The following is a 41,537-nucleotide window of genomic DNA, read 5'->3' on the forward strand; positions in this document are numbered from 1 at the left end:
CCCCAGCGCGGCTTTTGCTCCACGCAGTTCGCGACCAAGCCCCCGCCACGAGGGGCTCAGCCGTTGGCCGGAATCCTCACAGTTCCGAGCGAATGCGCTCGCGCAGCGCCTGCAGATCCTTGGCAAACGCATCGATGCCGGTCGCCAGCTTCTCGGTCGCCATCGGATCGGCCGCCAGGTCGGCTGCGAACTTCGCGGCATCGATCGGGGCCACCGTCGCGCCATCCGCCGCACCGGCCACCAGCTTGCGCGGCAGCTCGCCGTGGTCGGCGTCCAGCTTCTCCAGCAGGTCCGGCGAAATCGTCAGGCGGTCGCAGCCGGCCAGCGCTTCGATCTGCGCGGTCGAACGGAACGAGGCGCCCATCACCACCGTCGGCGAACCGCGGCGCTTGAATTCGGCATACACGCCACGCACGAACTTCACGCCCGGGTCTTCATCGATGTTGGCCGGCGTCTGGCCGTTGGCCACGTACCAGTCCAGGATGCGGCCGACGAACGGCGAGATCAGGAACGCGCCGGCTTCGCTGCAGGCCAGCGCCTGGGTCGGGTTGAAGATCAGGGTCAGGTTGCAGTCGATGCCCTCGGCCTGCAGGATGCGCGCGGCTTCCACGCCTTCCCAGGTCGCGGCGATCTTGATCAGGATCTTCTCGCGCGGCACGCCGGCATCGGCGTACATCTGGATGAACTGGCGGGCCTTGGCCACGGTGGCAGCGGTGTCGTGGGCCTGGTCGGCATCCACTTCGGTGGACACGCGGCCCGGCACCAGCGTGCTCAGCAGCGCGCCGACGCCGATGGTCAGGCGGTCGGCCACGGCGTGCACCACCGCTTCGCGGTCGCCACTCTGCTGGCGGCCCCAGGCCAGTTCGCGTTCGATCAACTCGGCATAGACCGGCAGGTCCAGCGCCTTCTTCACCAGGGTCGGGTTGGTGGTGCAGTCCACCGGCTGCAGGCGCTTGATCGCCTCGTAGTCACCGGTATCGGCAACGACCACGGACAGTTCGCGCAGCTGGGACAGTTTGGACGGGGTACTCATTACGGCTCCTGGTGCAGGGGGATCGAATCGCGCGCGGTGCGCAGCGGTAATCAGGGGCGGTCGTTGTGGACCGCGGTCACGCGCAGGCGCAGCTTGCGGCCGCCGGGCGCGTTCCAGTCGATGCTCTGGCCGATCGAAAGGCCGAGCAGGGCACTGCCGACCGGGGCCAGCACGGAAACCTTGCCTTCATCGACGTTGGCTTCGCGGGGGAAGACCAGGGTCAGGACGTGCTTCTCGCCCGACACTTCATCTTCGCACTCCACGCGCGAATGCATCATGACGATGCCTTCGGGAATCTGGTCCGGTGCCAGCACGGTGGCACGGTTGAGTTCTTCAGCAAGCGCGAGCGCGGCAGGCGTCTGGCTCAGCGCAGGGGATTCGAGCATGGCGTCCAGGCGGTCCATGTCGAAGGTAGAAACGGTGATCGACGGCGGCAGGCCGCTGGCGGTACTCATGGTGAAGCTCCTTGGTTGAAAGCCATGCAAAAGGCGGCACCTGCTGGCGCCGCCTGTCTGTATTGTGGGGACAAATGCGGCCGGAATCGACTCCTGCCGATTCCAGGCCGGTGTTGCGGGGGTTCAGCCGTTCAGCGCGGGGCCGGGCAGGGCGGGTGCATCGCTGGCGGCATTGAGCGCCTCCAGCGTGAACAGCGCCTGCGGCAGGCGCTTGAACTGGTCGGCCAGCTCCATCAGGAAGTCGTTCATGGCCGAGCTGCGCCGCCAGATCATGGCGATGCGGCGGCTGGGACGACCTTCGCCGGTGAAATCGAGCAGGCGGATGTTGTTCGAGCGCGGCACCGGCGGCTGCACCGACAGGCTCGGCAGCAGGGTGATGCCGACGTCGGCGGCGACCATCTGCCGCAGCGTTTCCAGGCTGGTGGCGCGGAACTCGGACTTCTCGTTGGCACCGAACAGGCGGCAGACTTCAAGCGCCTGGTCGCGCAGGCAATGGCCATCTTCCAGCAGCAGCAGCTTCTGCGTGGCCAGTTCCTGCACGTCCAGGTGTTCGCGACGGGCCAACGGGTGGCGCCCGGACACGGCCAGCAGGAACGGTTCCTCGAACAGGAACTCGGCATGCAGCTGGTCGTCGATCACCGGCAGGGCCAGCAGTGCAGCGTCTAGCTTGCCTTCGCGCAGGCGATCCAGCAGCACATCGCTCTTTTCCTCGACCAGCAGCAGTTCCAGCTCCGGGAAGCGATCGCGGATGCGTGGAATCACATGCGGCAGCAGGTACGGGCCGAGGGTCGGGAAGATCCCCAGGCGCACCGTACCGGCTTCCGGATCGCGGCTGCGTCGCGCCGCTTCCTTCAGCTGTTCCACTTCGGACACGATCACCCGTGCCCGTGCCGCCGCTTCCTGCCCGGCCGGGGTCAGCATCACCTTGCGCGGTGCGCGTTCCACCAGCGGCAGGCCCAGCTCTTCTTCCAGCTTGCGGATCTGCGTCGACAGCGTGGGCTGGCTGACGAAGCAGGAGGCGGCAGCCCGGCCGAAATGCTTGTGGTCGGCCAGGGCTACCAGGTACTTCAGATCACGTAGGTTCATCCTTACACCCCAGGGGTAACGGACCGGCTGACGGCGTGGTTACCCGACAGGCAGACAATGTTCCCGGTGATCTGGGAACGGTGGATCAGGCTGCTTCAGCAACGGCACCGCTGCTGCTGCTCACCGACGAGCGGATCAGGTGGTCGAACGCGCTCAGTGCGGCGGTGGAACCGGCGCCCATGGCGATGATGATCTGCTTGTAGGGTACCGTCGTGCAATCGCCAGCAGCGAACACGCCCGGCAGGTTGGTCTGGCCGCGGTCGTCGATGACGACCTCGCCACGCGGCGACAACGCCACCACATCCTTCAGCCACTCGGTGTTGGGCAGCAGGCCGATCTGCACGAAGATGCCTTCCAGCTCGACGCGGTGGGCATCACCGCCGACGCGGTCCTTGTAGACCAGGCCGGTGACACGGCTGCCGTCGCCCAGCACTTCGGTGGTCTGTGCGCTGGTCAGCACGGTGACGTTGGCCAGGCTGCGCAGCTTCTTCTGCAGCACTTCATCGGCGCGCAGGCTGGAATCGAACTCCAGCAGGGTTACATGCGACACGATGCCGGCCAGGTCGATGGCCGCTTCCACGCCGGAGTTGCCGCCGCCGATCACCGCCACGCGCTTGCCCTTGAACAGCGGGCCATCGCAGTGCGGGCAGTAGGCCACGCCCTTGTTACGGTACTGGTCTTCGCCCGGCACGTTCATCTGCCGCCAGCGCGCGCCGGTGGACAGGATCACCGAGCGCGACTTCAGCACCGCGCCGTTCTCCAGCTGCACCTGCACCAGGCCGTCTTCGCCGGCCGGCACCAGCGCACTGGCGCGCTGCAGGTTCATGATGTCCACCTCGTACTCGCGCACGTGCTGTTCCAGCGCCGTGGCCAGCTTCGGGCCTTCGGTCTCCTTCACCGAAATGAAGTTCTCGATCGCCATGGTGTCCAGCACCTGGCCACCGAAACGCTCGGCGGCGATGCCGGTGCGGATGCCCTTGCGTGCAGCATAGATCGCCGCTGCCGCGCCGGCCGGGCCACCGCCCACCACCAGCACGTCGAAGGCGTCCTTGGCGGCGATCTTCTCGGCATCGCGCTTGCTGGCATTGGTGTCCAGCTTGGCCACGATCTGCTCGAGGGTCATGCGGCCCTGGTCGAAGACTTCACCGTTGAGGTACACGGTCGGCACCGACATGATCTCGCGCTGCTCGACTTCGTCCTGGAACAGGGCACCGTCGACGGCCACGTGCTGGATGCGCGGGTTGAGTACCGCGGCCAGGTTCAGTGCCTGCACCACGTCCGGGCAGTTCTGGCAGGACAGCGAGAAGTAGGTTTCGAACTTGTATTCACCTTCCAGGTTCTGCACCTGCTCGATCAGCTCGGCGGTGGCCTTGGACGGGTGGCCGCCGACCTGCAGCAGCGCCAGCACCAGCGAGGTGAACTCGTGGCCCATCGGCAGGCCGGCGAAGGTCAGGTGGATGTCCTGGCCCGGGGTGCCCAGGTCGAAGGACGGCACGCGGCCCTGGCCATCGCGCAGCACCTGCAGCGAGATCTTGTCCGACAGGCTTTCCAGGGTCTGCAGCAGTTCCAGCATTTCCTGCGACTTGGCGCCGTCGTCGGCGTGCGCGGTGATCTGGATCGGGCGGGTCACGCGCTCCAGATAGGTCTTCAGCTGCGACTGCAGGTTGGCGTCCAACATCGGGTCATCTCCTGGCTTCAGGCAAACAGGGGGCGTGGCACCGCTGTAGAAGGTAGCGGACCAGCAGGGGGTAGGGGTGAACCCAAGACAGCGACCGTGGAAGGGGCTGGCTGGCCAAGGCGGGCGAGCGTTGGCTGTCTTGGGTTCACCCCCACGCCGGCGGGGGGACCGGCACGGGGATGAAGGGCGCGCCGTGGCGTGGGGCCACGGCAGGCCGGTACTGCCTTAGATCTTGCCGACCAGGTCCAGCGACGGGGTCAGGGTCTTCTCGCCTTCCTTCCACTTGGCCGGGCAGACCTGGTTCGGGTTGGCGGCGGTGAACTGGGCAGCCTTCAGCTTGCGCAGGGTCTCGGCGACGTCACGGGCGATCTCGTTGGAGTGGATCTCCAGGGTCTTGATCACGCCTTCCGGGTTGATGATGAAGGTGCCGCGCAGGGCCAGGCCTTCTTCTTCAATGTGCACGCCGAAGGCGCGGGTCAGCTGGTGGGTCGGGTCGCCGACCAGCGGGAACTGGGCCTTGCCGACGGCCGGCGAGGTTTCGTGCCACACCTTGTGCGAGAAGTGGGTGTCGGTGGTGACGATGTAGACCTCGGCGCCGGCCTTCTTGAACTCGGCGTAGTGGTCAGCGGCGTCTTCGATCTCGGTCGGGCAGTTGAAGGTGAAGGCGGCCGGCATGAAGATCAGGACGGACCACTGGCCCTTCAGGCTGTTGTCGGAAACCTTGATGAACTCGCCATTGTGGTAAGCGTTGGCTTCGAACGGCTGGATCTGGGTGTTGATCAGGGACATCGTTTTTCCTCTGGTGAAGGGGAGTGGGTGAATCGACAGGAGCTAGGTTACCGATTCGCTGGCGATAAGAACAATCCATTGATTGCATCTATTCGATAGATGTAGTCTATCAAAAAGCCATGAGCTGGCACTGAACCTGGACGCTCTCATCCTGCAACTGCCTGTGTGACAAGGAAAATCTTCCGGAACGGCTGAATGGGGCCAATAGCCCCTCCTTATCCCCTTCGGCGGAATCTGAACGGATTCCAGCTTTTGTAGAGCCGAGCCCATGCTCGGCTGCGGGTGGAGCAGCCGAGCATGGGCTCGGCTCTACAATTGCGGCATGTCTTTCCAACCCGAACCCTCCCTGCGCCAGATCGTGGCCGAGGCCAGTGCCCGCCTCGGCGGCGTTGAGGCCCGCCACGAGGCCGAACTACTGCTGCTGCACGTGCTGGACCGCCCGCGCAGCTGGCTGTTCGCGCATGCCACCGATCCGCTGGCCGCCGCCGACCAGGCCGCCTTCGAAGCGTTGCTGGCCCGCCGCGTGGCCGGCGAGCCGGTGGCCTACCTGACCGGCCGCCGCGGTTTCTGGACGCTGGACCTGGAGGTCGACCCGGCCACGCTGATCCCGCGGCCGGAAACCGAACTGCTGGTCGAGCTGGCGCTGGAGCGCCTGCCATCAGACCAGGCGCTGCAGCTGGCCGACCTCGGCACTGGCAGCGGTGCGATCGCTCTGGCGCTGGCCAGCGAACGGCCGCAGGCGCAGGTGCTGGCCACCGATGCCAGCCCGGGTGCGCTGGCCGTGGCCGCGCGCAATGCCGCCCGCCATGAACTGCGCAACGTCCGCTTCGCCGAGGGCGGGCAGGACTGGTATGCGCCGCTGCAGGGCGCGCGGTTCGACCTGATCGCCAGCAACCCGCCGTACATCGCCAGCGACGATCCGCACCTGGCACAGGGCGACCTGCGCTTCGAACCGGCCACCGCGCTGGCCTCCGGCGTGGACGGGCTGGATGACATCCGCCGCATCGTCGACGGTGGCCAGGCCCACCTGCTGCCCGGCGGTTGGCTGCTGATCGAGCACGGTTGGGACCAGGGCGTAGCGATCCGCGCGCTGTTCGACGCTGCGGGTTTTGCGGAGGTGCAGACCGCGCAGGATCTGGAGCAGCGCGACCGCATCACCCTGGGCCGGCGTCCGGCCTAGAATGGAGGTTCTCCTGCCCCGGCAGGGCATCACCCTGGAGCTGCAAGCATGCGTACGCTGTACCCCGCCATCACCCCCTACGACGTCGGCACCCTGAAGGTCGACGACCGCCACACGCTGTACTTCGAACAGTGCGGCAACCCGGATGGCAAGCCGGTGGTGATGCTGCACGGTGGTCCGGGCGGTGGTTGCAGCGACAAGATGCGCCAGTTCCACGACCCGTCCAAGTACCGCATCATCCTGTTCGACCAGCGCGGTGCCGGCCGTTCCACCCCGCACGCGGACCTGGTGGACAACACCACCTGGGACCTCGTCGCCGATATCGAGAAGCTGCGCGAGCACCTCAAGGTTGATCGCTGGCAGGTGTTCGGCGGCAGCTGGGGGTCGACCCTGGCACTGGCCTATGCCGAAACCCATCCGCAGCGCGTGACCGAACTGGTCCTGCGCGGCATCTTCATGCTGCGTCGCTGGGAGCTGGAATGGTTCTACCAGGAAGGCGCCAACCGCCTGTTCCCGGATGCGTGGGAGCATTACCTCAAGCCGATTCCTTCGGTGGAGCGTCATGACCTGATCTCGGCCTTCCACCGCCGCCTGACCAGCGACGACGAAACCACCCGCCTGGAAGCGGCCAAGGCGTGGGCGGTGTGGGAAGGCGCGACCAGCTTCCTGCACGTCGATGATGACTTCATCAACAGCCACGAAGACCCGCACTTCGCGCTGGCCTTCGCCCGCATCGAGAACCATTACTTCGTCAACGGCGGCTTCTTCGAGGTGGAAGACCAGCTGCTGCGCGACGCCCACCGCATCGCCGATATTCCGGGCGTGATCGTGCACGGCCGCTACGACGTGGTCTGCCCGCTGGCCAATGCCTGGGACCTGACCAAGGTGTGGCCGAAGGCGAAGCTGGAAATCACCCCGGCTTCGGGTCACTCGGCGTTCGAGGCCGAGAACGTGGACGCGTTGGTGCGCGCCACCGATAGCTTCGCCTGATCGTTGATTGCCCAGGGGTCGGATCCCTTTCCCGCGGAAAGGGCTCTGACCCCGAGCCGCAACCCCATCCACGCACGGCGTGGATCTACCGCAGCCCGGTAGTGCCGGCCGCTGGCCGGCAACCCGGAAACGGTTGGATCCACGCAGGCGCCGGCCAGCGGCCGGCGCTACCAATCCCCAGCCAGCAACGCGTCGGCCAGTACCTGCAGCTTTGGCGAGCATTGCCGCGAGGGCGGATAGATCAGTGACAGTGCACGGCTGCGGCCTTCAAACGGCTGCAGCACGCGCTGCAGGCGGCCATCGGCCAAGGCGTCGGCCACGGCGAAATCCATCACCTGCACGATGCCGATGCCGGCGATGGCCGCTTCCACCAGCGGATCGCCGCTGTCGAACACCATCCGCGTCGGGGGCGTGAACTCACGCAGTTGCCCGTGCTGCAGGAACTGCCAGTCCACCAGCCGGCCGCTGCGCAGGTTGCGCACCGCCAGGCAGGCATGATCCTGCAGCGCGGCCACATCGTCCGGTGCGCCACAACGGGCCAGATAGCCCGGGCTGGCCACCGTCACCCAGCGCAGCGGCCGCAAGGGCCGCGCGACGATGCGCTGGTCGGCGATGACGCCGGTGCGCAGCGCGGCATCGAAGCCTTCCTCGACCAGATCGACCAGGCGGTCGCTGAGCACCGCTTCCACCTGCAGCTGCGGATGCTGCTGCAGCAACGGCGCCAGCATCGGCACCAGCACCTTGCGCCCGAACATCGACGGCGCACTGATCTTCAACGTGCCCGAGGGCGTGCACGGGCGGTCGGCCAGTTGCCGCTCGGCATCGTCCAGGCCGGCCAGCAGCGGCGACACCTGTTCCACGAACTGGCGGCCATCCGGGGTCAGCGCCACGTTGCGGGTGTTCCGCTGCAGCAGCTTCACCCCCAGCGTGGCTTCCAGCCGCCCGATCGCGCGCGACAGGCCGGACTGGCTCAGGCCCAGTTGGCCGGCGGCCACGGTGAAACTGCGCGCTTCGGCCACCTGCACCAGCATGCGCACCGCATTGAGGTCCATCGAAGCTCCATTCATGCCGAAAATCATGACAGATATGGTCGGGGAGGGGTTTATTGATTGGCTCGCATCAATGAGACTGCGCTCCCCCACCGCGCCAGACCGCCGATGCCTCCCCTCAAATACCCGCGCTGGGCGCTGACCCTGCTGGCCACCGCCCAGCTGATCATTGCCCTGGATGCCACCATCATCTTCGTTGCCCTGCATGACATGGGCCGCGCGCTGCAGATCAACGCGCAGCAGCTGCAATGGGTGGTCAGTGCCTACACCGTGGCCTTCGGCGGCAGCCTGCTGCTGGGCGGGCGCGCCGCCGACCTGATCGGCCGCCGCCGCTTCTACCGGCTGGGCATGCTGCTGTTCGCGCTGGCCTCGCTGCTCGGTGCGCTGGCGCCGAACGCCACGCTGTTGATCATCGCGCGCGCGGCGCAGGGTATCGGTGCCGCGTTGCTGTTCCCGGCCACGCTGGCGCTGATCAACACGCTGTACGCGGAAGGCCCGGTGCGCAACCGCGCGCTGGCGATCTGGAGCATGGCCAGCGCGGTCGGCCTGGCGCTGGGCACGCTGCTCGGTGGCGTGCTGACCCAGGCGTTCGGCTGGCCGGCGGTGCTGGCGGTGATCGTGCCGCTGGCCACGGCGTGCGCGGTCGCAGCCGGTGCGTGGTTGCCGGCCGATGGTCCACGGGTGCGGGGCCGTTCATTCGATCTGGCCGGTTGCCTCACCGTCACGGCCGGCGGCAGCCTGCTGGTGACCACCCTGGTGCAAGGGCCGGAGTGGGGCTGGACGGCGCCGGCCACGCTCATCTGCCTGCTGCTTTCAGCCGTACTGTTGACGGTGTTCGTACAGATCGAAAAGCGCAGCCGTGACCCGCTGATGCAGTTTGCGCTGCTGCGCCTGCCCGGCCTGCGCGCGGCACTCGGCCTGACCTTCGCCTTCATGAGCAGCTATGGCGTGCAGTACTACTTCCTGGCGCTCTACTTCCAGGATGGCTATGGCTGGAGCCCGCTGCAGGCCGGTATGGCCTTCCTGCTGCCGACATTGGTGTGCACCTTCGGCATCCGGATTGCCGAACGCATGCTGCAGCGCCGTTCGCCACGGCAGGTGCTGGCCTGGGGCTTCGCCGCAGGTGCCGTCGGCATCGCCGCAGTGGCGCTGGCGATGCCGCATGGCGCCAGCTACTGGCCGCTGTTGCCGGGCATCGTGGTGCTCAGCGTCGGCCAGGGCATGAGCTGGACGGCGATGTGGATCGTGGCCGGGCAGGGCGTGCCGGGGCCGCAGCAAGGCGTTGCGTCCGGCATGGCGGCCACTGCCCAGCAGATCGGCGGCGCCTTGGGACTGGCGGTACTGGTGATGATCGCCAACGCTGCGCGCGGCACGCAGGCGGCAACCAGCCCGGATGCCCTGCAGGGCATGGTCAACGCACAGTACGGCGCTGCGCTGTTCGCCGCGCTCGGCGTGGTGATCGCGCTGGGCCTGCGCCCGGCGCCGGTAGACTCGGCAGCGACTGCCTGCCTGAGCACCGACGGCTGATCGAACTGCTGGACCTGCAACAGACCCTGCATGCCTTCGCTGCCTGCAACGATGACGATGCGGTGTGGAATGCCTTCGGCTGGGTGATGGCGAGCGACGAGGACCTGCTGGCGGCACGGTTGTGGTTGCCGTCATCCAGTGATGAAGCGCTGGATGACGACGGCGAGCGGTCGGCCGCTTCGGCAGCGATGGGGCTGTTCCCGTATCTTGAGCCGGCCACGTTTGCCGACGTGCTGGATGTGCAGAAGCGGCAACGCCCGCTGTCGTCGCTGCAGGACTACGCGCAGGCGCTGGCCTACTACGCCGAGTACGACGCATTCCAGCAGGTCGAGGGTATCGACGAGGCCCTGGGCGAAGCGGGTGCTGAAGCACTGGCGGCGGCGCGCGAGGCAGGGGTGGGCGAAGGCATCTTCGCTTCGTTCGACCTGTGCCTGGTGGCGTGCCCGGCAGACCAGCTGAAGGCCGCTGCGCAGCGCGTGGCGCGCCTGCTGGAGATGCCGGTGGGCGAGGCGCTGGCGTGCTGCCGCGCGTTGCCGCTGGTGCTGGGTGAAGCGCTGGATCGTCGCCGTGCGCAGGCGATCAAGGATCAGTTCGAAGCGATCGGTGCGACCGTGCAGGTGCACGGGTTCAAGCCGTTCCCGTGGATGGATGCGCCCGAATTGCGGTAGTGCCGGCCGCTGGCCGGCAACCCCGGGTCCGTTGAATCATTGCAGTTGCCGGCCAGCGGCCGGCACTACCAAGCCTGGGTAAATCACCCGGCGGCCAGCAGCTGCGGTTGCAGCGCGCCGAAGATCCGCGCCAGCCGCTCCGCCCATGCCTGCTGCCCGGCGGCATCGGCGATCAGGTCCTGGCGGATCTCCAGTTCCACATGCACCAGCCCGCGGCCTTCGCCATGCACCGGGACCGCGTAGTCGCTGGAGCTGCTGACCGAATACGGTTCGTTGTCGCCCACCACCAGGTCGCCTTCATCGCGCAGTGCCTGCAGCAGTGCATGCGCGAACCGCGTGTCCTGGTGGTACAGCACGCCGGCATGCCACGGCCGCTGCATGCCGTTCATCGTTGGCGTGAAGCTGTGCATCATCACCAGCAGGGTGGGGCGACGGGCATCGCGGCGTGCGTCCAGTTCCGCGTCGATGCGTGCGTGGTACGGCGCGTGGATCGCATCGATGCGCTGTTGCCGCTGCGCCGCCGACAGCCCGGCATTGCCCGGGACCACGGTGTGGTCGCTCACGTCCGGAATCAGCGTGGGCGAGGCCAGTGGGCGGTTGCAGTCGATCAGCAGCCGCGAATAGGTCTGTTCGATTGCCCAGGCATCCAGCCGTTCGGCCAGTGCGCGGGTGGTGCCGGCAATGCCGATGTCCCAGCCGATGTGGCGATCCAGTTCGACCTGCGGCAAGCCCAGGCCGGCGAGGGCACGCGGCACCTGCTGGCCGGCGTGGTCGGCCAGCAGCAGGTACGGCGACGCGCCCTGCGCCCGGTGGATCGCGTAGATTGCCGGATCATCGGCGCCAAGCAGCGCCGGCAGTGCATGCAGGTCGGCGTCAGCCACGCGGGCGCCCGTCCAGGTGGTGCTCGATCATCCACAGGCCGGCCCACAGCTTGGCATCCAGCTCGTAGCCTTCGCCCATCTTCTGCACCAGCCACGCCGCCGCCTGCGCGCGCGGAATCTCGTGCACGGTGATGTCTTCGCTGTCATCGCCGCCACCTTCGCCGATCCGGCGCAGGCCGGTGGCGCGTACGAAGGCGATCTTCTCGCTGCTGGCACCGGAAGACGTCGGGCCGATCATCAGCACTTCGGCGTGATCGGCGGTCCAGCCGGTTTCTTCTTCCAGTTCGCGCACGGCCGAGACTTCGATCGACTCGCCGGCATCGATGTCGCCGACCAGGCCGGCCGGCATCTCGATGGTCGGGGCCTGCAACGGCACGCGGAACTGTTCGACGAACAGCACGTTGTCCTCGGGGGTGACGGCGATGATGATCGCCGCCAGGCCACCGGCGTGGGTGCGTTCGCTGTATTCCCAGGTGCCGCGCACCAGCATGCGCTGGTACTTGCCTTCATAGACGACGCGCGGGGCTTCGGTGTTGCGCTGGCTCATGCGGGCTCGCTGTGGGTGGGAAGAGGGTCGGCCACGCCGGCGGCATCGAACAGCCGGCGGCGGGTCATCGGGCCGAAGCGCAGGGTCTGGCACAGGCCGCCGAGCAGCTCCGGGTCGGCGGCTTGGCGCAGCAGCCCAGGCTGGCTGCCCTCCAGCGGCGCGTCCAGCGCGATGGTGGTCAGCTGGCGCCAGAGCTGGGCGTGCTCGCGCTGCTCGCGCAGGCGCACCGCCATCTGTGCGGCGCCGCGCAGGCGCAGGAACGGCACTTCGTCCAGGCGTTCGTACAGCGCATCCATGCTGCCGAAGTGGGCCAGCAGCACGGCGGCGGACTTGCTGCCGACGCCACTGACACCGGGAATGTTGTCCACGGCGTCACCGCACAGTGCCAGGTAATCGGCGATCTGGTGCGCGTGCACGCCGTGTCGCGCCTTTACGCCCGCGACGTCCCAGCGTTGGTTGCGCGCGTAGTCCCACTGCTCGTCGTGGTCGAGCAGCAGCTGCGACAGGTCCTTGTCGGCGGAGATGATCACCCCGCGATGGCTGCCACGGTGCACGTGCAGCGCACTGCCGATCAGGTCGTCGGCCTCGTACTCGTGGTGGGCCAGGACGGCCAGGCCGAGTGCCGCGCACAAGGCCTTGCAGTGCACGAACTGGCGCTTGAGCGCTTCCGGCGCCGGGTCACGGTTGGCCTTGTAGGCCGGATACAGGCGATGGCGGAAGCCGCTGTCCAGTGCTTCGTCGAAGGCGATGGCGATGTGCTGCGGACGCTCGCGTTCGAGCAGATCGAGCAGGAAGCGGGCGAAGCCGTGCACGGCGTTGGTCGGCCAGCCCTGCGCGTCCTGGAACTGGTCTGGCAGCGAATGCCAGGCGCGGAACACGTAGATGCTGGCATCAACCAGGTACAGCGACGGCGGCGGAGCCGGCAGGGTCATGCCGGCGGCGTCCAGTCACGCAGCAGGGCCACCGGGTCGGGGCGCTCGCGCTCGGGCACGGCGGCCTTGGGTGTACCGATGTGGATGAAACCGGCAATGCCTTCGCCCTCGGACAGCCCCAGATGGGCGTGCACGGCCGGATCGAAGGCCATCCAGGCGGTCAGCCACTGCGCGCCGAAGCCCAGCGCCTGCGCGGCCTGCAGCAATGCGAAGCAGACGCAGCCGGCGGTCATCAGCTGTTCCTGCTCGGGCACCTTCGGGTCCGGACGCGGGCTGGCCACCACCACGATCACCAGCGGTGCATGGCTGAAACGCTGGCGGTCCTTCTCGAACACCGCCTCGCCAGCCTGCGGGTCGCGCTGGCGGCTTCGCTCGGCCAGGAAGTCGCCCAGAGTGTGACGTGCATCGCCGGCGATCTTCAGGAGGCGGAAGGGCACGCGCTTGCCGTGGTCGGGCACACGCACCGCCGAGGCCAGCATCCGCTGCAGGGTGGCCGGGTCCGGTCCAGGCTCGCCCAGTTGCCGCGAGGGCACTGAGCGGCGGGCATCCAGGGCGAGCAGGGCGGCGGGGTCGGGCATGGAGTCTGAACCGGTCATCACGGGTATTTGATTATAGTCGGGGTGGTCAAAGACGCCGTTTGTGTCGCGTCCGGACCTTGAATATCAAACTGTGATGAACGTCATGCCACTGGCGGGAAACGGACGACCGCTTCCCCTCGCCTCGCAGGCCTTGCACGGCTTACGATATCTATCTTGCCGGGCCGCCGGTCATGAGGTTTGAAGTGAGGACTGTTTCACTGTCCGCGACGGGCTGGCCGGCCTACCATCGACATACCGGTACATGGGGTGTACCGGTCGTCGCGATGTCCATGCTGTCTGTCGTACCAGAGAAGGTGGGGAGCCTTCCCGAATGATGAGCGTGCCCACACCGATGGGATCGCCGGGGCGTGACCCGGCCCAGCTCCAGCGTGCCCGGGACATGGTCCTGCCGGCGCTGTGCCAGGCGTTCGGGGCCGCACTGGCGCGCTTCGACGATGCCCTGTTCGACCGCGCCGGCAATGCTGGCTCGTCGCAGCTGCTGTTCCTGGATGCAATGCGCGAACTGCGCCGCCGCCGCGAGGACATCGCCGCCGCCTTCGCCGGCCACCTGCAGCGGGCCTGGGAGGCGCTGGCCAGCGGTGAACCGTTGTCGGCCGAAGCGACCCTGTCCGGTCCGGCCGAGGACGGCCTGAGCCTGCTGGCGGAACACGTGCTGGAATCGCGGCTGGCGGTACGCAACTTCGCCACCGTGCTGCTGCGCGACTTCAAGCCGGTGCTGGCGCGCCTCGACCGTCGCCTGGGCCGGTTGATCGGCGGCGCTGAACTGGATGCCGATCGCAATCCGATCAGCCCCGAGCATCTGGGTGTTGCCATCCATGAAGCCTTTGCCGGCTGCGAACTGGCCCCGGAAGTGCACCTGGTGCTGATCAAGCTGTGCGAGCGTGACCTGCGTGTGCCGGTGGGCCGTATTTACGAGAAGCTCGACGAACAACTGGCCGCGGCCGGGGTGATGTCGCAGATGGGGACGCCGCAGCGTCCGCTGTCGGCTGCGCCCGACCCGCGCATGGCCTCGGGCCTGGACGATCTGGTGGAGCAGCGCCAGAGCGCGGGCTTCGACAGCGAATTCGGCGATGAGGAACAGGCCGCACCGGCCTGGGCGCAGCGCTTCGCCGCGCGCTGGTCCGAGCGTCGTGGCCACATGCAGCAGCACCTGCCGGGCGAAGACGGTGGCAGCAGCGAGGCGTATGCGGGCCAGCAGGGGATGCTGCTGGAAGCACTGCATGAGCTGCTGCAGCAGACCCGTCATGTCCGCGAAGACGCCACCTCGGCCGCGCAGGTCGCGGTTGGCCAGCACCGCCCGTTGAGCCAGCGCGAGATGATGTCGGTGCTGTCGCTGCTGCAGGCCACGCCCAGCGCGACCCTGCGTGCGGCGATCGGCGAGGACGGCGAATCACTGGCGCAGCGGCTGAAGAGCGAAGTGCTGTCCAGCGCCACCCGCCTCGGCGTCGATCCGGGCCAGACCCGGCTGGACCCGCAGGACGAAGATGCGATCGATCTGGTCGGCATGCTGTTCGACGTGATGCTGGACGAACGCGAACTGGAAGGTCGCTCGCGCGAGCTGATCGGCCGCCTGGTCGTGCCCTTCGTCAAGGTCGCGATGCTCGACCGCCGCATGTTCGTGCAGAAGACCCACCCGGCCCGCAAGCTGCTCAACTCGCTGGCCGAAGCCTGCGAGGGCAATACCGGCGAAAGCCAGGCCGAGCGCATGCTGATGGCCAAGGTCGAGGAGATCATCGAACGCCTGGTGGCCGAGTTCAACGAGAACCTGGCGATCTTCCTGACCCTGGAAGAAGAGTTCCGCGAATTCCTTGTGCAGCATCGCCGCCGCGTGGAAATCGCCGAGCGTCGCGCCGCTGAAACGCAGCGCGGCCAGGAAAAGCTGGAAATGGCCCGCACCCGTGCCGGCGCCGAACTGGATCGCCGCATCGGTGACGCGACCCTGCCGCCGGCCATCGCCGAGTTCCTGCGCCAGCCGTGGCAGCACCACCTGACCCTGGCGCTGCTGCGCGAGGGCGAGGAGGGCGCGTCGGTGACCGAAGCGCTGAGCCTGGGCGACGGTCTGCTTGAGGAAGTGGCCGAGGCCCGCCGCCAGATCGTCGGCAAGCCGTGGTTGCAGGCCTGGCAGCCGGTGCTGAGCAAGGTCTTCGCCAGTGTCGGCGTGCACGGTGATGCCGCTACCGGCGCCATTGACGCCCTGCACGACACCCTGCAGGGTATTGCTGAATCGCGGCCGGAACTGCAGCGCGCGTTGCCGGAACTGCCGCAGGTCGCATTGCCGGCACCGCCAGTCGCTGAATCGCCGGCGGTGGAGTTGAGCGGGCAGATCGATGCCGATGACTTCGACAACGCCGACGCCGACCGCTTCCGCCGCATGGAAATCGGCAACTGGCTGGACTTCGTCGACAAGGACGGCAAGGTGCAGGCCGGCAAGCTGTCCTGGGTCAGCCCGATCTCCTCGCGCCTGCTGTTCGTCAACCGCCGTGGCGTACGCTTCTGCGTGGCCTCGCCCGAAGAACTGGCGGTGATGGTGCGGCTGGGCCGCCTGCGTGCCCACGTGGATGACGGTGCCTTCGACAGCGCCATGCAGGGCGTGATCGATCGGCTGGACCCGGGCAGCGCAACACTGCACTGAGCCGTGACTGCCTGCTAGGATCGGGAAAACTCACCGATCAGCGGGGACCTGCATGGCCGTGGCGTTGCTGGGGATCAAGGAGACCGCGCCGGGCGAACGGCGCGTGGCACTGACGCCGGAGACCGCGCGCAAGCTCGGTGCCTTGGGCATCACCGTCTGGTATGAGGCCGGCGCCGGTCTGGCCGCCGGCTTCACCGATGCCGCCTATGACGATGCCGGTGCACGCGTTTTCGATGAAGGTCGCTGGGCCGAGATCGATATCCTGCTGTGCGTGCAGGCACCGCCGGTGGCGGTGCTGGAGCAGCTCAAGCCCGCTGCCAGCGTGGTCGGCCTGCTGACCCCGGCCAGCGATCCGGCACTTGCGGCGTTGGCCGCTGGCGACCGCCTGCACCTGTTCCCACTGCAGCAGCTGCCGCGCACCACGCGCGCGCAGGCGATGGACGTGCTCAGTTCGCAGGCCGGCATGGCCGGCTACAAGGCGGCGCTGATCGCGGCCGAGCGCGCGCCGCGATTCTTCCCGATGCTGACCACCGCGGCCGGTACCGTACGTCCAGCCAAGGTTCTGGTGATCGGTGCTGGCGTGGCTGGCCTGCAGGCCATCGCCACCGCACGTCGTCTCGGCGCACAGGTGGAGGGCTTTGATGTGCGTCCGGAAACCCGTGAGCAGATCCAGTCGCTGGGCGCACGCTTCCTCGATCTCGGGGTGAGTGCAGCGGGCGAGGGCGGCTATGCGCGCGCACTGACCGATGAGGAACGTGCCGAGCAGCAGCGCCGGCTGGCCGATCACCTGCGCAGCGTGGATGTGGTGATCTGTACCGCCGCCGTGCCGGGGCGCCCGGCGCCGACCATCGTGACTGCCGCGATGGTGGACGGCATGGCCACCGGCAGCGTGATCGTGGACCTGGCGGCGGAGAGCGGCGGCAACTGCGCATTGACCCAGCCGGGGCAGTGCATCGAGCACCAGGGCGTGACCATCGACGGCCCGCTGGGCCTGGCCAGCCGCGGCGCGACCCAGGCCAGCGAGATGTATGCGCGCAACCTGCTCAACTTCGTCGCTTTGTTCGTGCGCGAGGGCCAGCTGGGTTTCGACTGGGAAGACGAGCTGCTGGCGAAGACGCGCTGGCAGGCGTGAGTGACATGGGGTCAGATCCCTTAGCCGCAGGCTAAGGGATCTGACCCCGGTTCCCGGAATCTGCCAGGGGTCGGATCCCTTTGCGTCAGCAAAGGGCTCTGACCCCGTTCCTCGCGGCGTTACCGCGGCTTCGCCGGCGGCGGGTTGTCGCGCACCCAGTCCCTGCGCTGTTCCGGCGTCATCTGCGACCAGCGCTCGCGCAGGGCGTCGCGCTGTTCCGGCGGCATGTCCCGCATCTGCCCGAACAGGGCACGTGCCTGCTCGCGCTGTTCCGGGTTCATGTGCTCGAAGCGGCGCAGGCCACGGCGGGCCTTGTCGCGCTCCTCCGGGCTCATCGACTGCCAGCGCTGGCCATGCGAGAGCATGCGCTGGCGCTGGCCGGCATCGGCGCTGTTCCAGCGGTCGCGCAGCGGCGCCAGCAGGGATTCGCGCTGCGCTTCGCTCAGGTGTTCCCACGCCGGCAGCGGTGCGGCTGGCGCGGGGCGGGCGGCCGGGCCGGATGCGGTGCTCTGCGCCAGCGCCGGAACGGCCGGCAGCAGCGCCAGGGTCAACAACAGTGGCAGGGTATGCAGTCGGGACATGGTTCACTCCATCGCCAGGTCGGTATCGCCCAGCCACAGGTACAGATCGGGATTTTCGTCGTACAGCGCGCTGTTGTCTTCCACCGAGGCCAGCACCGGTGCCGGCGCCGGGCCCGTCAGGGTGCCGTGGCCGCTGAACTGCAGGCCGACCCCCAATGCCACCACCAGCGAACAGGCACTGGCCAGCCACCAGCGCCAGCGCCCGCGATGGACAGCCGTGGCGCCGTGGCGAGCCTGGCGCAGCCGGGCCAGCGTTGCCGGCGACAGCGCCTGCAGCGACTGCGCGTGCAGGCTGCGCAAGGTGTCATCGGAAGGCAGGGAGCGGTTCACGGGTGGTTCTCCAGGTAATCCTGCAGCGCTTGGCGGGCGCGTGCCAGATGGGTTTTTACCGCGCCTTCGCTGCAGCCCATGGCGCGGGCGGTGGTCGCCCCGTCCAGGTCCTGCAGCACGCGCAGGGTGAAGGCCTCGCGCTGGCGGGCGGGCAGGCGGCGCAACGCGTCCACCAGCTGCTGGTACTGCTGGCGCTGTTCATGCGCCTGCGCCGGGTCCGGGCCAGGGTCGGCCCAGTCGATCTCGCCGCCTTCCGCGTCCTGGTTGTCGCGCCAGAACGGCAGGCGGAAGCGGCGCCGGCGCTGCAGGTCGATCACCCGCCGGCGCAGGATGCTCCAGAACAGCGGCGCCCATTCGGCAGCCGGCTTGTCGGCGTAGTCCAGCATGCGCAGCAGCGCGTCCTGCACCGCATCCATGGCGTCTTCGCGCTGCCGCAGGCCGGCCTCGGCGAAGCGGAACGCACGCGGGCCGACGCTGGCCAGGAACGCTTCCAGCGACGCCGGCAGGGCATCGGTCTCGGCGCTCGGGGGGACGGGGCTGCTCACCAGCACAGGGTACGGTTCCTCGCTCGGGCTCACCATCGACAACGCGTGAGCGCCGCCGCGGTTGACGCCGGGTGCGCGCGGGTTCAGCCCGTGGTTATGATGGGGCGACGAAGACTGAGCGGGAGCGTTGCCAGTGAGTGACGGGTTCGTGGCGCTGTACATCTTCATGCTGGCGGCCATCGCCGGCCACGTGATCATTTCGCGGGTGCCGGTGATCCTGCATACCCCGCTGATGTCGGGCTCCAACTTCATCCACGGCATCGTGCTGATCGGTGCGATGGTGGTGCTGGGGCACGCGCAGACACCGCTGGAGAAAGCCCTGGGCTTCCTCGCGGTGGTGCTCGGTGCCGGCAACGCCGCCGGTGGCTACGTGGTCACCGCGCGCATGCTGGAAATGTTCAAGCCGAGCGCGCCCAAGGGCGGCAAGGACGAGCCGAAGGAGCCGCAGGCTTGAACATCAGCACCGTCGAACTTCTCGATTGGCTGGTCAAGGCCAGCTACCTCGTCGCCGCCACGCTGTTCCTGCTGGGCCTGCAGCGCATGGCCTCGCCGCTGACCGCGCGCAGTGGCATCCGCTGGGCCGGGCTGGGCATGCTGCTGGCCACGGCGGCGACCTTCTTCCTGCCCGAACTGCACAACGTGCCGCTGATCCTGGTGGCACTGCTGCTGGGCGCGGGCCTGGCCTGGTGGTCGGCGGGCAAGGTCGCCATCACCGACATGCCGCAGATGGTGGCGCTGTACAACGGCATGGGCGGCGGCTCGGCGGCGGCGATCGGCGCGGTGGAACTGCTGCGCTACGCCTTTCTCGCCAACCGTGATACCAGCCACTGGAGCGCACAGGCGCTGGCCGACCTGGCCGCGCGCCAGCCGTCGGGCACGGTGCTGCTGCTGGCGGTGGTCGGCGCGGCGATCGGTGCGGTGTCGCTGTCCGGCTCGGTGATCGCCTGGGCCAAGCTCGATGGCCGCCTGGACAAGCGCGTGACCTGGCCCGGCCAGCAGGTGATGAACCTGGTGGTGGCACTGGCGGTGGTGGTGCTGGCGATCATCGCGGCCAGCACGCTCAGCACCTGGGCGATCGTCGCCTTCTTCGTGCTGGCGCTGGCACTGGGCGTGCTGATGACGCTGCCGATCGGTGGCGCCGACATGCCGGTGGTGATCTCGCTGTACAACGCGTTCACCGGCCTGGCGGTGTCGTTCGAAGGTTACGTGCTGGGCAACGAGGCGCTGATCATCGCCGGTATGATGGTCGGCGCGGCGGGCATCCTGCTGACCCGGCTGATGGCCAAGGCGATGAACCGGCCGATCCGCAACGTGCTGTTCTCCAACTTCGGCGGCGGCGCCGGCGGGGAAGCGCAGGCGATCACTGGCGCGCAGAAGCCGATCGAAGCCTCCGACGTTGCCGCGATGATGGCCTACGCCGAACGCGTGGTGATCGTGCCCGGCTATGGCATGGCGGTGGCGCAGGCCCAGCACAAGATCTGGGAGCTGGCGCAGCGGCTGGGCCAGCGCGGGGTGAAGGTGAAGTTCGCCATTCACCCGGTGGCCGGGCGCATGCCCGGGCACATGAACGTGCTGCTGGCCGAGGCTGGCGTGCCTTACGACCTGATCGCCGACATGGACGACATCAATCCGGAATTCGCCAACACCGATGTGGTGCTGGTGATCGGGGCCAACGACGTGGTCAATCCGGTGGCACGCACCGACCCGGCCAGCCCGATCTACGGCATGCCGGTGCTGGACGTGGTCAACGCGCGCAACGTGGTGGTGATCAAGCGCGGCAAGGGCACGGGCTTTGCGGGCATCGAGAATGCGCTGTTCTACGCCGACAACACCCGCATGCTGTACGGCGATGGCGCCGAAGCGGCGGCATCGCTGGTGAGCGAACTGAAGGCGCTCGACGGCGGGCATTGAGGCCCGGGGTCGGATCCCTTTCCGCAGGAAAGGGCTCTGACCCCTTTGCCGGCCAACGACCGGCACTACCCCCATCCACGCATGGTAGCTGCATTGGCAGGTGCGGACCTTGGTCCGCACGTCTCTGCCGGCCAGCGGCCGGCACTACCCCCATCCACGCATGGTAGGTGCACTGGCAGGTGCGGACCTTGGTCCGCACGCCTCTGCCGGCCCGCGGCCGGCACTACCTGCCGGTGGGCTCAGCGCGCCAGCCAGGCGCCCACGGCCAGGCCCAGGGCCAGCCACAGCCATTCCATCGCGCCGTTGGCGAGGCTGATCAGGGTCCAGGCCAGGTGCGGGCCCATCCGCATCGTGGCGTCCCACAGGTCCAGCCCGATCGAGCCGCCCATCCAGGCGCTGGCGATGGTCCAGTTGGCCACGGCGGCCACCAGCACGGTGCCCAGCACGACCAGGGCGATGCGCAGCCGGCCCGGGCCCAGCGTGCCCATGCGCAGCATGAACACCAGTTCCAGGGCGGTCAGTACCGCCATCCAGCCGACCTGCCGGCCGGTCATCAGCGCCAGCATCATCCAGGCGAGGGGAGCAACAAGCAGACCCAGCAACAGCATGATGGGCCAGAGCCAGGTCACGGTCCTGGCACGCGCGGCATTGGAGGACATCGAAGCTCCCTGAAGATCACCCACAGGATACTGTGGTTTGCCGCAGTGCACCGGCGGCGGCAGGGCGGCTGGGCTAGAATGCCGTCTTGCGTGGCCTTGGCCACGGCCCCATATCGGTCCCCATGTATTCCCGTAGCAGCGAACCTGTCCACTTCGAACGCGATTGCGAGGCCGTGATGGTCCCGCAGGGCGACACCGTGACCCTGCCCGCCGGCAGCTATGGGTACATCACCCAGGCGCTGGGTGGCAGTTATTCGGTGTTCGTCGAGGGCAACCTGTTCCGCATCGCCGGCAAGGACGGCGACGCCATCGGCAAGGAGGCACCGGCACCGCTCGAGCTGCCGGCCGACGCCACCGATGAACAGGTGGAGCAGCTGGTGTGGCAGCAACTGCGGACCTGCTTCGATCCGGAAATTCCGGTGAACATCGTCGAACTGGGCCTGGTCTACGAGGTCGAGATCAAGCACCTGGACGAAGGCAAGCGCGAGATCGACGTGAAGATGACCCTGACCGCGCCGGGCTGCGGCATGGGCGAGATCCTGGTCGACGATGTGCGCAGCAAGCTTGAAATGATCCCGACGGTGGCCGAGGCCGACGTCGACCTGGTGTTCGACCCGCCGTGGAACCAGCACATGATGTCCGAGGCGGCCCGGCTCGAGACCGGCATGCTTTGACCCACGGCCCGCAGTGACGCGGGCCGGGCACTACCCGCAACCAGAACAGGAAATCTCCGGTGTCCCAGTCCATTCCCAGCTTCGCCGTCACCCGTTCGGACCACCCGCGCAGCGCTGAAGAGCGCGCCCAGATCCTGGAGAAGCCGGGTTTCGGCCTGCACTTCACCGACCACATGGTGGAAGTGCGCTGGGACAAGGACACCGGCTGGCACAACGCCAACGTGCGCGCCTACGGTCCGCTGCAGCTGGACCCGGCCGCGGCCGTGCTGCACTACGGCCAGGAAATCTTCGAGGGCATCAAGGCCTACCGCCATGCCGACGGTTCGATCTGGACCTTCCGCCCGGATGCCAACGGCCGTCGCCTGCAGCGTTCGGCGCAGCGCCTGGCGCTGCCGGAACTGCCGGTGGAGATCTTCGTCGAATCGCTGAAGCAGCTGATCGCCGTCGACAGCGCCTGGGTGCCGTCGGCCGATGAGTCGAGCCTGTACTTCCGTCCGTTCATGATTGGCGACGAAGCCTTCCTCGGCGTGCGTGGCGCGCACAAGGCCGGCTACTACGTCATCGCCAGCCCGGCCGGCCCGTACTTCGCCAAGGGCGTCGCCCCGGTGTCGATCTGGCTGTCGACCGAGTACGCACGTGCGGCCAAGGGCGGCACCGGCGCTGCCAAGTGCGGTGGCAACTACGCCGCGTCGCTGCTGCCGCAGCAGAAGGCGCAGGCGCAGGGCTGCTCGCAGGTGCTGTTCCTCGACCCGGTCGAGGGCAAGTACCTGGAAGAACTGGGTGGCATGAACGTGTTCCTGGTCTACAAGGACGGCACGCTGGTTACCCCGCAGCTGTCGGGCAGCATCCTCGAAGGCATCACCCGCGAGAGCATCCTGCAGCTGGCCCGCGACCGCGGCATGAAGGTCGAAGAGCGCAAGGTCAGCATCGATGAGTGGAAGCAGGGCGTGGCCTCCGGCGAGATCACCGAAGTGTTCGCCTGCGGCACCGCTGCAGTGGTCACCCCGATCGGCCAGCTGAAGGGCGAGGGTTTCTCGGTGGGCGACATCAACGCGCCGGCCGGCGAAGTGACCATGTCGCTGCGCAAGGAACTGACCGACATCCAGTACGGCCGCCTGCCGGACCGCCACAACTGGCTGGTCAAGCTGGGCTGATCGCCCGCGCCTGATTGTAGAGCCGAGCCCGCGCTCGGCTGCTCTTCCGGAAAGCCCGTCCCAGTGACGGGCTTTCTGCGTTCTGGTCAGACGGTTGGGGTCAGATCCCTTTTCCCACGGAAAAGGGATCTGACCCCGGATCAGCGGACGCCGATGTCGGCAAAGTCATCGCAGGACACGTGATGACCCAGTCAGGTGCGTGCAGGGCAGGAGAAAGTTCCTTCACCTTCACAAACCCTCGACCCGAAAAGTCTCAGAACGAACATTTCATCTTGCTGAAAAGACGCTGAAAATCTTGTGGTGTCCGGTTTTGGTCATTAGCGTCATCTGCACGGCGGATCGTTAGGGGGATCCGCTGGCTCGCCGGACTTCGAACCTCGCCAACGCAAGCCAGCCCAGGGTTCGGGCCGGTGCTTCTGCCGATTCCGGCATTCACACCACAAGAAAGGGAAATACGATGTCCCAGGTAACGCAACCGCGTGTGCGTCGAGTGTGGGTGGTCCTTGGTGCGTCCGTTCTGTCATCGCTGCTGCTGGCCACGCCTGCGCTGGCCGGTGATGTCCAGCTCAGCGGCCTGCAGTCCGCGCCGACCCACCAGCGTTTCATCGTGAAGTACCGCGACGGCAGCGCGCCGGTGGCCAACACCACCGCACTGGCCTCTTCGCTGAAGAGCGCCGCCGCCGGCCTGGCCAGCAGCCAGGGCCGCGCGCTGGGCCTGCAGCAGGTCCGCAAGCTGGCCGTCGGCCCGACCCTGGTCAAGACCGATCGTCCGCTCGACCAGGCCGAATCCGAGCAGCTGATGCGCAAGCTGGCCGCCGACCCGAACGTGGAATACGTTGAAGTCGACCAGATCATGCGTGCCACGCTGACCCCGAACGACACCCGCTTCAGCGAGCAATGGGGCTTCGGCACCTCCAATGCCGGCATCAACATCCGGCCGGCCTGGGACAAGTCCACCGGCACCGGCGTGGTGGTGGCCGTGATCGATACCGGCATCACCAACCATCCCGACCTCAACGCCAACATCCTGCCGGGCTACGACTTCATCAGCGACGCCGCGATGGCGCGCGATGGCGGTGGCCGCGACAACAATCCGAACGATGAAGGCGACTGGTACGGCGACAACGAGTGCCAGCCCGGTTATCCGGGTTCCAATTCCAGCTGGCATGGCACCCACGTCGCCGGCACCGTGGCGGCGGTGACCAACAACGCCAACGGCGTCGCCGGTACCGCATTCAACGCCAAGGTCGTGCCGGTGCGCGTGCTCGGCAAGTGTGGCGGTTACACCTCCGACATTGCCGACGCGATCGTGTGGGCGTCCGGTGGCACCGTCAGCGGCGTGCCGGCCAATGCCAATCCGGCCGAGGTCATCAACCTTTCGCTGGGTGGTGGCGGCAGCTGCTCGACGACCTACCAGAATGCGATCAACGGCGCTGTCGGCCGTGGTACCACCGTGGTGGTCGCCGCTGGCAACAGCAACACCAACGTGTCCTCGTCGGTACCGGCCAACTGCCCGAACGTGATCGCAGTGGCGGCAACCACCTCGGCCGGTGCGCGCGCCAGCTTCTCCAACTACGGCGCCGGTATCGACATCTCGGCACCGGGCCAGGGCATCCTGTCCACCCTCAACACCGGCACCACCACCCCGGGCAGTGCCAGCTACGCTTCGTACAACGGCACCTCGATGGCGGCGCCGCACGTCGCCGGCGTGGTCGCGCTGATGCAGGCGGTCGCCCCGAGCCCGCTGAGCCCGGCGCAGGTTGAAAGCATCATCAAGAGCACCGCACGGCCGCTGCCGGGTGCCTGCTCGGGTGGCTGCGGCGCCGGCATCATCGACGCCAACGCCGCAGTGGCTGCAGCGATCAACGGGGGGGGCAATCCGAACCCGGGTGGCAACGTGCTGCAGAACAACGTGCCGGTGACCGGCCTCGGCGCCGCGACCGGTGCCGAGCTGAACTACACCGTTGCGGTTCCGGCCGGCAGCACCCAGCTGCGCGTGGCGATCAGTGGCGGCAGCGGTGATGCCGACCTGTACGTGCGCCAGGGCAGTGCCCCGACCGATACCGCCTACACCTGCCGCCCGTACCTGAGCGGCAACAGCGAGACCTGCACCATCAACAGTCCGGCTGCCGGCACGTGGTATGTGCGGGTGAAGGCCTACAGCACCTTCTCGGGCCTGACCCTCAACGCCCAGTACTGAGCCCAAGCCCCTCTCCATGGGCACGCCCCGGCTCCGGCCGGGGCGTTTTTGCATGGGGACGCGCGGTGATGCGAGCCGCCGCGTCGTGGTAGGTGCCGACCCTGGTCGGCACGCTGTTCCTCAGACCGATTCGAAGCGGTTCGCGGCCACGTTCTTGCGCACGTGCTGCGGGTCGAAAATCCGCCCGTTCATCGCGATGTACACGCCGCTCGGCAGCGACTGCACCGCACCGATCGCGCAGCCGATGTTGAACTCCGCATCCGAGCCGCGGAAACGCGCCGGGCTCAGCGCGCCGGTCATCACGATGGTCTTGTCCGGGATCGTCGCCAGCACCTTGCCGGTCTGCACCATCGAATCGGTGCCGTGGGTCACCAGCACGTGGCGGGTCGGCTGTGCGGCGATGGTGGCGCGGATCAGTTCGCGGTCCTCATCGTTGATGTGCAGCGAATCCTTGCGCAGGATCGGAATCACGTTGAAGCGGAACGTCACGCCCAGCTCGCGCAGGATCATGCCGATCTGGGGGTCGCCGATCTGGTAGTCCGACTTGTCGTCGAAGTAGATCTTGTCGATCGTGCCACCGGTGGTGACGACCAGGAGCTCTTCCATCATGTGCATGCGCGAAACCAGGACAGGTACAGCGGCGCGGGGCCAGGAACACAGATGATACGGCCCGGCGGCCGCAGCGTCAGCGTCGCTTGCCGAAGCGGGCGCGCAGCCCGGGGAGGCTGGCGCTGAAGATCACCAGCAGGGCCAGCGCGATCTCGATCAGCGCCAGCCAGCGTGTTTCCGGGTGGCTCCAGGCACTCATCACCCCGTGGCTGAACCAGCCCAGGGCCAGCACCGAGGCCCAGAAACCGGCCTTGCCCCAGCCCAGTCGCAGGGCAACGGCCAACGCCAGCGGCGGCGCGGTGAACACCAGCTGGGTGGCCAGCCAGTGCTTGTCATTGATGAACCAACCGGCGAACAGCGCGGCCAGCCCCATCAGGGCCAGCAGCAGGACCGTGCGCGGCGCGGCGCTCATCGGGCCAACCGCTGTGCGATGTCGGCCACCCGGCGGCCCAGTGCGCGGGCCAGCACGGCCTCGTCGTCGGTCGGCTGCGGGTCGTCGGCGGCGCCGGCCACGTGGCTGGCGCCATACGGCGTGCCGCCACTGGTGGTGTGGCTCAGCGCCGGTTCGGTGAACGGGATGCCGACGATCACGCAGCCGTGGTGCAGCAGCGGCACCTGCATCGACAGCAGGGTCGATTCCTGGCCGCCATGCATCGAGGCGGTGGAGGTGAACACGCCAGCCGGTTTGCCGGACAGGGTGCCGTTGACCCATTCGGCGCCGAGCCCATCCAGGAAATGCTTGACCGGCGCGGCCATGTTGCCGAAGCGGGTGGGGCTGCCAAGCAGCAGGCCCTGGCATTCCACCAGGTCCTGCACGCTCACGTAGGGGGCGCCATCGTCGGGGACCGGCGGTTGTGCGGTCTGGGTCACGGCGGCCACCGGCGGCACCGTGCGCAGGCGCGCGCTCATGCCCGGCACTTCGCCGATGCCCCGCGCGATCTGGCGCGCCAGCCGTGCCACCGAACCACCCCGGCTGTAGTACAGCACCAGAATCTCGCCCATCGTGCCCGCTTCTCCTCGTCGTGTGATCGCCAGTATGGCTATCCTGCCAGCATTCCGCATCGGGTACCCTTCCACCGATGGAACCTTTGGATACGCTCAACCTGTGGATGGAGCGCGCGCGGGATCGCGCACGGGCCATCAGTTTCGGCCGCTTCCTGTGGCATCGCTTCCTCGACGACCGCCTGTTCCAGGCGGCTGCGGCGCTGGCCTACACCACCGTGTTCGCGCTGGTGCCGCTGGCGATCGTGGTGTTCGGCGTGCTCTCGGCCTTCCCCGTCTTCGACCGCTGGAGCGACCAGCTCAGCGATTACGTCTTCTCCAACTTCGTGCCCAATGCGGCGCGCGCGGCCGAAGGCTACCTGCGGCAGTTCTCGGCCAGTGCCGGCCAGCTCACCGCGGCCGGCTTCATTGCACTGGTGGTCTCGTTGCTGATCACCCTCAACAGCGTTGAAGAGACCTTCAACCAGATCTGGCGGGTCGGCTCGACCCGGCCCAAGCTGACCCGCTTCCTGGTCTACTGGACCGTGCTGACACTGGGAGCGATGCTCGCCGCCGCCTCACTGGCGGTGTCGGCGCGGGTGTTCGCGATGCCGCTGTTCGGCACCCAGGAGGGCCGCTGGCTGGCCGAGCTTGCGCTGCGGGTGACGCCGATCCTGATCGAGTTCGTCTGCATCACGCTGATGTTCCGGGTGGTGCCGCATCACACGGTGAAATGGCGGCACGCAGTGCCCGGCGCGATCCTGGCCGCGGTGATCCTGGAGCTGGTGAAGTGGGGCATCGGCGCCTATCTGGGCAGCTTCCAGTCCTACCAGAAGCTCTATGGCACGGTGGCTTTCGTGCCGATCCTGCTGCTGTGGATCTACCTGTGCTGGGTAGCGGTGCTGCTGGGCGCGTCGCTGTCCTCGTCGATGGCCGCCTTCCGCTACCAGCCGGTGGAACTGCGCCTGCCGCAGGGCTACGAGTTCTACGGCCTGCTACGACTGCTCGGTCGCTTCCACCATGCACGTGCCAAGGGCAGAGGCCTGGCCGATGATGAAATCCTGCGGCTGGAGCCGATGCTGACTGACTCCCTGCTGCATGACCTGACCTGCAACCTGCAGGAGATTGGCCTGCTGCGCCGTGACGAGCGCGGAGAGTGGCTGCTGTCGCGCGACCTGGACCAGGTCAGCCTGGCTGATCTGTACGAATGCACCCAACTGCGCATTCCGGTGGCCGAACAGCACCTGCCGTACCGCGACGACAGCCTGGGCCGCGCCGCACTGGCGGCGCTGGACGATCTGCGACTGCCCCTGCGTGAACGCCTGAAGCGCAAGGTCAGCGATATCTACACCGATTCCGGAGACATGCCATGACCCGCAAGACCCCGTTGCTGCTGCTTCCGCTGGCCCTGCTGCTGGCGCTGTCGGCCTGCAAGCCGGCGCAGGAGCCGACCCCGGCCAGCAGTCAGCCGCCGGTACAGGCACCGACGCCGACCGCTCCGGCGCCGGTCGAGGAAACCCCGGCCGAGCGCACCACCGCTGAGTTCCCGACACTGAAGATGAAAGCAGTGGATGGCAGCGACTACGACCTGGCCGCGCACCGCGGCAAGTGGGTGATCGTGAATTTCTGGGCGACCTGGTGCGCACCGTGCCGCAAGGAGATGCCGGAGCTGTCGGCGCTGCATGCGATGCGCAGCAACATCGAAGTGGTCGGCCTGGCCTATGAAGACATCGAGGTGCCGGAGATGCAGTCGTTCCTGACCAAGCACCCGGTGACCTATCCGATCGTGATCGTGGACCCGTTCGATCCGCCGGCGGACTTCGCCACGCCGCGAGGCCTGCCGTTGACGCATCTGCTGGATCCGCAGGGCAAGCTGGCCCACACCTTCCTCGGCCCGGTGACCGCCGCCGACATCGAAAAGCAGATCGCTGCGGCCAAGTAGTGGGTTGGTCGGCAGGGCCTGCGGCCCTGCACCCGCGGTAGTGCCGGCCGCTGGCCGGCAACCCCAGCAACAGCAAAAGCAACAGCCCAAGCGGGGTTTCCTGTGGGTAGGCGGGGTGGGTCCGGTGGCGGGGGGCGCTGCAAGTCCCCCTTCCGGGGCCCGGCCCAGCCGCTGGCGGCTGTGCGTTCGGGCGCTTGCGAAGCAGTGCTTCGCAAGCAAAGCGCCCTCACCCATGTAAGCTCGGTCGCCGCATCCATGCGGCTCACGCCCCCGCCACCGGACCCACCCTGCCTTCGACAGTTCTCCGCGATCTGTCGGAATGCATGGCCTGCTCTTGGTGGGTGTCGACCTTGGTCGACACGTAGATCCACGCCATGCGTGGATGCTCTTCGTTCAATTGTCGAAATAATCGATTTCAATGGAGATTCATCCACGCATGGCGTGGATCTACCTCCGTCACCGGAAATCCGTCGGGGATGGGGCGGTGTGGGTTGGCAGGACCGTTGGCGCCATGGATGGCGCCATCGAGCCCCCATGGATGGGTTTACGGCGTGTCCTGCCAACCCACACCACCCCAGCCAACAAGCAAAACTCCCAGAGCCGGCTGTTGTCGTTGCCTCTGCAGGTGCAGGGCCGCAGGCCCTGCCGACCCACCCTAATCCTCGACCGGGAAGTCCTCGATCGGCTTCAGCACATCGTAGTGCTCGCGATGCAGCTTGCCCTTCAGCTTCGGCAGCTCCGGCAGCGGTGCATCCACCCGCGTGTCCGGCAACCGGTCCAGCAGGTTGCGCACCAGCGTCAGCCGACCCAACCGCTGGTCGTTGAAATCCACCAGCGTCCACGGTGCCGCCTCGCGATGCGTCGCGCGCAGCATCGCCTCGCGGGCCTCGGTGTAGGCGCTGTACTTGCTGCGGGATTTCAGGTCCACCGGGGAGAGCTTCCAGCCCTTCAGCGGATCGAGATGGCGCTCGGCGAAGCGCTTCTCCTGCTGCTCCTGGTCCACGCACAGCCAGTACTTGAACAGCAGGATGCCGTCGTCGACCAGCAGCTGTTCGAACACCGGTGCCTGGCGCAGGAACTGCTGGTACTCGGTCTCGCTGCAGTAGCCCATCACCCGCTCGACGCCGGCGCGGTTGTACCAGCTGCGGTCCATCAGCACGATCTCGCCGGCGGCGGGAAGATGCGAGGCATAGCGTTGGAAGTACCACTGCGTGGCTTCGCGGTCGGTCGGCTTGGGCAGCGCCACCACCCGGCACTGGCGCGGGTTGAGGTGCTGGCTGATGGCCTGGATCGCGCCGCCTTTGCCTGCGGTATCACGGCCTTCGAACAGCACCAGCAGGCGTTGCCCGCTGTGCTGCACCCAGCGCGCCATCGCGGTCAGTTCCAGCTGCAGCGGCAGCAGCAGTTCGTCGTAGTCCTTGCGCTTGAGCTTGGCCATCATCACACCACGCGGGGAGGAAGCCCGAGCGTAACGCAGGGATCGCTCAGGTGTTGTCGACGCCCTTCCAGCCCTGTTCGCCAGCCAGCCGTTGCAGCAACGCCGACAGGTCGCGGGCGAAGCCGGCCATGTCGAACATGCCACTGTGGTCGCGTGCCTGGGCCACTTCGGCGCGCAGCGTGGCCAGCGCCGCCGAGTCATTGCCCAGTGTACTGGCGGTGGCGATGAATGCCGCATCGTCGGCGACATTCATCCGTGCCAGCCCCAGATGGTGGTTGAGGCTGCCGGCCACGCGCGCGGCGAAGGTGTCGCCGGGGCAGGTCAGCACCGGGCAGCCGGCCCATAGCGCGTCGGAGGCGGTGGTGTGTGCGTTGTACGGATGCGTGTCGAGGAACAGGTCGGCTAGCGGATAGCGGGCCAGGTACTGCGGATGTGGCAGCTTGGCCATGAACACCAGGCGTGCCGGATCCAGGCCAGCGGCCTGTGCGGCGCTGCGCAGGCGGGCGTCGGCCTGGCCGGGGCCGGACAGCAGCCACAGCACGCTGCCGGGCACGGCCTGCAGCACTGCGAAGGCGCGGCCCATGCTGCGCGGGTTGAGCTTGTAGCTGTTGTTGAAGCAGCAGAACACCACGCCGTGTTCGGGCAGCCCGCACTCCGCGCGGGACGGTGCCGGCTCCAGCATGCGGGTGTTGTCCGAGGGCTGGAACGCACGTGGCAGGCGCAGTACGCGCTCGCTGTAGTGGGGTTCCAGTGATGGCGGCAGAACGAAGCTGTCGCCGATCACTGCATCCAGCCACGGGGCGCCGGACGTGCCGGGATACGCCAGCCAGTTCAGCTGCAGCGGGGCAGGGCGCATCGCCAGCACTTCCGGCGTACCGCCGCCGCCCCAGCCGCGCAGGTCGAACAGCAGGTCGATGCCCTGTGCGCGGATGCGTGCAGCAGTGTCTGCATGGCGCAGTGCGGCCACATCATGCAGCTGCGTGGCCACCTGCAGGCGCTGGCGGATGCGGCTGCCGTCATCCTGGTTCAGCGCGAACAGATGCAGCTGCAATGCCGGGTCATGACGCAGCTGCTCGAACAGGGCCACGGTCAGCAGCCCGGTGGGATGGGCGCCGAAACCATTGGAAAGGAAGCCGATCCGCAGCGGGCCCTGGGAACGCACCTTCACTGGCGGCAACGGCCGCACTGAAGCGGCAACGGCGGATGCACGGGCGCGTGCGCAGGCCAACTGCTCGGCTGCGCTGGCATCTTCGCTGAGGAACGCGAACGGTTCGACCACGCCCTGCCCAGAGGCAAGTGCACCACGTACCTGTGCCGCCAGTGCGTCCACGTCCTGCCAGTCGCACAGGCGACGCTGCCAGGCCAGGCGCTGGGCGGCGATGTAGGGCTCGCCCGGCATCAGCGCATGTGCGCGGCGATAAGCCGCTGCTGCGCCTTCGGCATCATCGGCATCTTCCAGCGCATGGCCCAGCCACAGCGCAATGCCCGGGTGCTGCGGGGCCAAGGCCGAGGCCTGGCCGAGCAGCTTCGCCGCATCGGCATGCGCGCCGGCCATCCAGGCCACGCGACCCAACCGTGCCAGTGCTTCAGGGTGGTTCGGGCGCAGCTGCAGCGCACGGCGCGCGGCCTGCTCGCCGGCGGCGATGTCGCCGGCTTCCAGCTCCAGGTCGGCCAGCATCACCCAGGCGACGAAATCGCCGGGCTGGCGTGCGATCGCCTGTTGCAGTTGCTGCCGCTGCTGCCAGGCCGGCATGCGACTCAGCCCGCCGACAACTGGGCCAGGGCGTCGACCTGGTGCTCGTGGCTGAGCCGCTGCAGCAGCGGGTCGAGGTCGCCGGCCAGCACGTTGGGCAGGTCGTACAGGGTCAGGCCTTCCACGCGGTGGTCGGTGATCCGGCCCTGCGGGAAGTTGTAGGTGCGGATGCGCTGGCTGCGGTCGCCACTGCCCACCTGCAGGCGCCGCGATTCGGCCTGCGCCGCGTCCTGGCGCTGGCGCTCGGCATCGAGCAGCTGCGCTTTCAGGCGCTTCATCGCCTTGTCGCGGTTGGCGTGCTGGCTGCGCTCGGTCTGGCACTCCACCACCACGCCGGTCGGCACATGGGTGATGCGGATCGCCGATTCGGTCTTGTTCACGTGCTGGCCGCCGGCACCGGACGAACGGAACGTATCCACCTTGAGGTCGGCCGGGTTGATGACGATGTCATCGACCTCATCGGCCTCGGGAATGATCGCCACGGTGGCTGCCGAGGTATGGATGCGGCCCTGCGATTCGGTGGCCGGCACGCGCTGCACGCGATGCGTACCCGATTCGAACTTCAGGCGCGAGAACGCGCCACGCCCGACCACGCGCGCCACCACTTCCTTGTAGCCGCCATGCTCGCCCGGGCTGTCCGATTCGATCTCGACCTTCCAGCCCTGGCGCTCGGCGTAGCGGGCGTACATGCGGAACAGGTCGCCGGCAAAGATCGCGGCCTCGTCGCCGCCGGTACCCGCGCGCACTTCCAGGAACAGGTTGCCTTCGTCACGCGGGTCGCGTGGCACCAGCAGCAGCGCCAGCTCCTGCTCCAGTTCCTGCAGGCGCGCCTGTGCAGCAGCGATTTCCTCATCGGCCAGCTCGCGCAGGTCGGGGTCGGCGCGCATGCCTTCGGCGGCGGCCAGATCGGCCTTGGCACGGGCTTCATCGGCCAGGGCGATGGCGATCGGTTCAAGTTGGGCGAATTCGCGCGAAAGGTCGCGGAAACGGGTGTTGTCGGCGACCACATCGGGTTCGGCGAGCAGGCGTTCCAGTTCTTCGCGGCGCTCGGCCAGCGCTTCCAGCTTACGGCGCAGGGTCGGCGTCATCGGGTCTCACGGGTGGGTGGCGGTAACCCGGCGTGGCCGGGAACAGGCGCTCGGCGGCGCGGGTCAGGTCAGCATCGCCACTCAGCGCGGCCGCGCGCAGCGCAGCAGTAGGCGGGTGCAGGAGTCGATTGGTCAGGCCGTGGGCCAGCAGTTCCAGCACTTCGTCGGCCGGCTTGCCGTTGGCCAGCTGCTGTCGCGCGCGCTCCAGCAGTTCGGTGCGGGTGGCTTCGCCGAACGCGCGCAGCTGCCGCAGCGGCGCCTGATGGGCGCTGGCCTGCTGGGTCTCGACGAAGCGCGACACCTGCAGGTCGATGATCGCCTCGGCTTCGGCGGCGGCCTCGCGACGGCCACGGCGGTTGTCTTCCACCGCGCGTTCGAGATCGTCCACGGTGTAGAGGAAGGCGTCGTTGAGCGTGCCGACCTCGGCCTCGATGTCGCGCGGTACGGCCAGGTCGAACAGCAGCATCGGCTTGTGCCGGCGCGCGCGCAGGGCCTTGGCCACCATTTCGCGATGGATCACCGGTTCGCGCGCAGCGGTGGCCGAGAACACCACGTCGGCCTCACCCAGGTGGCGGTCCAGTTCGGTCAGCGGCAGCGCCACGCCACCATGTCGGCTGGCCAGTTCCTGCGCGTGGGCGAGGGTGCGGTTGGCGATCAGCAGCCGGCGCACCTTGCCTTCACTCAGGTGACGTGCAGCCAGCTCGATGGTCTCGCCGGCACCGACCAGCAGCACGGTGGAATCGTCCAGGCGCGCGAACGCGTTCTGCGCCAGGCGCACCGCAGCCGAGGCTACCGACACCGGGTTGGCGCCGACCTGGGTATCGGTGCGCGCACGCTTGGCCACCGAGAAGGTCTGCTGGAACAACCGGTCCAGGCGCTGGCCGAGCAGGCCATGGTCACGCGCGGTCGACCAGGCATCCTTCACCTGGCCGAGGATCTGCGGTTCACCCAGCACCATCGAGTCCAGCCCGGTGGCGACCCGGAACAGGTGGCGCACGGCCTCGGCATCGGCATGCTGGTACAGGTAGCCCTGCAGGTCGCCTGCCTGGCTGTGCAGCCATTGGTCCAGCGCCTGCGCCGATTCGGCCACGGCGTACAGTTCGGTGCGGTTGCAGGTGGACAGCAGCACCGCCTCGGCGATCTGCGGGGTATCGCGCAGCGAACCGAGCGCGCGCGGCAACGCCTCACCGGCGAAGGCCGCGCGTTCGCGCAGCTCCACCGGTGCGGTCTGGTGATTCAGTCCGAGCACCCACAGGGTCATTGTTCAGTTGCTTGCGATAAGCTGCTGGCCATTGGACGACATTTTAAGGCCCCGATGCCGACGATGCCCGCATTGATTCGCATCCCCAGTGTTCTGCTGCTGTCCCTGGCCTGCAGCCAGGCCCTGGCAGCGGTGCCGGCCAAGGCCCCCGTGCGGGCCGCGGCCACTGAGGAACTGGCGCTGGAACCGGTGATGGCCGGGGAATTTGCCCTGCAGGCCGGCAAGCTGGCCGAGGCCGCGCGCTGGTACCTGCAGGCGGCCCTGCAGACCGACGGCGACGCCGGCCTGGCCGAGCGCGCGACCCGCATTTCCATGCTGGCCAACGATGACGCCAGCGCGGCCAAGGGCCTGGCCCTGTGGCAGCAGCGCGCCCCACGCTCGCTGACCATGCGCAGTGCGGCCGGTGCGCTGGCCATGCGCCAGGGCGATGTGAAGGCGGCCCGCACCGAACTGCAGGCCCTGCTGGCCGACCCCGACGAGCGTGGCTGGAAGTTCGCGCTGGCCGCGCTGATCGGCGGTGGCCGTGATCCGGCGGTGCCGGCGCAGGTGCTGGGCGAGCTGGTCGACGCCAACGCCATTCCGCCGAAGATCGAGGCCTGGCAGGAGTTCGGTCGCCTGGCCCTGCGCATGGACAAGCCTGAGCTGGCGCGGCGCATGATCGATGAAGTGGTCAAGCGCTTCCCCGAAGAACCGCGCGTGGCGCTGCTGCGTGCCAGCCAGCTGCAGCAGGCGGGCGAGACCGACAAGGCATTGTCGCTGCTGCACGACGTGGAGCCGAAGACCCGCCAGGACCCGGAACTGCGCAATGCCGTGGCCATCGCCTATGACAGCCTCGGCCAGCCCGCCGCCGCCGAGCGCGTGCTGGCGTTCGGCCCGCAGGACGTGCAGACCTGGGGCATGCGCGCCTCGCTGCTGGCCAAGCAGGGCGACAAGGCCGCGCTGTCGAACCTCTACAACGAACTGTCGCGGCAGGCGGCCAAGCCGGATCCGGCGCAGCGCCTGCTGCTGGGCAAGATCGCCGAGTACCTGAAGCGTTATCCCGAGGCGGTGCAGTGGTATCACAGCGTGCCCGGTGGCGATGAACTGAGCGAGGCGCGCCTGCGCGCGGCCAATGCCCAGGCCCTGGCCGGGCGCCTGCCGCTGGCGCTGGATGAAGTGCACGCGATCCAGTCCGATGCGGTGGTCGACGACGATGTGCGCCGCGACGCCTACCTGCTGGAAGCCGAACTGCGCCAGCGCGCCGACGACAGTGCCGGTGAACTGGATGCGCTGGCCCGCGGCCTGGCCGCTTACCCGGATGACAACGGCCTGCTGTACGCCCGTGCGCTCACCTGGGAACGCCGCGACGACATCCCGCGCGCCGAGGCCGATCTGCGCAAGATCCTGGTGACCGATCCGGAGAACGTGCCGGCTTTGAACGCGCTGGGTTACACCCTGGCCGATCGCACCGGCCGCCTGCAGGAAGCACTGGAGCTGATCGACCGCGCCCGCGTGGCAGAGCCGGACAACGCCGCCATCGTCGACAGCTATGGCTGGGTGCTGTATCGCCTGGGCCGCAAGGAAGAGGCGCTGGTGCAGCTGCGTCGTGCCTGGACCCTGGCCAAGGACCCGGAGATCGCCGCCCATGTCGGCGAAGTGCTGTGGGTGCTGGGCAAGCACGATGAGGCCCGCCATTTCTTCGAAGAGGCGGCCAAGCTCGACCCCGAAAACCGCGCGCTGCTGCGCGCCCGTGAGAAATTCAATCCATGAGTGTTTCCCTGATCCGGCCGCTGCTGTTGGCGGCCGCGACCCTGGCGGTCACCGCCTGCACCAGCGTCGGCACGCAGAAGACCCCGGCGCCGGCCGTGGTCGAGATCGTGTCCGCCGAAGCCGCGCAGGCCGAGGCCGCGCGCGTGGCCGCGCTGCAGGCACAGCCGGACTGGGCTTTCCAGGGCCGGGTCGCGGTCAGCAAGGGCAAGGATGGCGGCAGTGGCCGCATCGACTGGAAGCAGGACGGCCGCCGCTACGTGGTCGAATTGAGCGCGCCGGTGACCCGGCAGAGCTGGAAGCTGACCGGCGATACCCATTCCGAAGCTGGCCGCCTGGAAGGGCTGGCCGGCGGTCCGCGTGACGGCGAGGATGCCCAGCAGCTGCTGTTGGAGGCGACCGGCTGGGACATTCCGGTCAACCAGCTGCCGGAGTGGATCCGTGGCCTGGTGGCCGGCGACGCCGCCGGTCCGGAGAAGGTCGAGCGCGACGGTGAAGGCCGGCCGCGCCGCATGCAGCAGATGGGATGGCAGGTGCAGTACCTGGACTGGTACCCGGCTGAGGCCGGGCGCCCGGCCGTGCCGCGCCGGATCGAGGCCAGCAATGGCGACGCCAAGGTGCGCCTGCTGGTGGACCAGTGGGGGCAGGGCACGCCATGAGTGCCGGGTTCGACGACGCGGGTTGGTCCTGGTGGCCGGCCCCGGCCAAGCTGAACCTGTTCCTGCACATCACCGGCCGCCGCGCCGACGGTTACCACGAGCTGCAGACCGTGTTCCGCCTGCTGGACTGGGGGGACCGCATCGGCCTGCGCCTGCGTGAAGACGGCCAGGTGCGCCGTGAGGGCGAGGGGCTGGCTGGCGTGGCCGAGGCAGATGACCTGGCGGTCCGCGCTGCGCGATTGCTCAAAGAAGTGGCGAATGTCGCGCAAGGTGCGGACATCATCGTTGAAAAGCATGTATCTGCCGGTGGTGGCTTCGGCGGCGGTTCGTCCGATGCAGCCACCGTGCTGGTGGTGCTGAACCGACTCTGGCAGGCGGGCCTGGACGAAGACGCGCTGGCCGCGCTGGGCCTGCGCCTGGGCGCTGACGTGCCGGTGTTCGTGCGTGGCCGCAATGCCTGGGCCGAAGGGGTGGGCGAGCGGCTGCAGCCGATCACGCTGGCCCCGGCCTGGTATGTGGTGGTTGAACCGGGCGTTCATGTTCCCACGCCGGTCCTGTTTGCAGACCCGGATTTGACGCGCGACAGCCCAGTGGCGAAAATAGAGGACTTCGCTTCCGGGACCCTGGTCGGGAACGCGTTCGAACCGGTGCTGCGCCGCCGTGAGCCTGCCGTCGAGGCCGCGCTTGCTGCGTTGAGCGACATCGGCACGGCGCGGCTGACCGGTTCGGGAAGTGGTTGTTTCGTCGAGTTCGCATCGCAGTCTGCCGCAGAGCAGGGACGGTCGAAGTTGCCGAAGGAGTTGCGGGCAAGGGTGGCAGCGGGCGTTGCGCGTTCGCCACTGCTGGATGCACTCGAGCAACACTGATTTATCAATGCAGGGGCGTCGCCAAGAGGCCCAAGGCACCAGGTTTTGATCCTGGCATTCGTAGGTTCGAATCCTACCGCCCCTGCCAATAGCGGCTGTGTCCGCGCCTTCCAGCGCATCACCTGCGCGGGACGTGGAAACAACCGCGGTGTTGTCAGCAGCAAGGGTCCATCGGGTCCTTGCCGACTCCGGATCCCCGCCACTCGTCCCCGCCCGAGACAATCATGATGCAAGAGTCCCCGAACCTGCTGGTCTTTTCCGGCAACGCCAACAAACGTCTGGCGCAGAACATCTGCAAGGAACTGGGGGTTCGCCCGGGCAAGGCGCTGGTCTCGCACTTCTCCGATGGTGAAGTGCAGGTGGAAATCGAAGAGAACGTCCGCAAGCAGGACGTATTCGTGATCCAGCCGACCTGCGCGCCGAGCGCGGAAAACCTGATGGAACTGCTGGTGCTGATCGACGCGCTCAAGCGCGCATCGGTGGCCAGCGTGACCGCCGTGGTGCCGTACTTCGGCTACTCGCGCCAGGATCGCCGCATGCGTTCCTCGCGCGTGCCGATCACCGCCAAGCTGGCGGCGAAGATGTTCAGCACCGCTGGCGCTGATCGCGTGCTGACCGTCGACCTGCACGCCGACCAGATCCAGGGCTTCTTCGATATTCCGGTGGACAACGTGTATGCGTCCCCGCTGCTGCTGGCCGACATCTGGCGCGCCTACGGCACCGAGAACCTGATCGTTGTGTCGCCGGACGTGGGTGGCGTGGTCCGCGCCCGTGCGGTCGCCAAGCGCCTGGATGACGCCGATCTGGCGATCATCGACAAGCGCCGCCCGCGCGCCAACGTCTCCACCGTGATGAACATCATCGGTGACGTCGAAGGCAAGACCTGCGTGATGGTCGACGACATCGTCGATACCGCCGGCACCCTGTGCGCCGCTGCCGCTGCCCTGAAGGCGCGCGGTGCGCTCAAGGTCGCCGCCTACTGCACCCACGCGGTGCTGTCGGGCCCGGCGGTGGACAACATCACCAATTCCCAGCTCGACGAGCTGGTGGTGACCGATACCATCCCGCTGAAGGACGCAGCGCGGGTGTGCAGCAAGATCCGCCAGCTGAGCGTGGCGGAAATGCTGGCCGAAACGATGCGCCGCATCGCCTTCGGCGAGTCGGTCAGCTCGCTGTACGTCGACTGAGTTTTTCGTCCCTGCCGGCAACGGCGGGGACATACCCCGGGTGCTTCTGGTCGCGGAAGCATCTTCAACCGCCACGCCGCAAGGCGCGGCAACAACCTGAGTAGTCGAAAATGTCGAAGACCCATGAAATCAAGGTCACCAAGCGTGAACTGCAGCGTAAGGGTGCGAGCCGCCGCCTGCGTCACGCTGGTGTGATCCCGGCCATCGTGTACGGCGGCAACGCCGAGCCGGTCGCCATCAGCCTGGACCACAACGAAATCTGGCTGGCCCAGCAGAACGAGTGGTTCTATGCCTCGATCCTGGACCTGAACCTGGACGGCCAGGTGCAGAAGGTCCTGCTGCGTGACATGCAGCGCCACCCGTACAAGCAGCTGATCATGCACCTGGACTTCCAGCGCGTGAACGAGAACGAAGCCCTGACCGCTTCGGTCCCGCTGCACTTCATCAACGAAGACACCTCGCCGGCTGGCAAGGCTGCCGACGTCGTGGTCACCCACGAACTGAAGGAAGTGACCATCACCTGCCTGCCGAAGGACCTGCCGGAGTCGATCGAAGTCGACCTGGGCGAGCTGAAGGCCGGTGACGTGGTGTACCTGTCCAACATCAAGCTGCCGAAGGGCGTGGAAATCCCGGCCCTGGCGCTGGGCAAGGACCACGACGACGCCATCGTCACCGCCAAGGCCGGCAAGGCCGACGCGGCTGACGAAGAAGCGGCTGCCGCCGAGTAATACCGCTACGGTGCCTGCCTCCGGGCAGGCACCGTATTGGAAGGAACCATGGCAGGACTGCGACTGATCGTCGGTCTGGGCAACCCCGGATCGGAACACGTCCGGACCCGGCACAATGCCGGGTTTCATTTCGTTGAGGCCCTGGCGGAAAAAGCCGGTGCGCGATGGAATGTGGACAGCAAGCTGTTCGGTGAGACCGCCAAGGTCGAGATCGCCGGGCAGACGGTGTGGCTGCTCAAGCCCGCCACCTTCATGAACCTCAGCGGCAAGTCGGTCACCGCCGCACAGCGGTTCTGGAAGATCGAGCCGGAAGAAACCCTGCTGGCCCACGACGAACTGGACCTGGCGCCCGGCGTGGCGCGGCTGAAGTTCGACGGTGGCCACGGTGGCCAGAACGGCCTGCGCGACACCATCCGCCTGCTCGGCCACGGCAAGTTCCATCGCCTGCGCGTGGGCATCGGCCATCCTGGCCACAAGGACCGCGTGGTGGGTTGGGTGCTTGGCCGCCCGTCGAAGGACGACGACGTGCTGATCGCGCGCGCCATCGATGATGCGATCGACGTGCTGCCGCTGGCGGTGCAGGGCGATTTCAGCGAAGCGATGAAGCGTCTGCACACCCCGAAATAACCGGTGGGTACCGACCGCTGGTCGGCAACGGGCATCAACCGGCCCCGGTAGTTGCCAACCTTGGTTGGCAGATGTTGAACACCGAGATGGATTGGCCAAGCAGCGCGCGCGCTGTTTCACCAATCACTTTCACCCCAGAGAGCTGTCACCCATGGGTATCAAATGCGGCATCGTCGGCCTGCCCAACGTCGGCAAGTCGACCCTGTTCAATGCGCTGACCAAGGCGGGTATCGCCGCGGCGAACTTCCCGTTCTGCACCATCGAGCCGAACGTCGGCATCGTGCCGGTGCCGGATCCGCGCCTGAACGAGCTGGCAGCGATCATCAACCCGCAGAAGGTCATCCCGACCGCGGTCGAGTTCGTCGACATCGCCGGCCTGGTGGCCGGTGCCGCCAGCGGTGAAGGCCTGGGCAACAAGTTCCTGGCGCACATCCGCGAAGTCGATGCGATCACCCACGTGGTGCGCTGCTTCGAGAACGCCGACGTCATCCACGTCAACAACAAGGTCGACCCGATTTCGGACATCGAAACCATCGATACCGAACTGGCGCTGGCCGACCTGGACAGCGTCGAGAAGGCGCTGAACCGTGCCGAGCGCGCGGCCAAGGGCGGTGACAAGGATGCAGCAGCGCGCAAGCCGGTGCTGGCCAAGCTGCAGGCGGCGCTGTCCGACGGCAAGTCCGGCCGCTCGGTGGCCCTGGACGAGGAAGAGAAGGCGCTGGTGCGCGATCTGTTCCTGCTGACCCTGAAGCCGGTGATGTACATCGCCAACGTGCTGGAAGACGGTTTCGACAACAACCCGCACCTGGAAGCCGTGCGCGCGCATGCCGCCGCTGAAGGCGCACAGGTGGTGCCGGTGTCGGCCGCGATCGAAGAAGAGCTGTCCCAGCTCGACGACGAAGACCGCGATACCTTCCTCGCCGACCTCGGCCTGAGCGAGCCGGGCCTGAACCGCGTGATCAACGCGGCCTACAGCCTGCTCGGCCTGCAGACCTACTTCACCGCTGGCGTGAAGGAAGTCCGCGCGTGGACCGTGCGCAAGGGCGCCACCGCCCCGCAGGCTGCCGCGGTCATCCACACCGACTTCGAGAAGGGCTTCATCCGCGCCGAAACCATCGCGTATGACGACTTCATCAAGTACAAGGGCGAAGCCGGCGCCAAGGAAGCCGGTCGCCTGCGCCTGGAAGGCAAGGAATACCGGGTGCAGGAAGGCGACATCCTGCACTTCCGCTTCAACGTCTGATCCAGCAGCAGCGGATCGACCCCGGACGCCCCGCCTTGTGCGGGGCGTTCGCGTTTCCGGCATCGGTTGCACGCGTGGACAAAAATTGATCATGCCCTGAAACGCCTGCGGCACAGGGCTCGCAAGTACTTGTCCACACCAAACCCCCACCGCTTTCCACGCGTGGTGTGGAAAACC

The 41,537-nt window shown here is 67.7% G+C and carries 41 protein-coding genes and 1 tRNA gene; 21 read left to right on the top strand and 21 right to left on the bottom strand.

Annotated features, from left to right (window positions below):
* Positions 1 to 76 precede the first annotated feature (76 nt).
* From N5D91_RS18155 to ahpC, 5 genes are all read right to left on the bottom strand, one after another.
* Positions 77 to 1,033: a transaldolase gene (locus tag N5D91_RS18155; RefSeq protein ID WP_153856334.1), complete on the bottom strand. Its 957-nt coding sequence runs from the start codon at positions 1,031 to 1,033 to the stop codon at positions 77 to 79.
* A gap of 50 nt (positions 1,034 to 1,083) precedes the next feature.
* Positions 1,084 to 1,488, bottom strand: a complete 405-nt coding sequence (rnk, locus tag N5D91_RS18160; RefSeq protein WP_005408156.1) for a nucleoside diphosphate kinase regulator — start codon at positions 1,486 to 1,488, stop codon at positions 1,084 to 1,086.
* A 123-nt stretch (positions 1,489 to 1,611) separates the two neighbouring features.
* Complete coding sequence (locus tag N5D91_RS18165; protein ID WP_094000372.1) at positions 1,612 to 2,574, bottom strand: LysR substrate-binding domain-containing protein; 963 nt, start codon at positions 2,572 to 2,574, stop codon at positions 1,612 to 1,614.
* A gap of 85 nt (positions 2,575 to 2,659) precedes the next feature.
* Positions 2,660 to 4,252: an alkyl hydroperoxide reductase subunit F gene (ahpF, locus tag N5D91_RS18170; RefSeq protein ID WP_180854776.1), complete on the bottom strand. Its 1,593-nt coding sequence runs from the start codon at positions 4,250 to 4,252 to the stop codon at positions 2,660 to 2,662.
* Between the two features lie 225 nt (positions 4,253 to 4,477).
* A complete protein-coding gene (gene ahpC, locus N5D91_RS18175; RefSeq protein ID WP_014036055.1) occupies positions 4,478 to 5,041 on the bottom strand; it encodes an alkyl hydroperoxide reductase subunit C in 564 nt (187 codons plus the stop codon).
* A gap of 322 nt (positions 5,042 to 5,363) precedes the next feature.
* Here ahpC and prmC point away from each other — a divergent pair, with 322 nt between their 5' ends.
* Both prmC and pip read left to right on the top strand, forming a co-directional pair.
* Complete coding sequence (prmC, locus tag N5D91_RS18180; RefSeq protein WP_180854775.1) at positions 5,364 to 6,221, top strand: peptide chain release factor N(5)-glutamine methyltransferase; 858 nt, start codon at positions 5,364 to 5,366, stop codon at positions 6,219 to 6,221.
* A 48-nt stretch (positions 6,222 to 6,269) separates the two neighbouring features.
* Positions 6,270 to 7,211: a prolyl aminopeptidase gene (gene pip / locus N5D91_RS18185; RefSeq protein WP_014646006.1), complete on the top strand. Its 942-nt coding sequence runs from the start codon at positions 6,270 to 6,272 to the stop codon at positions 7,209 to 7,211.
* A 167-nt stretch (positions 7,212 to 7,378) separates the two neighbouring features.
* Here the strand turns inward: pip and N5D91_RS18190 are convergent, their stop codons facing one another.
* Complete coding sequence (locus N5D91_RS18190) at positions 7,379 to 8,263, bottom strand: LysR family transcriptional regulator (protein ID WP_110711101.1); 885 nt, start codon at positions 8,261 to 8,263, stop codon at positions 7,379 to 7,381.
* A 105-nt stretch (positions 8,264 to 8,368) separates the two neighbouring features.
* Between N5D91_RS18190 and N5D91_RS18195 the strand changes: the two genes are divergently transcribed.
* A complete protein-coding gene (locus tag N5D91_RS18195; protein WP_180854774.1) occupies positions 8,369 to 9,787 on the top strand; it encodes an MFS transporter in 1,419 nt (472 codons plus the stop codon).
* Between the two features lie 62 nt (positions 9,788 to 9,849).
* Positions 9,850 to 10,455: a hypothetical protein gene (locus N5D91_RS18200; protein ID WP_279922721.1), complete on the top strand. Its 606-nt coding sequence runs from the start codon at positions 9,850 to 9,852 to the stop codon at positions 10,453 to 10,455.
* An 83-nt stretch (positions 10,456 to 10,538) separates the two neighbouring features.
* On the opposite strand, the gene N5D91_RS18205 is transcribed toward N5D91_RS18200, so the two are convergent.
* The 4 genes from N5D91_RS18205 to N5D91_RS18220 are packed head-to-tail and all read right to left on the bottom strand — an operon-like array spanning position 10,539 to position 13,393.
* The gene (locus tag N5D91_RS18205; RefSeq protein WP_180854773.1) at positions 10,539 to 11,336 is read right to left on the bottom strand and encodes an N-formylglutamate amidohydrolase; all 798 of its coding nucleotides are present in this window, start codon (positions 11,334 to 11,336) and stop codon (positions 10,539 to 10,541) included.
* A complete protein-coding gene (locus N5D91_RS18210; RefSeq protein ID WP_110711105.1) occupies positions 11,329 to 11,883 on the bottom strand; it encodes an NUDIX hydrolase in 555 nt (184 codons plus the stop codon). Before N5D91_RS18210 ends, N5D91_RS18205 begins: the two co-directional genes overlap by 8 nt.
* The gene (locus N5D91_RS18215; protein ID WP_153856338.1) at positions 11,880 to 12,815 is read right to left on the bottom strand and encodes a 5'-3' exonuclease H3TH domain-containing protein; all 936 of its coding nucleotides are present in this window, start codon (positions 12,813 to 12,815) and stop codon (positions 11,880 to 11,882) included. The genes N5D91_RS18210 and N5D91_RS18215 overlap by 4 nt, the downstream gene beginning before the upstream one ends.
* Positions 12,812 to 13,393, bottom strand: coding sequence for a nitroreductase (locus N5D91_RS18220; RefSeq protein WP_180854772.1), 582 nt, complete (start codon positions 13,391 to 13,393; stop codon positions 12,812 to 12,814). Before N5D91_RS18220 ends, N5D91_RS18215 begins: the two co-directional genes overlap by 4 nt.
* Before the next feature lie 331 nt (positions 13,394 to 13,724).
* On the opposite strand from N5D91_RS18220, the gene N5D91_RS18225 reads away from it, so the two are divergent.
* Together N5D91_RS18225 and N5D91_RS18230 are read left to right on the top strand one after the other, a co-directional pair.
* Positions 13,725 to 16,046, top strand: a complete 2,322-nt coding sequence (locus N5D91_RS18225) for a DUF1631 domain-containing protein (RefSeq protein WP_110711107.1) — start codon at positions 13,725 to 13,727, stop codon at positions 16,044 to 16,046.
* Positions 16,047 to 16,098: 52 nt separating this feature from the next.
* A complete protein-coding gene (locus tag N5D91_RS18230; protein ID WP_180854771.1) occupies positions 16,099 to 17,178 on the top strand; it encodes an NAD(P) transhydrogenase subunit alpha in 1,080 nt (359 codons plus the stop codon).
* Positions 17,179 to 17,297: 119 nt separating this feature from the next.
* On the opposite strand, the gene N5D91_RS18235 is transcribed toward N5D91_RS18230, so the two are convergent.
* From N5D91_RS18235 to N5D91_RS18245, 3 genes are read right to left on the bottom strand one after another with little or no spacing between them, the layout of a single operon-like run.
* On the bottom strand, positions 17,298 to 17,759 hold the full coding sequence (locus tag N5D91_RS18235) for a DUF3106 domain-containing protein (protein WP_180854770.1): 462 nt from the start codon (positions 17,757 to 17,759) through the stop codon (positions 17,298 to 17,300).
* A 3-nt stretch (positions 17,760 to 17,762) separates the two neighbouring features.
* Positions 17,763 to 18,089 (bottom strand): hypothetical protein, encoded by a 327-nt coding sequence (locus N5D91_RS18240; RefSeq protein ID WP_110711110.1) that lies wholly within the window; start codon positions 18,087 to 18,089, stop codon positions 17,763 to 17,765.
* On the bottom strand, positions 18,086 to 18,670 hold the full coding sequence (locus tag N5D91_RS18245; RefSeq protein WP_110711111.1) for an RNA polymerase sigma factor: 585 nt from the start codon (positions 18,668 to 18,670) through the stop codon (positions 18,086 to 18,088). Before N5D91_RS18245 ends, N5D91_RS18240 begins: the two co-directional genes overlap by 4 nt.
* Positions 18,671 to 18,767: 97 nt before the next feature.
* On the opposite strand from N5D91_RS18245, the gene N5D91_RS18250 reads away from it, so the two are divergent.
* Together N5D91_RS18250 and N5D91_RS18255 are read left to right on the top strand one after the other, a co-directional pair.
* Complete coding sequence (locus tag N5D91_RS18250; protein WP_005408173.1) at positions 18,768 to 19,088, top strand: NAD(P) transhydrogenase subunit alpha; 321 nt, start codon at positions 18,768 to 18,770, stop codon at positions 19,086 to 19,088.
* Positions 19,085 to 20,545 (top strand): NAD(P)(+) transhydrogenase (Re/Si-specific) subunit beta, encoded by a 1,461-nt coding sequence (locus N5D91_RS18255; RefSeq protein WP_153856339.1) that lies wholly within the window; start codon positions 19,085 to 19,087, stop codon positions 20,543 to 20,545. Before N5D91_RS18250 ends, N5D91_RS18255 begins: the two co-directional genes overlap by 4 nt.
* A 239-nt stretch (positions 20,546 to 20,784) precedes the next feature.
* Here N5D91_RS18255 and N5D91_RS18260 read toward each other — a convergent pair whose 3' ends face one another.
* Positions 20,785 to 21,204, bottom strand: coding sequence for a hypothetical protein (locus tag N5D91_RS18260; RefSeq protein WP_110711114.1), 420 nt, complete (start codon positions 21,202 to 21,204; stop codon positions 20,785 to 20,787).
* Between the two features lie 122 nt (positions 21,205 to 21,326).
* Between N5D91_RS18260 and sufT the strand changes: the two genes are divergently transcribed.
* The 3 genes from sufT to N5D91_RS18275 all read left to right on the top strand — a co-directional run bounded on the left by sufT (position 21,327) and on the right by N5D91_RS18275 (position 25,232).
* Complete coding sequence (gene sufT / locus N5D91_RS18265; RefSeq protein ID WP_005415385.1) at positions 21,327 to 21,878, top strand: putative Fe-S cluster assembly protein SufT; 552 nt, start codon at positions 21,327 to 21,329, stop codon at positions 21,876 to 21,878.
* Positions 21,879 to 21,937: 59 nt separating this feature from the next.
* On the top strand, positions 21,938 to 23,032 hold the full coding sequence (locus tag N5D91_RS18270) for a branched-chain amino acid aminotransferase (RefSeq protein ID WP_110711115.1): 1,095 nt from the start codon (positions 21,938 to 21,940) through the stop codon (positions 23,030 to 23,032).
* Positions 23,033 to 23,489: 457 nt separating this feature from the next.
* Complete coding sequence (locus N5D91_RS18275) at positions 23,490 to 25,232, top strand: S8 family peptidase (RefSeq protein WP_180854769.1); 1,743 nt, start codon at positions 23,490 to 23,492, stop codon at positions 25,230 to 25,232.
* Positions 25,233 to 25,352: 120 nt separating this feature from the next.
* On the opposite strand, the gene N5D91_RS18280 is transcribed toward N5D91_RS18275, so the two are convergent.
* The 3 genes from N5D91_RS18280 to wrbA form a co-directional block, all read right to left on the bottom strand.
* Positions 25,353 to 25,838 carry an asparaginase domain-containing protein gene (locus N5D91_RS18280; RefSeq protein WP_010481766.1) on the bottom strand — a complete coding sequence of 162 codons (486 nt, stop codon included), beginning with the start codon at positions 25,836 to 25,838 and terminating at the stop codon, positions 25,353 to 25,355.
* Between the two features lie 79 nt (positions 25,839 to 25,917).
* Positions 25,918 to 26,253 (bottom strand): DUF2069 domain-containing protein, encoded by a 336-nt coding sequence (locus tag N5D91_RS18285; RefSeq protein WP_110711118.1) that lies wholly within the window; start codon positions 26,251 to 26,253, stop codon positions 25,918 to 25,920.
* Entirely contained in the window at positions 26,250 to 26,843 is a 594-nt protein-coding gene (wrbA, locus tag N5D91_RS18290; RefSeq protein WP_005408181.1) for an NAD(P)H:quinone oxidoreductase, read from the bottom strand. The genes N5D91_RS18285 and wrbA overlap by 4 nt, the downstream gene beginning before the upstream one ends.
* A gap of 77 nt (positions 26,844 to 26,920) precedes the next feature.
* Here wrbA and N5D91_RS18295 point away from each other — a divergent pair, with 77 nt between their 5' ends.
* Together N5D91_RS18295 and N5D91_RS18300 are read left to right on the top strand one after the other, a co-directional pair.
* Positions 26,921 to 28,195, top strand: a complete 1,275-nt coding sequence (locus N5D91_RS18295; RefSeq protein WP_110711122.1) for a YihY family inner membrane protein — start codon at positions 26,921 to 26,923, stop codon at positions 28,193 to 28,195.
* On the top strand, positions 28,192 to 28,764 hold the full coding sequence (locus N5D91_RS18300; RefSeq protein WP_153856343.1) for a TlpA disulfide reductase family protein: 573 nt from the start codon (positions 28,192 to 28,194) through the stop codon (positions 28,762 to 28,764). The genes N5D91_RS18295 and N5D91_RS18300 overlap by 4 nt, the downstream gene beginning before the upstream one ends.
* 655 nt (positions 28,765 to 29,419) lie before the next feature.
* Here the strand turns inward: N5D91_RS18300 and ppk2 are convergent.
* The 4 genes from ppk2 to hemA are packed head-to-tail and all read right to left on the bottom strand — an operon-like array spanning position 29,420 to position 34,304.
* On the bottom strand, positions 29,420 to 30,202 hold the full coding sequence (gene ppk2, locus N5D91_RS18305; protein ID WP_005408184.1) for a polyphosphate kinase 2: 783 nt from the start codon (positions 30,200 to 30,202) through the stop codon (positions 29,420 to 29,422).
* Between the two features lie 46 nt (positions 30,203 to 30,248).
* On the bottom strand, positions 30,249 to 31,955 hold the full coding sequence (locus tag N5D91_RS18310; RefSeq protein WP_110711126.1) for a tetratricopeptide repeat protein: 1,707 nt from the start codon (positions 31,953 to 31,955) through the stop codon (positions 30,249 to 30,251).
* Between the two features lie 5 nt (positions 31,956 to 31,960).
* On the bottom strand, positions 31,961 to 33,043 hold the full coding sequence (prfA, locus tag N5D91_RS18315; protein ID WP_010481754.1) for a peptide chain release factor 1: 1,083 nt from the start codon (positions 33,041 to 33,043) through the stop codon (positions 31,961 to 31,963).
* Entirely contained in the window at positions 33,021 to 34,304 is a 1,284-nt protein-coding gene (gene hemA / locus N5D91_RS18320) for a glutamyl-tRNA reductase (protein WP_180854768.1), read from the bottom strand. The genes prfA and hemA overlap by 23 nt, the downstream gene beginning before the upstream one ends.
* A 63-nt stretch (positions 34,305 to 34,367) precedes the next feature.
* Between hemA and N5D91_RS18325 the strand changes: the two genes are divergently transcribed.
* From N5D91_RS18325 to ychF, 8 genes are all read left to right on the top strand, one after another.
* Positions 34,368 to 36,053 (top strand): tetratricopeptide repeat protein, encoded by a 1,686-nt coding sequence (locus tag N5D91_RS18325; protein WP_180854767.1) that lies wholly within the window; start codon positions 34,368 to 34,370, stop codon positions 36,051 to 36,053.
* On the top strand, positions 36,050 to 36,709 hold the full coding sequence (gene lolB / locus N5D91_RS18330; protein ID WP_153856346.1) for a lipoprotein insertase outer membrane protein LolB: 660 nt from the start codon (positions 36,050 to 36,052) through the stop codon (positions 36,707 to 36,709). Before N5D91_RS18325 ends, lolB begins: the two co-directional genes overlap by 4 nt.
* Positions 36,706 to 37,575, top strand: coding sequence for a 4-(cytidine 5'-diphospho)-2-C-methyl-D-erythritol kinase (gene ispE / locus N5D91_RS18335; protein ID WP_180854766.1), 870 nt, complete (start codon positions 36,706 to 36,708; stop codon positions 37,573 to 37,575). Before lolB ends, ispE begins: the two co-directional genes overlap by 4 nt.
* A gap of 11 nt (positions 37,576 to 37,586) precedes the next feature.
* Positions 37,587 to 37,663, top strand: a tRNA-Gln gene (locus tag N5D91_RS18340).
* A gap of 139 nt (positions 37,664 to 37,802) precedes the next feature.
* Complete coding sequence (locus N5D91_RS18345; RefSeq protein ID WP_005415400.1) at positions 37,803 to 38,762, top strand: ribose-phosphate diphosphokinase; 960 nt, start codon at positions 37,803 to 37,805, stop codon at positions 38,760 to 38,762.
* A 110-nt stretch (positions 38,763 to 38,872) separates the two neighbouring features.
* On the top strand, positions 38,873 to 39,490 hold the full coding sequence (locus N5D91_RS18350) for a 50S ribosomal protein L25/general stress protein Ctc (RefSeq protein WP_014036085.1): 618 nt from the start codon (positions 38,873 to 38,875) through the stop codon (positions 39,488 to 39,490).
* A 48-nt stretch (positions 39,491 to 39,538) separates the two neighbouring features.
* Positions 39,539 to 40,117 carry an aminoacyl-tRNA hydrolase gene (pth, locus tag N5D91_RS18355; RefSeq protein WP_110711134.1) on the top strand — a complete coding sequence of 193 codons (579 nt, stop codon included), beginning with the start codon at positions 39,539 to 39,541 and terminating at the stop codon, positions 40,115 to 40,117.
* Positions 40,118 to 40,268: 151 nt separating this feature from the next.
* Complete coding sequence (gene ychF, locus N5D91_RS18360; RefSeq protein ID WP_180854765.1) at positions 40,269 to 41,360, top strand: redox-regulated ATPase YchF; 1,092 nt, start codon at positions 40,269 to 40,271, stop codon at positions 41,358 to 41,360.
* Positions 41,361 to 41,537: the final 177 nt, after the last annotated feature.

Origin of the sequence: Stenotrophomonas sp. GD03794 (assembly GCF_029842145.1) — a bacterium.
Lineage (GTDB): Bacteria > Pseudomonadota > Gammaproteobacteria > Xanthomonadales > Xanthomonadaceae > Stenotrophomonas > Stenotrophomonas riyadhensis.

What these genes read in the sequence shown, in the direction of transcription:
- N5D91_RS18280 (WP_010481766.1), bottom strand. Translation starts at nt 25,838, where the DNA reads ATGGAAGAGCTCCTGGTCGTCACCACCGGTGGCACGATCGACAAGATC.
- N5D91_RS18215 (WP_153856338.1), bottom strand. Translation starts at nt 12,815, where the DNA reads ATGACCCTGCCGGCTCCGCCGCCGTCGCTGTACCTGGTTGATGCCAGC.
- N5D91_RS18155 (WP_153856334.1), bottom strand. Translation starts at nt 1,033, where the DNA reads ATGAGTACCCCGTCCAAACTGTCCCAGCTGCGCGAACTGTCCGTGGTC.
- N5D91_RS18225 (WP_110711107.1), top strand. Translation starts at nt 13,725, where the DNA reads ATGATGAGCGTGCCCACACCGATGGGATCGCCGGGGCGTGACCCGGCC.
- N5D91_RS18260 (WP_110711114.1), bottom strand. Translation starts at nt 21,204, where the DNA reads ATGTCCTCCAATGCCGCGCGTGCCAGGACCGTGACCTGGCTCTGGCCC.
- N5D91_RS18285 (WP_110711118.1), bottom strand. Translation starts at nt 26,253, where the DNA reads ATGAGCGCCGCGCCGCGCACGGTCCTGCTGCTGGCCCTGATGGGGCTG.
- N5D91_RS18210 (WP_110711105.1), bottom strand. Translation starts at nt 11,883, where the DNA reads ATGAGCCAGCGCAACACCGAAGCCCCGCGCGTCGTCTATGAAGGCAAG.
- N5D91_RS18190 (WP_110711101.1), bottom strand. Translation starts at nt 8,263, where the DNA reads ATGGACCTCAATGCGGTGCGCATGCTGGTGCAGGTGGCCGAAGCGCGC.
- sufT (WP_005415385.1), top strand. Translation starts at nt 21,327, where the DNA reads ATGTATTCCCGTAGCAGCGAACCTGTCCACTTCGAACGCGATTGCGAG.
- N5D91_RS18165 (WP_094000372.1), bottom strand. Translation starts at nt 2,574, where the DNA reads ATGAACCTACGTGATCTGAAGTACCTGGTAGCCCTGGCCGACCACAAG.
- pth (WP_110711134.1), top strand. Translation starts at nt 39,539, where the DNA reads ATGGCAGGACTGCGACTGATCGTCGGTCTGGGCAACCCCGGATCGGAA.
- ahpC (WP_014036055.1), bottom strand. Translation starts at nt 5,041, where the DNA reads ATGTCCCTGATCAACACCCAGATCCAGCCGTTCGAAGCCAACGCTTAC.
- lolB (WP_153856346.1), top strand. Translation starts at nt 36,050, where the DNA reads ATGAGTGTTTCCCTGATCCGGCCGCTGCTGTTGGCGGCCGCGACCCTG.
- ppk2 (WP_005408184.1), bottom strand. Translation starts at nt 30,202, where the DNA reads ATGGCCAAGCTCAAGCGCAAGGACTACGACGAACTGCTGCTGCCGCTG.
- N5D91_RS18350 (WP_014036085.1), top strand. Translation starts at nt 38,873, where the DNA reads ATGTCGAAGACCCATGAAATCAAGGTCACCAAGCGTGAACTGCAGCGT.
- ispE (WP_180854766.1), top strand. Translation starts at nt 36,706, where the DNA reads ATGAGTGCCGGGTTCGACGACGCGGGTTGGTCCTGGTGGCCGGCCCCG.
- ahpF (WP_180854776.1), bottom strand. Translation starts at nt 4,252, where the DNA reads ATGTTGGACGCCAACCTGCAGTCGCAGCTGAAGACCTATCTGGAGCGC.
- N5D91_RS18300 (WP_153856343.1), top strand. Translation starts at nt 28,192, where the DNA reads ATGACCCGCAAGACCCCGTTGCTGCTGCTTCCGCTGGCCCTGCTGCTG.
- N5D91_RS18235 (WP_180854770.1), bottom strand. Translation starts at nt 17,759, where the DNA reads ATGTCCCGACTGCATACCCTGCCACTGTTGTTGACCCTGGCGCTGCTG.
- N5D91_RS18310 (WP_110711126.1), bottom strand. Translation starts at nt 31,955, where the DNA reads ATGCCGGCCTGGCAGCAGCGGCAGCAACTGCAACAGGCGATCGCACGC.
- prmC (WP_180854775.1), top strand. Translation starts at nt 5,364, where the DNA reads ATGTCTTTCCAACCCGAACCCTCCCTGCGCCAGATCGTGGCCGAGGCC.
- N5D91_RS18295 (WP_110711122.1), top strand. Translation starts at nt 26,921, where the DNA reads ATGGAACCTTTGGATACGCTCAACCTGTGGATGGAGCGCGCGCGGGAT.
- ychF (WP_180854765.1), top strand. Translation starts at nt 40,269, where the DNA reads ATGGGTATCAAATGCGGCATCGTCGGCCTGCCCAACGTCGGCAAGTCG.
- N5D91_RS18230 (WP_180854771.1), top strand. Translation starts at nt 16,099, where the DNA reads ATGGCCGTGGCGTTGCTGGGGATCAAGGAGACCGCGCCGGGCGAACGG.
- rnk (WP_005408156.1), bottom strand. Translation starts at nt 1,488, where the DNA reads ATGAGTACCGCCAGCGGCCTGCCGCCGTCGATCACCGTTTCTACCTTC.
- hemA (WP_180854768.1), bottom strand. Translation starts at nt 34,304, where the DNA reads ATGACCCTGTGGGTGCTCGGACTGAATCACCAGACCGCACCGGTGGAG.
- N5D91_RS18220 (WP_180854772.1), bottom strand. Translation starts at nt 13,393, where the DNA reads ATGCCCGACCCCGCCGCCCTGCTCGCCCTGGATGCCCGCCGCTCAGTG.
- N5D91_RS18345 (WP_005415400.1), top strand. Translation starts at nt 37,803, where the DNA reads ATGCAAGAGTCCCCGAACCTGCTGGTCTTTTCCGGCAACGCCAACAAA.
- N5D91_RS18245 (WP_110711111.1), bottom strand. Translation starts at nt 18,670, where the DNA reads ATGGTGAGCCCGAGCGAGGAACCGTACCCTGTGCTGGTGAGCAGCCCC.
- pip (WP_014646006.1), top strand. Translation starts at nt 6,270, where the DNA reads ATGCGTACGCTGTACCCCGCCATCACCCCCTACGACGTCGGCACCCTG.
- prfA (WP_010481754.1), bottom strand. Translation starts at nt 33,043, where the DNA reads ATGACGCCGACCCTGCGCCGTAAGCTGGAAGCGCTGGCCGAGCGCCGC.
- N5D91_RS18275 (WP_180854769.1), top strand. Translation starts at nt 23,490, where the DNA reads ATGTCCCAGGTAACGCAACCGCGTGTGCGTCGAGTGTGGGTGGTCCTT.
- N5D91_RS18195 (WP_180854774.1), top strand. Translation starts at nt 8,369, where the DNA reads ATGCCTCCCCTCAAATACCCGCGCTGGGCGCTGACCCTGCTGGCCACC.
- N5D91_RS18325 (WP_180854767.1), top strand. Translation starts at nt 34,368, where the DNA reads ATGCCCGCATTGATTCGCATCCCCAGTGTTCTGCTGCTGTCCCTGGCC.
- wrbA (WP_005408181.1), bottom strand. Translation starts at nt 26,843, where the DNA reads ATGGGCGAGATTCTGGTGCTGTACTACAGCCGGGGTGGTTCGGTGGCA.